The 56,269-nt window shown below is 64.0% G+C and carries 53 protein-coding genes and 1 tRNA gene (2 of these 54 only partly in view); 26 read left to right on the forward strand and 28 right to left on the reverse strand.

Annotated elements, in window-relative coordinates; all coding sequences use genetic code 11:
• The 3 genes in view from PYR64_RS19590 to PYR64_RS19600 are tightly spaced (at most 3 nt apart) and all read right to left on the reverse strand, a layout consistent with a single transcriptional unit that may run on beyond the window.
• On the reverse strand, nucleotides 1-1,193 hold the 5' portion of the coding sequence (locus PYR64_RS19590; protein WP_064722333.1) for a PP2C family serine/threonine-protein phosphatase. It extends 508 nt beyond the left edge of the window; only the first 1,193 of its 1,701 coding nucleotides appear in the window; the start codon lies at nucleotides 1,191-1,193; its stop codon lies beyond the left edge, outside the window.
• A gap of 3 nt (nucleotides 1,194-1,196) precedes the next feature.
• Entirely contained in the window at nucleotides 1,197-1,685 is a 489-nt protein-coding gene (locus tag PYR64_RS19595; protein WP_018778452.1) for an FHA domain-containing protein, read from the reverse strand.
• Nucleotides 1,682-2,431: a DUF3662 and FHA domain-containing protein gene (locus tag PYR64_RS19600; protein WP_039239012.1), complete on the reverse strand. Its 750-nt coding sequence runs from the start codon at nucleotides 2,429-2,431 to the stop codon at nucleotides 1,682-1,684. The genes PYR64_RS19595 and PYR64_RS19600 overlap by 4 nt, the downstream gene beginning before the upstream one ends.
• 372 nt (nucleotides 2,432-2,803) lie before the next feature.
• On the opposite strand from PYR64_RS19600, the gene PYR64_RS19605 reads away from it, so the two are divergent.
• A tRNA-Leu gene (locus PYR64_RS19605) sits at nucleotides 2,804-2,886 on the forward strand.
• 49 nt (nucleotides 2,887-2,935) lie between these two features.
• On the opposite strand, the gene PYR64_RS19610 is transcribed toward PYR64_RS19605, so the two are convergent.
• The 11 genes from PYR64_RS19610 to PYR64_RS19660 all read right to left on the reverse strand — a co-directional run bounded on the left by PYR64_RS19610 (nucleotide 2,936) and on the right by PYR64_RS19660 (nucleotide 15,211).
• Entirely contained in the window at nucleotides 2,936-4,135 is a 1,200-nt protein-coding gene (locus tag PYR64_RS19610; protein WP_275777140.1) for a PLP-dependent aminotransferase family protein, read from the reverse strand.
• Entirely contained in the window at nucleotides 4,132-5,838 is a 1,707-nt protein-coding gene (locus PYR64_RS19615) for an ABC transporter ATP-binding protein (RefSeq protein ID WP_275777142.1), read from the reverse strand. The genes PYR64_RS19610 and PYR64_RS19615 overlap by 4 nt, the downstream gene beginning before the upstream one ends.
• 1 nt (nucleotide 5,839) lies before the next feature.
• Nucleotides 5,840-6,694, reverse strand: coding sequence for an ABC transporter permease (locus tag PYR64_RS19620; RefSeq protein ID WP_039239017.1), 855 nt, complete (start codon nucleotides 6,692-6,694; stop codon nucleotides 5,840-5,842).
• Nucleotides 6,691-7,644, reverse strand: coding sequence for an ABC transporter permease (locus tag PYR64_RS19625; RefSeq protein ID WP_275777145.1), 954 nt, complete (start codon nucleotides 7,642-7,644; stop codon nucleotides 6,691-6,693). The genes PYR64_RS19620 and PYR64_RS19625 overlap by 4 nt, the downstream gene beginning before the upstream one ends.
• Nucleotides 7,641-9,293, reverse strand: a complete 1,653-nt coding sequence (locus PYR64_RS19630; RefSeq protein WP_275777147.1) for an ABC transporter substrate-binding protein — start codon at nucleotides 9,291-9,293, stop codon at nucleotides 7,641-7,643. The genes PYR64_RS19625 and PYR64_RS19630 overlap by 4 nt, the downstream gene beginning before the upstream one ends.
• Before the next feature lie 60 nt (nucleotides 9,294-9,353).
• Nucleotides 9,354-10,769 (reverse strand): FAD-linked oxidase C-terminal domain-containing protein, encoded by a 1,416-nt coding sequence (locus PYR64_RS19635; RefSeq protein ID WP_275777149.1) that lies wholly within the window; start codon nucleotides 10,767-10,769, stop codon nucleotides 9,354-9,356.
• A gap of 261 nt (nucleotides 10,770-11,030) precedes the next feature.
• Nucleotides 11,031-11,729: a FadR/GntR family transcriptional regulator gene (locus PYR64_RS19640; RefSeq protein WP_275777151.1), complete on the reverse strand. Its 699-nt coding sequence runs from the start codon at nucleotides 11,727-11,729 to the stop codon at nucleotides 11,031-11,033.
• Nucleotides 11,730-11,739: 10 nt separating this feature from the next.
• Nucleotides 11,740-12,867, reverse strand: coding sequence for a mandelate racemase/muconate lactonizing enzyme family protein (locus PYR64_RS19645; RefSeq protein ID WP_039239022.1), 1,128 nt, complete (start codon nucleotides 12,865-12,867; stop codon nucleotides 11,740-11,742).
• A gap of 79 nt (nucleotides 12,868-12,946) precedes the next feature.
• The gene (locus PYR64_RS19650; protein ID WP_275780009.1) at nucleotides 12,947-13,807 is read right to left on the reverse strand and encodes an EamA family transporter; all 861 of its coding nucleotides are present in this window, start codon (nucleotides 13,805-13,807) and stop codon (nucleotides 12,947-12,949) included.
• A gap of 40 nt (nucleotides 13,808-13,847) precedes the next feature.
• Nucleotides 13,848-14,453: an XRE family transcriptional regulator gene (locus tag PYR64_RS19655; protein WP_275777153.1), complete on the reverse strand. Its 606-nt coding sequence runs from the start codon at nucleotides 14,451-14,453 to the stop codon at nucleotides 13,848-13,850.
• Between the two features lie 53 nt (nucleotides 14,454-14,506).
• Complete coding sequence (locus tag PYR64_RS19660) at nucleotides 14,507-15,211, reverse strand: TetR/AcrR family transcriptional regulator (protein ID WP_275777155.1); 705 nt, start codon at nucleotides 15,209-15,211, stop codon at nucleotides 14,507-14,509.
• 107 nt (nucleotides 15,212-15,318) lie between these two features.
• Between PYR64_RS19660 and PYR64_RS19665 the strand changes: the two genes are divergently transcribed.
• The 3 genes from PYR64_RS19665 to PYR64_RS19675 all read left to right on the forward strand — a co-directional run bounded on the left by PYR64_RS19665 (nucleotide 15,319) and on the right by PYR64_RS19675 (nucleotide 19,170).
• Nucleotides 15,319-16,692: an NAD(P)/FAD-dependent oxidoreductase gene (locus PYR64_RS19665; protein ID WP_018778445.1), complete on the forward strand. Its 1,374-nt coding sequence runs from the start codon at nucleotides 15,319-15,321 to the stop codon at nucleotides 16,690-16,692.
• Between the two features lie 85 nt (nucleotides 16,693-16,777).
• Nucleotides 16,778-17,644 carry a universal stress protein gene (locus tag PYR64_RS19670; protein WP_018778444.1) on the forward strand — a complete coding sequence of 289 codons (867 nt, stop codon included), beginning with the start codon at nucleotides 16,778-16,780 and terminating at the stop codon, nucleotides 17,642-17,644.
• Nucleotides 17,645-17,667: 23 nt separating this feature from the next.
• A complete protein-coding gene (locus PYR64_RS19675; protein WP_018778443.1) occupies nucleotides 17,668-19,170 on the forward strand; it encodes an APC family permease in 1,503 nt (500 codons plus the stop codon).
• A 60-nt stretch (nucleotides 19,171-19,230) separates the two neighbouring features.
• Here the strand turns inward: PYR64_RS19675 and PYR64_RS19680 are convergent, their stop codons facing one another.
• Nucleotides 19,231-19,794 carry a hypothetical protein gene (locus tag PYR64_RS19680; protein WP_275777158.1) on the reverse strand — a complete coding sequence of 188 codons (564 nt, stop codon included), beginning with the start codon at nucleotides 19,792-19,794 and terminating at the stop codon, nucleotides 19,231-19,233.
• Between the two features lie 102 nt (nucleotides 19,795-19,896).
• Between PYR64_RS19680 and PYR64_RS19685 the strand changes: the two genes are divergently transcribed.
• Nucleotides 19,897-20,277 carry a VOC family protein gene (locus PYR64_RS19685; protein WP_079582030.1) on the forward strand — a complete coding sequence of 127 codons (381 nt, stop codon included), beginning with the start codon at nucleotides 19,897-19,899 and terminating at the stop codon, nucleotides 20,275-20,277.
• Between the two features lie 57 nt (nucleotides 20,278-20,334).
• Here PYR64_RS19685 and PYR64_RS19690 read toward each other — a convergent pair whose 3' ends face one another.
• Nucleotides 20,335-20,784 carry a DUF5997 family protein gene (locus PYR64_RS19690; RefSeq protein ID WP_275777160.1) on the reverse strand — a complete coding sequence of 150 codons (450 nt, stop codon included), beginning with the start codon at nucleotides 20,782-20,784 and terminating at the stop codon, nucleotides 20,335-20,337.
• A gap of 33 nt (nucleotides 20,785-20,817) precedes the next feature.
• Between PYR64_RS19690 and PYR64_RS19695 the strand changes: the two genes are divergently transcribed.
• Entirely contained in the window at nucleotides 20,818-21,543 is a 726-nt protein-coding gene (locus tag PYR64_RS19695) for a LysR family transcriptional regulator substrate-binding protein (protein ID WP_039239037.1), read from the forward strand.
• On the opposite strand, the gene PYR64_RS19700 is transcribed toward PYR64_RS19695, so the two are convergent.
• Nucleotides 21,544-22,242, reverse strand: coding sequence for a GntR family transcriptional regulator (locus PYR64_RS19700; protein WP_018778438.1), 699 nt, complete (start codon nucleotides 22,240-22,242; stop codon nucleotides 21,544-21,546).
• Nucleotides 22,243-22,351: 109 nt separating this feature from the next.
• Between PYR64_RS19700 and PYR64_RS19705 the strand changes: the two genes are divergently transcribed.
• The 4 genes from PYR64_RS19705 to PYR64_RS19720 are packed head-to-tail and all read left to right on the forward strand — an operon-like array spanning nucleotide 22,352 to nucleotide 27,930.
• Nucleotides 22,352-23,119, forward strand: coding sequence for a 5-oxoprolinase subunit PxpA (locus PYR64_RS19705; RefSeq protein WP_079582029.1), 768 nt, complete (start codon nucleotides 22,352-22,354; stop codon nucleotides 23,117-23,119).
• A gap of 43 nt (nucleotides 23,120-23,162) precedes the next feature.
• Nucleotides 23,163-24,512 carry an MFS transporter gene (locus tag PYR64_RS19710; protein WP_018778436.1) on the forward strand — a complete coding sequence of 450 codons (1,350 nt, stop codon included), beginning with the start codon at nucleotides 23,163-23,165 and terminating at the stop codon, nucleotides 24,510-24,512.
• Nucleotides 24,513-24,518: 6 nt separating this feature from the next.
• A complete protein-coding gene (locus PYR64_RS19715) occupies nucleotides 24,519-26,162 on the forward strand; it encodes a 5-oxoprolinase/urea amidolyase family protein (RefSeq protein ID WP_110504826.1) in 1,644 nt (547 codons plus the stop codon).
• Nucleotides 26,163-26,169: 7 nt separating this feature from the next.
• Nucleotides 26,170-27,930 carry a biotin carboxylase N-terminal domain-containing protein gene (locus PYR64_RS19720; protein ID WP_275777164.1) on the forward strand — a complete coding sequence of 587 codons (1,761 nt, stop codon included), beginning with the start codon at nucleotides 26,170-26,172 and terminating at the stop codon, nucleotides 27,928-27,930.
• A 73-nt stretch (nucleotides 27,931-28,003) separates the two neighbouring features.
• Here PYR64_RS19720 and PYR64_RS19725 read toward each other — a convergent pair whose 3' ends face one another.
• On the reverse strand, nucleotides 28,004-29,188 hold the full coding sequence (locus PYR64_RS19725; protein ID WP_275777166.1) for an ROK family transcriptional regulator: 1,185 nt from the start codon (nucleotides 29,186-29,188) through the stop codon (nucleotides 28,004-28,006).
• Between the two features lie 119 nt (nucleotides 29,189-29,307).
• On the opposite strand from PYR64_RS19725, the gene PYR64_RS19730 reads away from it, so the two are divergent.
• The 8 genes from PYR64_RS19730 to PYR64_RS19765 are packed head-to-tail and all read left to right on the forward strand — an operon-like array spanning nucleotide 29,308 to nucleotide 38,479.
• Nucleotides 29,308-30,600: a sugar ABC transporter substrate-binding protein gene (locus PYR64_RS19730; protein ID WP_275777168.1), complete on the forward strand. Its 1,293-nt coding sequence runs from the start codon at nucleotides 29,308-29,310 to the stop codon at nucleotides 30,598-30,600.
• A gap of 48 nt (nucleotides 30,601-30,648) precedes the next feature.
• The gene (locus PYR64_RS19735) at nucleotides 30,649-31,584 is read left to right on the forward strand and encodes a sugar ABC transporter permease (RefSeq protein WP_275777170.1); all 936 of its coding nucleotides are present in this window, start codon (nucleotides 30,649-30,651) and stop codon (nucleotides 31,582-31,584) included.
• Complete coding sequence (locus PYR64_RS19740) at nucleotides 31,574-32,470, forward strand: carbohydrate ABC transporter permease (RefSeq protein WP_110504831.1); 897 nt, start codon at nucleotides 31,574-31,576, stop codon at nucleotides 32,468-32,470. Before PYR64_RS19735 ends, PYR64_RS19740 begins: the two co-directional genes overlap by 11 nt.
• Nucleotides 32,471-32,500: 30 nt before the next feature.
• Nucleotides 32,501-33,835, forward strand: a complete 1,335-nt coding sequence (locus PYR64_RS19745; protein WP_110504832.1) for an alpha-L-fucosidase — start codon at nucleotides 32,501-32,503, stop codon at nucleotides 33,833-33,835.
• Entirely contained in the window at nucleotides 33,832-34,707 is an 876-nt protein-coding gene (locus PYR64_RS19750; protein WP_110504833.1) for an ROK family protein, read from the forward strand. The genes PYR64_RS19745 and PYR64_RS19750 overlap by 4 nt, the downstream gene beginning before the upstream one ends.
• Nucleotides 34,708-36,204 carry an arylsulfatase gene (locus PYR64_RS19755; protein ID WP_110504834.1) on the forward strand — a complete coding sequence of 499 codons (1,497 nt, stop codon included), beginning with the start codon at nucleotides 34,708-34,710 and terminating at the stop codon, nucleotides 36,202-36,204.
• Nucleotides 36,201-37,769, forward strand: coding sequence for a M81 family metallopeptidase (locus tag PYR64_RS19760; RefSeq protein ID WP_275777173.1), 1,569 nt, complete (start codon nucleotides 36,201-36,203; stop codon nucleotides 37,767-37,769). The genes PYR64_RS19755 and PYR64_RS19760 overlap by 4 nt, the downstream gene beginning before the upstream one ends.
• Complete coding sequence (locus tag PYR64_RS19765) at nucleotides 37,769-38,479, forward strand: copper homeostasis protein CutC (protein ID WP_275777175.1); 711 nt, start codon at nucleotides 37,769-37,771, stop codon at nucleotides 38,477-38,479. Before PYR64_RS19760 ends, PYR64_RS19765 begins: the two co-directional genes overlap by 1 nt.
• Here PYR64_RS19765 and PYR64_RS19770 read toward each other — a convergent pair.
• Entirely contained in the window at nucleotides 38,469-39,716 is a 1,248-nt protein-coding gene (locus tag PYR64_RS19770; RefSeq protein WP_275777177.1) for a D-arabinono-1,4-lactone oxidase, read from the reverse strand. The two genes, PYR64_RS19765 and PYR64_RS19770, sit on opposite strands and share 11 nt — an antisense overlap.
• A gap of 125 nt (nucleotides 39,717-39,841) precedes the next feature.
• Here PYR64_RS19770 and PYR64_RS19775 point away from each other — a divergent pair, with 125 nt between their 5' ends.
• Nucleotides 39,842-40,882, forward strand: a complete 1,041-nt coding sequence (locus PYR64_RS19775; RefSeq protein ID WP_275777179.1) for a LacI family DNA-binding transcriptional regulator — start codon at nucleotides 39,842-39,844, stop codon at nucleotides 40,880-40,882.
• Nucleotides 40,883-40,906: 24 nt separating this feature from the next.
• Here PYR64_RS19775 and PYR64_RS19780 read toward each other — a convergent pair whose 3' ends face one another.
• From PYR64_RS19780 to PYR64_RS19800, 5 genes are all read right to left on the reverse strand, one after another.
• Nucleotides 40,907-41,206 carry a helix-turn-helix domain-containing protein gene (locus PYR64_RS19780; RefSeq protein ID WP_018778431.1) on the reverse strand — a complete coding sequence of 100 codons (300 nt, stop codon included), beginning with the start codon at nucleotides 41,204-41,206 and terminating at the stop codon, nucleotides 40,907-40,909.
• Entirely contained in the window at nucleotides 41,203-41,607 is a 405-nt protein-coding gene (locus PYR64_RS19785; RefSeq protein WP_275777181.1) for a VOC family protein, read from the reverse strand. Before PYR64_RS19785 ends, PYR64_RS19780 begins: the two co-directional genes overlap by 4 nt.
• A 115-nt stretch (nucleotides 41,608-41,722) precedes the next feature.
• On the reverse strand, nucleotides 41,723-42,718 hold the full coding sequence (locus PYR64_RS19790; protein ID WP_018778429.1) for a bile acid:sodium symporter family protein: 996 nt from the start codon (nucleotides 42,716-42,718) through the stop codon (nucleotides 41,723-41,725).
• Nucleotides 42,719-42,814: 96 nt separating this feature from the next.
• Nucleotides 42,815-44,311 (reverse strand): SulP family inorganic anion transporter, encoded by a 1,497-nt coding sequence (locus PYR64_RS19795; protein WP_275777184.1) that lies wholly within the window; start codon nucleotides 44,309-44,311, stop codon nucleotides 42,815-42,817.
• A gap of 6 nt (nucleotides 44,312-44,317) precedes the next feature.
• Nucleotides 44,318-45,424 (reverse strand): RelA/SpoT domain-containing protein, encoded by a 1,107-nt coding sequence (locus tag PYR64_RS19800; protein WP_018778427.1) that lies wholly within the window; start codon nucleotides 45,422-45,424, stop codon nucleotides 44,318-44,320.
• Nucleotides 45,425-45,534: 110 nt separating this feature from the next.
• Between PYR64_RS19800 and PYR64_RS19805 the strand changes: the two genes are divergently transcribed.
• Both PYR64_RS19805 and PYR64_RS19810 read left to right on the forward strand, forming a co-directional pair.
• Nucleotides 45,535-46,356 (forward strand): alpha/beta hydrolase, encoded by an 822-nt coding sequence (locus PYR64_RS19805; protein WP_039239051.1) that lies wholly within the window; start codon nucleotides 45,535-45,537, stop codon nucleotides 46,354-46,356.
• Between the two features lie 40 nt (nucleotides 46,357-46,396).
• On the forward strand, nucleotides 46,397-47,332 hold the full coding sequence (locus PYR64_RS19810; RefSeq protein ID WP_110504841.1) for a carbohydrate kinase: 936 nt from the start codon (nucleotides 46,397-46,399) through the stop codon (nucleotides 47,330-47,332).
• Nucleotides 47,333-47,345: 13 nt separating this feature from the next.
• Here PYR64_RS19810 and PYR64_RS19815 read toward each other — a convergent pair whose 3' ends face one another.
• Complete coding sequence (locus PYR64_RS19815; RefSeq protein ID WP_018778424.1) at nucleotides 47,346-48,404, reverse strand: glutathione S-transferase family protein; 1,059 nt, start codon at nucleotides 48,402-48,404, stop codon at nucleotides 47,346-47,348.
• A gap of 85 nt (nucleotides 48,405-48,489) precedes the next feature.
• Here PYR64_RS19815 and PYR64_RS19820 point away from each other — a divergent pair, with 85 nt between their 5' ends.
• Nucleotides 48,490-49,299, forward strand: coding sequence for an HAD family hydrolase (locus tag PYR64_RS19820; RefSeq protein WP_200942166.1), 810 nt, complete (start codon nucleotides 48,490-48,492; stop codon nucleotides 49,297-49,299).
• Here the strand turns inward: PYR64_RS19820 and PYR64_RS19825 are convergent.
• Nucleotides 49,296-50,177, reverse strand: coding sequence for an isoprenylcysteine carboxylmethyltransferase family protein (locus PYR64_RS19825; RefSeq protein ID WP_275780011.1), 882 nt, complete (start codon nucleotides 50,175-50,177; stop codon nucleotides 49,296-49,298). The genes PYR64_RS19820 and PYR64_RS19825 overlap by 4 nt on opposite strands.
• A 53-nt stretch (nucleotides 50,178-50,230) precedes the next feature.
• Entirely contained in the window at nucleotides 50,231-51,097 is an 867-nt protein-coding gene (locus PYR64_RS19830; RefSeq protein WP_275777189.1) for an NAD-dependent epimerase/dehydratase family protein, read from the reverse strand.
• 133 nt (nucleotides 51,098-51,230) lie between these two features.
• On the opposite strand from PYR64_RS19830, the gene PYR64_RS19835 reads away from it, so the two are divergent.
• Both PYR64_RS19835 and PYR64_RS19840 read left to right on the forward strand, forming a co-directional pair.
• Nucleotides 51,231-51,479: a hypothetical protein gene (locus tag PYR64_RS19835; protein WP_039239057.1), complete on the forward strand. Its 249-nt coding sequence runs from the start codon at nucleotides 51,231-51,233 to the stop codon at nucleotides 51,477-51,479.
• An 80-nt stretch (nucleotides 51,480-51,559) separates the two neighbouring features.
• On the forward strand, nucleotides 51,560-52,339 hold the full coding sequence (locus PYR64_RS19840; RefSeq protein ID WP_210078025.1) for a glycerophosphodiester phosphodiesterase: 780 nt from the start codon (nucleotides 51,560-51,562) through the stop codon (nucleotides 52,337-52,339).
• Between the two features lie 15 nt (nucleotides 52,340-52,354).
• Here PYR64_RS19840 and PYR64_RS19845 read toward each other — a convergent pair whose 3' ends face one another.
• On the reverse strand, nucleotides 52,355-54,178 hold the full coding sequence (locus PYR64_RS19845; protein ID WP_275780013.1) for a sugar-binding domain-containing protein: 1,824 nt from the start codon (nucleotides 54,176-54,178) through the stop codon (nucleotides 52,355-52,357).
• A 73-nt stretch (nucleotides 54,179-54,251) separates the two neighbouring features.
• Here PYR64_RS19845 and PYR64_RS19850 point away from each other — a divergent pair, with 73 nt between their 5' ends.
• Both PYR64_RS19850 and PYR64_RS19855 read left to right on the forward strand, forming a co-directional pair.
• On the forward strand, nucleotides 54,252-55,214 hold the full coding sequence (locus PYR64_RS19850) for a D-2-hydroxyacid dehydrogenase family protein (protein ID WP_275777193.1): 963 nt from the start codon (nucleotides 54,252-54,254) through the stop codon (nucleotides 55,212-55,214).
• A gap of 105 nt (nucleotides 55,215-55,319) precedes the next feature.
• On the forward strand, nucleotides 55,320-56,269 hold the 5' portion of the coding sequence (locus PYR64_RS19855; protein WP_018778416.1) for a glycerate kinase. Its footprint extends 193 nt past the window's final position; only the first 950 of its 1,143 coding nucleotides appear in the window; its start codon is at nucleotides 55,320-55,322; its stop codon lies off the right edge, out of view.

Here is a 56,269-nt window from a genome sequence, read left to right on the forward strand (position 1 = left end):
GTCAGGACTGTGGCAGCGCGACGGGCCACCGTGCGGCCGGCAACGGTAGGAATGGAGCCTGTTTCAGCAGCCGTTGCCGCGGCGCCAACGAGCTCATGGGGGCGGCTGGCCAGTTCCTCGCGCAGGACTTCGGCTGACAGATGCTCACCGAGGTGGGGATCGGTGGTCGCAGGCGGTTCGGTGGAGGAATCCGAAGTCCCGGACGTTTCGTCCGCCTCGTCCGATTCCTTCGTCCTGGTGCCGTCGTCGGAAGCCGATCCTGCGTCCGGCTTCCGGTCAGCTTCCGACTTCGAGGCGCCCTCGGCCGCATCTCCGGACGGCACCTCATCGGGGGACTTGGTGGCCGTCACCGCTTCAGGCTCATCGACGGCGGCAAGCGCAGCGGCCGGTACGACGTCGACGGCGGCCGTGTTGACGTCGTCGACCGTCTCCTCGACGATTTCCAACATGACAACCGTGACGTTGTCCGGGGCGCCCGCTTCGAGCGTGAGGTCTACGAGGATCTCGGCGCATTCGCGAAGGTCCTTGGTCTCGCGGACCATGCGCTCCACGACGTGCCCTGCTACGTAGTTCAGGCCATCAGAGCACAGCAGCCAGCGTTCGCCGGGTTCGACGTCCAGGACGTCCAAGTCCAGCTCAGGGCTCGCGTCAACATCGCCAAGCACGCGCATCAGGACGTTTTTATGGGGATGGGTCTCGGCTTCCTCCGGACGGAGGCGTCCCTCATCGATCAGGCGCTGGACGAACGTGTGGTCCACGCTGATCTGCTCGAACTTCTTGTTGCGCAGGCGGTAAGCGCGGGAATCGCCGATATGCGCGAAGTGGAGCTTGCGGTCCTCAAGGAGCAACGCCGTGACCGTCGTACCCATGCCTGACAGCTTGGGATTCTGGTGGACGAGCTCTGAGAGCAATGAATTGGCGGTTTGGATCTCGTCCGCCAGGACGGTGTCGGCGCCTTCAGGGTAGTCGTCATGATCCAGGTGGATCATGTCCAGGACCGTCGAAGCGGAGGCGACATCGCCGCCCGCGTGCCCGCCCATGCCGTCGGCGACCACAGCGAGATGGCGGCCCACATAAGCGGAGTCGTCATTCTTGGAGCGGATCCGGCCGACGTCGGAACGGGCCGCGTAGCGCATGATCAGCGGGCGCTCCGCGGGCTTTTCCTTGTCCTCGGGGGTCTCAGAAGAGGCCATGGACTATGGCCTCAATTCAATGACCGTCTTGCCGATTCTCACGGGGACACCGAGCTCCACCGGCAACGCACGAGTGAGCTGCTGATCGGCCAGGTAGGTGCCGTTCGTAGAGCCGAGGTCCTCAATGAACCATCGGCTGCCCTGCGGGAACAGACGCGCATGCCGACCGGAGGCGTAGTCATCCTCCAGGACCAGGGTGGCTTCCTGCGCGCGTCCGAGCAGGATGGGGCTGGCCGCCAGGGGAACCGTGGTGCCCTTGAGGGGACCCTCAGTGACCACCAGGTTGCGGGCATGCTGGATGGCCGGCGGTGGTGTGGCAGCCAGTTCAGGATGCTTGCGGACTTCACGTGCCGTAGGAACGCCGGTCACTGCCTTGCGTCCGATCTGGAAGTCGCGGCGCATGGTGGACACAATGCTGAAGATCAGGACCCACAGCAACAGGAGGAAGCCGAAACGAAGCGCTGTAATGGTCAGTTCGCTGACATCGTTCACGCGTGGCCACCCGGGGTCTGGGGGAGGAGGCGGAAAATAATCTTGGTACGTCCCATCGTGATGGTTGAGCCGTCTGTGAGCTCCACGCTGCCGTTTACCTTATGTCCGTTGACGTAACTGCCATTCGTGGAGCCGAGGTCAACAGCCCACGTGCTCCCGTTCTCGGTGCGTACCTCAAGATGCTTCCGTGAAACCCCGGTGTCGTCCACCAGGATGTCGGCTTCAGAAGAGCGGCCGAGCACCACGCTGGCTGCATTGAGGGAGTATCGCTGACCGCTGATGTCCAGGACAGGCTGGAGGCGAATTGGCTGCCGTGCGGGGGCTGCGGGAACGTTGGCCCGCGGAGGCTGCGGAGCAGGAGCTGCGTCGCCGGAGGACTTTTCGGTCCGGGAAGCAATCTCGAAGTGGCCGGCCCGTTCCTCCTCATTGCGACGGAACGAGATCCTGACCGCGCCTTGGAGCGTATAGCCCTGGCTGCGAACGTGTTGGATAACGACGTCGCACAGTTCCTCAGCGAGGGGCGTTCCCCATTCCTGGGCCCGGGCGAAGTCCTCATCGCTGAGCAGGACATCAAAAACGTTGGGAGCAAGCGTGCGTCCGGCGGCGATGGTGATGGACTGATTGTCCAGTTCCCGCCTCAGCTTGCTCGCGATCTCCACTGGCTCAACCCGTGCCCGCGACCCCGTGGAGAAGACGTTGCGGACGGCCTTTTCAATGCCGCGCTCGACTTTGTCCAGCAAACCCATGTTCCTTCTCCTTTCCTTGCCGCGGCACCTGCTGTGCCTGTCCGATAGTCCTGCAATTGGTCCGACTGTGCACACACCAAAGTGCGCGCCCCACGGCCCTTCCTCTTCCCGATACTACTGGGACTGACTGGGAATGACCTTAATCCACAACGCCTTGCGCCACGGAAAAGTTCGACGGCGGCCCTTGCTGGCGGGGCTCGCAGGGGTTGAAAATCCCTTGAAGTTCTGCGGTTTCCAGGCCGTCCACCGCCTTTCCGGAGGGTCCCTCCCAGCCCGATTGGTGTTTTGCTCCGGATGTCCGTTATGCTTGATCTCGCTGCTTTTGAAGGAAACGAAGCTGGGAGACCAGCGAAGTCCGGAAAAAGAAGTTGCGCGCGAGTGGCGGAACGGCAGACGCGCTGGCTTCAGGTGCCAGTATCCGAAAGGGTGTGGGGGTTCAAATCCCCCCTCGCGCACGCAATCGAAAGAGCCCCGGTCTTAGGACCGGGGCTCTTTTTTGTGGGTCTACGGAATTTGGCGCTTCAACGCGCGGGCCAGGCGCGCAGCTGCTTCCTCCAGCTTGGCCGCAGGGACATCTCCGTAGGCCAGGCGCAGATGCCGGTCGGCGTCCGTTCCGGGTCCTGAGGCGAAGAACGATCCCCGTTGGTACTCCACGCCCTCGGCGCTGGCGTCGGAGGCCAGCCGATCCGGGTCCACGGAGGAATCCGAGAGTTTGGGCCAGAGGAACAAGCCGCCCTCGGGAAGTATGGTCACGAAAGCGCCAGGGGCCTCCCGGTGCAGCGCGGCAACCAGGGTTTCGGCACGGTTCCGGTACAAGGCGCGGGCCCGGTCCAAGGTGGCATCGAAGATTCCGGGGTCCGAGGTTACCAATTCCCCGATGATGGCCTGGACCAGCGTGGAGCTGTGCGAATCCTGGCGGCTGCGCAACGCCACCAGATCGCGGGCCAAACGCTCAGGGGCCACAGTCCAACCCAGGCGCAACCCGGGACCGAGTGTCTTGGTGAACGTATTGATGTGAAGGACATGGTCCGAGTTATTGAACTCCTCCACACTCGCCGGCTCGCCAGCGAAACGAAGTTCCCGGTAGGGGTTGTCCGCCAGGATCACAAAGCCATAGTGTTCCGCCAGCCTGACGAGTTCCTTGCGGGCCTCCCCCGACAGTGTTCCTTGGGATGGGTTATGGAAATCCGGCACCGTATAAAGGGCGGACGGGCGGGCGCCGGCCCGGAGCTGGTCGGAGAGATGATCGACGTCGAGACCTTGCGGCCCCACAAAGACGGGCAGTGTTCCGGCATCAGACAACTGCAACCCGCGGAGGAACAAGGGGAAGATCGGGTTGTCCACCGCCACCAGGTCGCCACGTTCCACCACGGACTGGATTGCCAGGGAAAGGCCGTGGAAGCCTCCATTGGTGATCAGAATCCGATCCACGGGCACGCCTTCGCGTTCGGCGATCCACTCCCGGAGGGGCGAAATTCCCTCTGTTCGTGAGTACTGGAGTGCAGGGACCCCCGGCCGGGCCAGCACCCGTGCCGTGGCGGCGGTCAGTTCCTCCGTGGGGAGGACCCCCGGATCCGGAATGCCACCAAGGAGTTCGATGGCGTCGGCACGCCGGTCGCGGAGTGTCTGGTCGCCAAAGCCCTTGGGTGCGGTGAATGCCTCGATAAGCGCGGGCCGCCGGGCAGATATCAGGTTTACGGTCACGCTGTTGCCTTCGCTGGTTGTTTAAGGGCTGTCTGATCCTCGGCGGACACGGCCGCGAGTGGAATCGCCCCGAGCAGGGCGCGTGTGTATGGATGCCGGGGCCTGTGGAAGATCTCCTCCACAGGACCGTCCTCAACCACTTGACCTCGTCGAAGGACCGATACTGTATCGGCTACCTGCCTCACGAGAGCAAGATCGTGGGAGACGAACAAGTACGTCAGGCCGAGTTCGTGTTGCAGGGTGGTCAAGAGTTCGAGGATTCCCGCTTGAACGCTCACGTCCAGTGCCGACGTAGGTTCGTCCAGAACCACGACGTCGGGTCTCACCACCAGCGCGCGGGCGATCGCCACCCGTTGACGCTGGCCACCCGACAGGTGCGCGGGCCGTCTCGACGCCACATCGGACGGCAGCCCGACAGCCTCCAACGCTTCGCTCACACGATGGGTCCGCTCCGCCTTGGTTCCTACGCCGAACTGGTCAAGCGGTTCGCGGACGATCCGGCCAACCCGCCAGGTGGGATCAAGTGACGTAAAGGGGTTTTGGTAAACAAGCTGGAGGTGGCGGCGGATCTCGCGTACGTCGGCTCTGGACCGGCCCGACGTCGACTGACCGGCTACCGTAATGTCCCCACCGTCGGGCTGCTCAAGACCCAGCAGCAACCGGACAGCTGTCGTCTTGCCGGAACCGGATTCACCCACGAGCGCGTGCGTGCGTCCGCGCTCCACGGAGAAACTCACCCCATCGCAGGCAAGAACGTCCTTGCCGCCGACCGGGAAGCTCTTGGTTACGCCCCGTACATCAATCTGCAGTTGGGCGGTTGGTGAGGGGGCAGTGTCCGTGCGGAAGCCGCCGTCGTTCGCTTGCGTCAGCAAGGTGCGCTTGCGCCTGTACCTGTCCGGGTGCAAAGCGGGCACGTCGGCCTGCAGGCTTCGCGCGTATTCGGTCCTGGGCGAAGCGAATACGTCCCGCGAGGCCCCGCTTTCCTGAACGGCTCCGTCCTTCAGCACCACCAAGGAATCGGCACGCTCGGCCGCGATGGCGAGGTCGTGCGTGATCAGCAGCAGGCTGATGTCCAGCTCGCGGCGGAGATCGCTCAGCATGTCCAGGATCAGCTTCTGAACCGTCACGTCCAGGGCTGACGTGGGTTCGTCAGCCACAATCAGGGATGGTTGAGGCAACACTGTCAGGGCGATCAGCACGCGCTGGAGCATGCCGCCCGAGAGCTGGTGGGGGTAGGAGTCGTAAACCCGGGCCGGGTCCGGCAACCCCACCTGGTCAAGCACCTCCAGAATCTTCGCCCGGCGGACCGCCGGGTCGGTTTCACCGAGCAAGGCGGCAGCTTCGTGGGCCTGGGCGCCGATGGTCCGGACCGGATTCAGTGCGGACGCGGGATCCTGTGGGATGAAGCCCAACTCCCGGCCGCGCAGGGGACGGAACTGCTTCTCCGGCAACGCGAGAACATCACTGCCGTTGAGTTCCACCCGCCCGGTAGCAGTCGCTTCACCGTGTGGGAGCAGGCGGAGAATGGCTTTGGCGATGGTGGACTTGCCCGAGCCGGACTCGCCAATGAGCGCCAGGCTCCCGCCTTTGGCCAGCGAAAACGAGACGTCATGGACGACGGCGGTGGAACCGTAGGCGATCGACAAGCCCCGCACTGTTAATAGGTCTGCTGACACGTTGGTGTCTTTGGTCTTCAAGATCATGTCACTTGGCCTTTCGCAGCCAGCGGCTGATGCGGTTAACGGACAGGACGGTGCCCACGATCACCAGGGCCGGAGCGTAGACGAGCCAAGGGGCTGTCACGTAGGTCTTGCCGGAGGCGACCAGGAGGCCCCAGTCCGAGGCCGGGGGTGGATCGCCGTAGCCGAGGAACGCCAGCGAGGCGATGATCAGGATGGACGTCCCGAACTGAAGCACTGCCAGGACCAGCACCGACCTGTAAGCGTTGGGAAGGATGTGGCCGAGCAGCGCGTGGAGCCGGTTTCCGCCCTCCAGGTAGGAGGCTTCCACATACGTGGCGCTGCGGACACGCATCACTTCCGCACGCATCAGCCGGGCAAAGACCGCGACGGCGGACACTCCCGTGGCGATGGCCGCATTAATGGTTTGGAAACCCAGCGAGCTGACGATGACAACGGCCAGGAGGAAGCCCGGAATGGCCAGCAGGACATCCACGAAACGCCCCAAAACGGAGTCCAGCCAGCCGCCGCGGAATCCGCTGGCGAGGCCGATGAGGCTGCCGATCACGAGGCCGATCAGGACAGCGACCAAGGCGCTGGTAACTGACGATGCCGTGCCGTATACGACCCGTGCGAATTGATCCCGGCCGAGGTAGTCAGTGCCAAACCAATGCTGGGCGCTCGGCGCGGCCAGTTTGCTTGCCGTATCTCCGGTGACCGGGCTGTACGAAGTGAAGAGCCACGGGACAAGGGACCAGAGGATAACCAGGAGCACCACGGCAAATGACAGGATCACCGTGATGGGGGGCAGTCCTGCGGTGAGCCTCTTTGAGGCGGTGCCGACATTGCGTAGTTGCGGGTATCCAAGTGTGGCGGTCATGCAGCCACCTTCTCTCGAAGCTTGACGCGTGGATCGAGCAGCGGCGATGCGAGGTCGGCCACCAGGTTGACGGCCACGAACACCACGGCTGAAAGGGACACCACGGCTTGAAGGACGGGTTGGTCTTCTCCCGTCACGGCTTTCTGGACAACCGTGCCGATGCCGTCACGGCCGAAGATCGTTTCCGTAATAACGGATCCGCCAAGCAGCTCACCCACGATCAGCGCCACCATGGCTACGGACGGCAGAGCGGACGGTTTCACCAGGTGCTTGGCAAACAGCCTGGCCTCAGTCAGACCACGGGAACGGGCAACCAAGGCGTATTCCTGACGGGATTCATGGTCCAGGCTGGCAATCAGGACCTCGGCCAGCGGCGCGGAGACCGGAATGGCCAAAGTGATGGCTGCGAACAGCGTGGCCACAGGGCTGTTGGGATCCGTGGTGGTGAACGAATGGAGGCGGAAGGCAAAGAACTCGATCAGCACCAGCCCGATCACAAAGTTGGGTACTGACAGGAAGAACGACGGGATGGAGCGGACGATTGCGGCCCATTTGCCCGGCAGATACTGCGCGCCGTACGCGATCACCACGGCGAAAACGACGGCGATGACCAACGCGCTGGTGGCCAGGGTGAGCGTGGACGGCAAGGCGTCCCCCACAATCCGGGACACAGGCAGGTTGGACTGCAGCGAGAAGCCCAGTTCACCCGTCAGAAACCTCCCCAAGGAGAGGAGTAACTGCACAATCACGGGCTGATCCAGGCCATAGAAAGCCACGATCCGCTGAATGTCTTCCTCGCTCAGTCCGTGTTGCGGGTCCCGGAGCGTGTTGGTGATCGCATCGCCCGGGAGCACGCTGATCACCAGGAATGTCAGGACGTAAGCGAGGAGCACGATGACGACCGCCTGACCCGCCCGGGTCAGGGCAAAGCGCTTGTAATCGCTGGTCACTGTGAGATCCAGGCGGTGTAGAAGTTTGCGTAGGCAAGGCCGTTGTACTGGACATCCTTGATCTTCGGGCTGACCAGGTAGAGGCGTTGGACGAGCTGGTTAAGAGGGATGAAGTAGCCCTGCTCCAGGACGTACTGCTGGAGTTCGTCGGCGACCTTTTCGCGTGAAGCCCGGTCGGAGGCAGTGGCGATGGCCGTGGAGAGGTCGTTGAGCTTCTGATCACTGGTTCCGAGTCCGAACCAATCCTCGCCCTTGTTCTGGCTTGTCAGGACTCCGGCAACCGTTCCGACGTCGACGAAGCTGCGGGAGGTCTGGAACAGAGGGGGTTTGCTCGCCTGCACTGCCGCGTAGCCGGCTACGTCCACAACCTTGAGGTTGACCTTGATGCCCACCTTCTTGAGCTGCTGGGCAATGAGCTCGTCCTCGGCCTTGGTGGACGGGACATAGGGGTTGGGCGTGAGCGTGAACTCGAGGGTCTTCCCGTCTTTGCTGCGGTAATCGTCGGCGCCCTTGGTCCAACCTGCATCGTCAAGAATCTTGTTGGCTTTGTCGGCATCGAATTTGAACGAGTCACTGAACTCGCCTGCTTCCGGAACATTGCCCTGGATGAAGGTGGTGGCGGCGTTCCAGTCGCTGGTGTAGACGGTCTTGAGGATCTCGTTGCGGTCGATGCCATGCTGGATGGCCTGGCGGACGGCAATGTCATTGGTGGGGAAGGCCTGCGTGTTGACCTGGAACCCGTCCACGAAGCCCAGATAGCGCGGTGTGCCTACTGTGAACCCTTGGGCTTTCAGCGATTCGATTTCCTGCGGCTCAACATTGAAGGCAACATCGGCCTGGCCCGAAACAACCGTCGATGTCCGCACCGACGTGTCTTTGATGACCTTGTAGGTGATGGTGTCCAAACGGGCCGGGCCGGTGTGGCCCAGCGCGGCCGGACCCCAGTTGTAGTCCTTGCGCTTCTCCAGGACGTAGCTGTCACCCTGCTTCCAGGACTTCACGACGAACGGACCGCTGCCGATTTCCTGGCTGAGGTCGGCCTGGGCTTCCACCGGCAACGCCAAGGTCTTCGGTGAAAGCAGGATGCACCCGTGGTACGCGAGCGTGGCGATGAACCCCAGCGCGGGGGAGGAGAAGGACACCTTTACGGTAGCCGCGTCCGTGGCCTCGGCCGAGACGAAGTTGCTGGACGGGAACAGGCCTACTTTGCTGACGCCGCGGGTGGAATCGCCCTTGGCCCAGGCGTTGAGATTGGCCACAACAGCCGCTGCGTCCACCGGGGTCCCGTCCGAGAACGTCACGCCGCTCTTCAGGTGAATCACGAAGTCCTTGGCGCCATTGAGTTCTTCCCAACTCTCAGCAACCCACGGGCTCAGCTCACCCTTCTCGTTGACGTACACCAGCTTGTCCGTGATCTGGCCCCAGAGATTGCCCTCGTAACTGGAGATGGACGTCTTGCTGGAGACCCAGCCGGTGTCATAGCCCTGGATCAGGAAGGTGATGTTTCCGCCGTCCACCGGGGTTGTGGAGCCAGCGCCGGTGCTGGCAGTTGTGCCGCCGCAAGCGGTGACCAAGGCAGATGTGGACAGTGCGCCAAGGCCTGCGAGGAAGGCCCTTCGGCGGAATTCGGGGGTGCTGAAAGTGCTCATGGTGTTTCTCCTGGATGCGTTTGGGGGGATTGCGTTGGGGTGCTGCTGGAGGCAGTGCGCTTAGATGGCCTTGCCGGGATTGAGAAGCTGCCGGGGGTCGACAGCCTCCTTGATGGTCTGTTGCAACTCGCGGCTGCGTTCGGACAGTTCGAGGGCTGCCCATTCGCGCTTGATGGTTCCTACCCCGTGTTCGCCGGTGACCGTTCCGCCAAGCGAAAGCGCCACCCTCACGAGTTCAGTGGCAGCTTCCAGGAGGGAGGCCGGTGGGTTCGGGCCGTCGTCGGGCGTCTTGTCCTTGGTGATCAAAGGGTGCAGGTTTCCGTCGCCCGCGTGCGACACGGCCGAGATATCCACCCCGAAACGCGCTTCCAGAGCCGGGAACGCGGCGTAAACCCTGGGGAGCTGGGACTTGGGCACGGCGATGTCCTCGCCGATGTACCACTTGTCCAGCGGGAGTCCGCGGCCGCTGCGGCGCAGTTCCCAGAGCCGTACACCGTCGTCGTCCGACTCCACGGTGACACGGCCACCTACGGCGCTGAGTGCCACTGCGAGGTCCGCGGCTTGGTCGCCGATGCCGTAGCCGTCGATTTCGATGAGGATCAGTGCGTCACCGCGGTCCCGTAGGCGGGTTCCGGAGTGCGAGTCGATGTTGGCGAGACTTGGCGTATCAAAGAACTCGATCGCGGCCGGGCGCACTGGAGACAAGGTGATCGCAGACAGTCCCGCGGTCCCCTCGGCGGTGCTGTTGAAGAACGCGCTGATCGTCTTGCGGGCAACCGGGATGGGGCGAAGGCGAACCGTGGCCCTCGTGACGATGCCGAGAATGCCTTCCGAGCCGACAAACAATGACGTCAGGTCCAGTCCGGTGACGCCCTTGATGGAGCGGTGGCCCACGGTGATCAGGCTGCCGTCTGCGAGGACGACGTCGAGCGACAGGATGGATTCCCGGGTCACCCCGTACTTGGCGCAGCGGAGTCCGCCCGCGTTTGTGGCGATATTCCCGCCAATTGAGGAAATGTCGAAACTTGCCGGATCAGGTGCATAGAAAAGTCCAAAGGGTTCTAGATGCTTGTTCAATTCGGCATTGATGACACCGGGTTCGACAACAGCCACCTCGTCCAGCGGGGAAACTTCGATGATGGCGGTCAGCTTTTCCGTCGAAATGACCACCTGGTCCTGTTGTGCGCTGGCACCACCCGACAAACCCGTCCCTGCCCCGCGGGGAACAACGGTCACGCCGAGTTCCGCTGCGAGCCTCACGGCCGTTTGAACTTCGGCTGCTGACGTGGGAAGAACGACGGCGGGACCCGGGTTTCCGGTTGCGGCTCCCGTCTTGGCGGTGGCAGCGTCATGGCTGTAGCGGGAGGTAGCAGGGCCTGGAGCCAGGACTTCGATCCCTTCCACCCGACGCGTGAGCTCCCGGACGTAGCTTTGGATTGTTGTGAGGGCGGGGGAGTTGATCTGCTCTGTTGTCATGCCGGTGTCTCTCTGTCCGGGTGCATGACAAGGCATTCCTGCGTGAAGCACCCAAAGGCTTTTGATGGATTTCCCGGTCATAAATTGACGGGCTCTTCAAAAGTTAGCGGGACTCGGAATTTGCGCGCCAGTTTCTTGAAATGTCAATCAACAGTTCTCAATGGGGCGTCGTGGGGATTCCCATTTCGTTAAACGGGTACCCTGAAAGACGAATTGTGTCGCAGTAAAAAGCGCCGCGACGTCATATGTCCCCACGCACGGTCAGCTGCGGGCGGAACCTGCCAGCCGGCGTCGTGAGTTGCTGAGGTGAAGGCGCATGGCTGCCGCGGCAGCCACGGGATCGCCGTCCGCGATTGCTGCGTAGATGGAGGAATGCTCGTGGACTACTTGATCGAAGCGTTCGCGGGTTTCCCGGTCATCCCCGCCGACGAGGCGTGGGCGGGGCATGGTGATCATGGTCTGGCCGAGGGCGGCGATGCAGTCTGTATAAAAGGGATTCCCTGAAGCCGCAGCCACAGCACGATGGAACTCGAAATCAGCTTTCATGGCGTGCGCCGGATGCGAAACGTTCGCAGTGAATTGTTCCAAGGCACCGTGGACGGCCTTGAGTTGTCGTTCGCTGTGGTTCCGGGCAGCAAGGGCAGCTGCCTCTGCTTCGACGCCGATCCGGAAGTCGAGCATCTGCAGCCGTTCTTCCATGCTGGACACAGGCCGGGTTCCCGGTGCCTGGGTCGGGCCTTCGGCGGGCGGAGTCAGGGCAAAGCTGCCCCGCCCACGTTCGGTTTCCACAAGGCCTTCGGCCTGCAGCCGCGTCAATGCGGAGCGGACCACGGTTCGGCTCACCCCGAATTCGCTGATGAGGGTGTTCTCGCTGGGGAGCTTCTCGCCCGGTTGGATGACGCCGTCGACAATGCGGTTGCGGAGGTCGGCGGCGAGATCCGCAGTCAGGTTTCGGCTCATGCGTTCCAGATTACGCGCCGAACTCCACGGTTTCGGTGGTCCACGCACGGGCCTGTTCGCTCAAGGTGACGCCGAGCCCGGGACGGTCCGGGACGATCATGCGACCGTTCTTCGTCTCCAGCCGTTCCTCGAACAGAGGGTCCAGCCAATCGAAGTGTTCCACCCACGGCTCGCGCGGGTACGCGGCGGCCAGGTGGAGGTGGATCTCCATGGCAAAGTGCGGTGCCAGGCCCAGGCCTCTTTCATCGGCCAGTGCCGCCAGGCGCAGGAACTGGGTAATGCCTCCGACGCGCGGCGCGTCCGGCTGGATGATGTCGCAGCCGTTGGCGTTGATGAGGCCCTTGTGCTCGGCGACAGAGGCAAGCATCTCACCGGTGGCGATAGGCGTGTCCAGGAGCTGTGCGAGGTGGGCGTGGCCCTCGAAGTCATAGGCATCGAGTGGTTCTTCGATCCAGATGAGGTTGAATTCCTCCAGTTGGCGGCCCATCCGCAGCGCCGTTGCCCGGTCCCACTGTTGGTTCGCGTCGACCATGAGAGGAACGTCCCAGCCAATGTGTTCGCGGACTCCCGCCACGCGGCGGAGGTCTTCTTTGGAGTCGGGCAGGCCCACCTTGATCTTGATGCCGCCGATGCCGTCGTCGATTGACTGCGTGGCGCGTTCCTTGACCTCTGCCAGGGTGGCGTTGAGGAAGCCGCCGGAGGTGTTGTAGGTCTGGACGGAATCACGGTAGGACCCCAGCAGCTTGGCCAGCGGGAGTCCGGCGCGCTTGGCTTTGAGGTCGTAGAGGGCAATGTCTATCGCGGCGAGAGCCTGCGTCGCCACGCCTGACCTTCCCACCGAGGCGCCGGCCCAGAGGAGCTTGGTGTAGATCTTGCCGATGTCGTTGGGGTCCTCGCCAATGATGCCCTCCGCGACCTCCTTGGCGTGGGCGTACTGGGCCGGCCCGCCGGCGCGCTTGGAGTAGCTGAAACCGAGGCCGCTGTGTCCCTGCTCCGTGGTGATCTCGGCGAAGAGGAACACTACTTCCGTCATCGGCTTCTGCCTGCCGGTGAAGACCTTGGCGTCGCTGATGGGAACGCTGAGCGGCAGTCGCGCCGTGGACAGTTTGACGTGGCGGATGAGGTCTACGGTACTCACTGGGTCTCCTAAGGGGCGGGGCATCCTTGCCTGCTACTTAAGATACAAGCTGAGTACTTGTATTACAAGACTTGTTTCATCACGACCCTGCTGGCGATGCCGGAGCATCCGTTGTCAGCACGGGTTTGGGTGTGCGCTTGCCTCCTTGCTGTGCGGCTGTCCCGGCAATGACCACCAGGGCTATCCCTGCCACCTGCATGAGTGTCGGCTGCTGGGCGAGGACAAGCAGCCCGATGAGGACGCCGAATGCGGGTTCGATCGAAAGCAGCGTTCCAAAGGCCGTGTGGGTCATGCGCCGCAGCGCCAGCATTTCGAGGCCGAACGCGATCACCGGCGTTATGAGGGCAATCCCGGCCGCCAGGGGCAGCACCCACCAGTCGAGTGACCCGCCCAGTACCTGCGGCAACCCGACCGGCATGGTGGCAAGAGCGGCAATCGGGATGGTGAGTGACAAGCCGCTGATGCCGGAGAACCGGTCTCCCACATGTTGGGTGAGCACGTTGTACAGGCCCCAGCAGGCACCCGCAGCCACAGCGAATCCCACGCCGGCAAGGTCGATGACGCCATGCCATGGCTCAGTCAGCAGCACCACGCCGATGAAGGCGAGGAGCGGCCAGACCAACGCCTTCCGGCGTTTGTTCATGATCCCGGCCACCGTGAGGGGGCCGAGGAATTCAATCGCGACGGCGGTGCCCAGCGGGATGCGCTCGACGGCGGCGAGGAAGAAGGTGGTCATGAAACCTGTCACGACCCCCAGGGCGATCAAAGCCGGCAGGTCGCGGCGGCGCAGCGAGCGGATGGCCGGACGGCTGATTACCCAGAGAAAGACCACTCCAAAGCACATCCGAAGCCATGCCGTCCCTGCTGGGCCGACCTGGCCGATAACGGTGACCGACATGGCGTTGGAGAGCTGGATGGCCATCATTGCTGCGACGGCCATCGACCAGGGGGGAGCGGCGGTGAGGGTTCGGGTCAAGGTTTTACGCACTGGGGCTTTCCGTCCGATGTCCGGCTCCAACGCCCGGTTCAAAAACGGCGAGGGAGAATCGGGCAGTTGTCCCGCCGTGGTTTGCATAGGAGTGGGCAACATCGCTGCGGAAGGTCAGGGCATCGCCGTTGTTCAGTTCGTAGCTCCCGGCCTCGACGTTCACCGTGATGGCGCCCTCCTGCACCTGGAGCAATTCACGCGTGCCGGAGCTGTGGGCTTCGCTCTCGTGGAGCTCTCCGGGAGCCAGGGACCAGTCCCACAGTTCAACAACGTCGGGAGATTCGGTACCGGCAACCAGCTCGCCCTTGCCGCCCAGGGGGCCGGTCCACAGTACGGCGCCTTCGCCCTTGCGGGTAAGTTTGGCCGAACGCAGCGTGGGCGGCTCCACCAATGCAGGCAAGCCAACACCAAGGGCATCGCTGAGCCGCAGGAGGGTTCCGATGCTGGGATTTACGCCGCCTTGTTCGACGCTCACCAGCATTCTGCGGCTAACGCCGGCCATGGAGGCAAGCTGGTCGAGGGTCCACTCCCTGCCTTTGCGTTCCTGTTTCACCCGCAGGCCAATTGCGCGCGCCAAGGCCTCTGCACTGTCATCCATAAGTGCAGCATAATGCACTATCTTGGCATTAAGAAGCTCGGATTCTCGGGGGCCTAGTTCCGCAGAGCCCCAAAGCCCGTAATCAAAGCCTCCAAGCCCAAGCTGAAGGCAATGTCAGTGGGACGCGCATGCTGTTCCAAGGCCAACCGGTCCACGGCGGCCGTGAAGTTGGGGACCTGATCGGCGAGCGTGCCGGCGTCGAAGATGTCCCCAGGTGCGGTGACGTCGTAAGCGGCCCCGAAGACAAAGGCCTCGATAGCCACAATCGCGGAGATGATTTTCTCCTCCGGGAAGCCTGCGTCGCGGAAGCCGGCCGTCACGGCCTCGTACATGGCCAGGGTCTTGGGAGCATTGGCGACAGGCAGGACGGCGATGATCGGAATAAGCGGCGTGTGCTCGGAGAACACATCCCTGTAGGACCACGCCCACTTGCGAACGGCCTCTTCCCAGGGCTCAATCCCGAACGCCGACACATCAACCATCGCGGCCAAGTGGTCCTCGAGCAGGACGAGCACGTCGTCCTTGGAGGACACGTGGTTGTACAAGGCGGAGGGGGCTACTCCCAGTGTGCGGGCCAACGCCGCCATGGTGAGTCCGTCGTAACCCTTGCTGCTGATCAGCTTGAGCGCCGCCGTCGTGATGCCGTCCTGGTCCAGAACCGCCGCCGTTGGTCGGCCGGCGCGGCGCCGGGAAGTGGCGGATGGGGCTGGGGTGGGTTCGGGCATCGGGAGCCTTTCTGCTGCCTGTGTCCCCAGCATTATTCCATCGGCTCTTCACAGCCGCGCACTCAGCCGCTACTATGGAGATAAATGAATGCCATTCATTTATTGGTCAGCCACCAACGGACGGCCACGGAGAGGACATCATGCAGAATCTTGATCGCGACGTTGTGATCGTCGGTGCCGGGCCGTCAGGGCTGACGGCGGCACGTGAACTGAAGAAGGCCGGGCTCAGCGTCGCAGTGCTCGAAGCACGCGACCGCGTGGGCGGCCGCACCTGGACCGACACCATCGACGGCGCCATGCTGGAGATCGGCGGCCAGTGGGTTTCGCCGGACCAGACGGCCCTCATGGACCTGCTGGACGAGCTCGGCCTGAAAATGTACCCGCGCTACCGCGATGGCGAATCCGTCTACATCGGCGCAGACGGCAAGCGCACGCAGTACACCGGTGACACCTTCCCGGTCAACGAAACCACCAAGGCCGAGATGGACAAGCTCGTCGCCATCCTGGACGAACTCGCAGCAGAGATCGGCCCCACCGAGCCTTGGGCACACCCCAAGGCACGCGAGCTGGACACCATCTCCTTCCACCACTGGCTCCGCCGGAACTCCACCGATGAAGAAGCCTGCAACAACATCGGCCTCTTCATCGCCGGCGGCATGCTCACCAAGCCCGCGCACGCCTTCTCGGCATTGCAGGCAGTCCTGATGGCCGCCTCTGCCGGTTCGTTCACGCACCTCACGGACGAAGACTTCATCCTGGACAAGCGCGTCATCGGCGGCATGCAGCAGGTTTCACTGCTCCAGGCAGCAGAACTGGGTGCCGATGTCGTCCTTAACAGCCCGGTGCGCACCATCAAGTGGGACGACAACGGCGTGACCGTTGTTTCCGAGCAGGCCACCGTCAACGCCCGTTACGTGATCATGGCCGTTCCGCCGAACCTGTACTCACGCGTTTCCTTCGACCCGCCGCTCCCGCGCCGCCAGCACCAGATGCACCAGCACCAGTCGCTGGGCCTGGTCATCAAGGTCCACGCTGTGTACGACACGCCGTTCTGGCGTGAAGACGGACTGTCCGGCACGGGCTTCAGCGCCGGTGCGCTGGTGCAGGAGGTTTACGACAACACCAACTACGGCGACACCCGCGGAACCCTGGTTGGCTTTGTGTCCGACGAGAAGGCCGACGCCGTGTTCGAGCTCAGCGCCGAAGACCGCAAGAAGGCCATCCTGGAGTCCATCGCCGGATTCCTGGGCGACAAGGCCCTCACCCCCGAGGTTTACTACGAGTCCGACTGGGGCTCCGAAGAGTGGACCCGTGGCGCATACGCTTCCAGCTACGACCTCGGAGGCCTGCACCGCTACGGCAAGGACCAGCACGCGAACGTCGGCCCGATCTACTGGTCCTCGTCCGACCTCGCCGCCGAAGGCTACCAGCACGTTGACGGCGCAGTCCGCATGGGCCAGGCAACCGCCGCGCGAATCGTCGAAGCCAACAAACTGGCATCAGTGACTGTCTGATCGCTGTGAAACCACACCGGCAGGCCGGGGGAGCACCATTTCCCGGCCTGCCGGCTGCACTGTTTAAGAACTGAAAGGGATCACCATGCGCTACGTAGTTGGTTACACCGCCAACGCAAGGGGGCACGACGCCGTCCACCTTGCCGTCGCCTTGGCCCGGAACCAGGATGTCAGCCTGGACCTGGTCCTGGTGATCCCGGAGGACTCCCCGTTCAACGCCGTGTACCCACCCGAAGCCGGCTACGACGACATCCTCAACCAGCAAGCCCAGCGCTGGCTGGATGAGGGTCTCGCCCTGGTCCCGGACGACATCACAGCGCGCGGACACATCCGCCGCGGCGATTCCGAGGCCCAGGCACTGATTGACGCAGCCGTCGAGATGGACGCGGCGGCATTGGTCATCGGCGCCACGAACGGCGGCTTGTTCAAGCGGTTCACCATTGGTTCCGTGGCGGGTTCACTGCTTCATTCGTCGCCGGTCCCGGTGGCGCTGGCACCCCACGGCTACCAGCGGACAGATGCCATCACCCGGCTCAGCTGTGGTTTCGGGACGCGTCCCGGCGCAGACGAACTGCTCGACGTCGCTGTCGAGTCCGCGCGCGACCGTCAACTCCCGCTTCGGCTCGTTTCCCTGTTGGCGCTCGACGGCGGTAACTCGCTGACGCTGGCAGACGCCGCCTGGATGCACGCCGCCGACCGGCTTGCCGCCGTCGGAAGTTCAACCCCGGACGCACCGCTGCCTGAGCCCGAAATCGTCGTGGCGCAGGGCCGGACCATAGAAGAAGCCGTGGACCGGCTCGACTGGGAAGACGGCGAAATCCTGCTGATCGGCTCCAGCCGCCTCGCCCAGCACCGTGCCACGTTCCTTGGCAGCACCGCCAACCGGATCCTGCGCGCCCTTCCCGTTCCCATGATCGTGGTTCCCCGCGATTACACGCGCCAAAGCTCCTAGCAATCGCCTGAGAGGCAATACCCATGTCTACTGCACCAAAGACGGTCCAGTCGAAAGAATCAACCCTGAGTGAAAAGGGACTGAAAGCCGGATCGGTGGGCCTGATTGGCGCCGTCGTGATCGGTGTTTCCTGCATTGCTCCCGCGTACACGCTGACCGCGGCCCTGGGGCCCACCGTGTCTGAGGTGGGCGTGCACCTGCCGGCCATCTTCCTTGTGGGCTTCATCCCCATGCTGCTGGTGGCGCTCGGCTACCGCGAACTAAACAACGCAATGCCCGACGCCGGCACCTCCTTCACGTGGGCGACGCGGGCGTTTGGTCCGTGGATCGGATGGATGGGCGGCTGGGGACTGATCGCAGCCACCATCATTGTGCTGTCCAATCTGGCGGCCGTTGCCGTGGACTTCTTCTACCTGATGCTCGGGCAGATCTTCAGCAACCCGGAGCTGGGCGAGCTCAGCAAAATCCTGCCGCTGAACATTGCCACCACACTGGTTTTCATTGCGCTGGCTTGTTGGATTTCGTACCGCGGCATGGAAACCACCAAAGGCGTCCAGTACGTGCTGGTGGCCTTCCAGTTGCTGGTCCTGGGATGGTTCGCGGTCTCGGCGTTCGTGCATGTAGCCAACGGAACGGCCTTCGATGCCACTGCCATTTCGCCTGACTGGTTCAACCCGTTCGCCGTCGATTCGTTCTCGTCATTCGCTGCAGGTGTCTCGCTCTCGATCTTCATTTACTGGGGCTGGGACGTCACTCTGACCATGAATGAGGAGACGAAGAATCCGGAAAAGACGCCCGGCCGTGCGGCAACCATCACCGTGCTGGTCATCGTGATCATCTACATGACCGTCGCACTGGCCACCTTGTCCTTCGCGGGCGTCGGCGAGACCGGCCTGGGCGCCGGCAACCCGGAGAACCAGTCCAGCATCTTCGCGGTTCTGGCGGGTCCGGTGATGGGTCCGTTCGCGATCCTCATGTCCTTGGCCATCCTGAGCAGTTCCGCCGCGTCCTTGCAGTCGACCTTCGTTTCACCGGCCCGCACCATGCTGGCCATGGGCCACTACCGCGCCATTTCGCCCCGCTTTGGGCGGATCAGCCCCACGTTCAAGTCGCCGAGCTTTGCCACCATCGCCGCGGCCATCGCGGCAGCCGCGTTCTATGTGATCACCCGGACTGTGTCCGAGAATGCCCTGTGGGACACCATCACCGCCCTGGGCATGATGATCTGCTTCTATTACGGCATTACAGCTCTGGCCTGTGTTTGGTTCTTCCGCGCTTCAGCCTTCAGCGGTGTCCGGGCATTCTTCTTCAAGTTCCTGGCACCGTTGCTGGGCGGGGTGATCCTGCTGGTGATGTTCGTGAAGACGGCCATGGACTCGATGGATCCCGCGTATGGCTCGGGCTCGTCCGTAGGCGGGGTAGGCCTGGTGTTTGTGCTGGGGATGGGTGTGATCCTGCTGGGCGTTGTGGTGATGCTGGTGATGTATCGGCTGCGGCCCGGGTTCTTCAAGGGCAAGGTCCTCTAGTTTCCTCCCGTCGAGTTGGCTCCTAATGACAATGTTGCCCGCCGGGATTGTCACTAAGTGTCACCTCGGTGAAGGGATTGCGGACGTCGGTACACCTGCTGCCCGCTCCGCTGCCGCAAGGGCCACGGCCAGGCGCTCGACGGCGGCGCGATAGTCGGTGCCGGCAGTCACCCGGCAGTACTCGGCTTCCCGCATGGCCCTGGTGAGTGCCGCCGTTTCCGCAGTCCGAACGTCCGTCATGGCCGGAAAATCGATGGCCTGCGCGGGGTCCAGTTCGTAGCGGCGCCACTGGGCAAGGATGTGGGCATGGAGGGCGGCATCGTCAGCAAACCCGGCACGACGGCGGGGCTCGGCGGCGTGGATGCGCTCCACTTTGCGGGCGCCGGCGAAGGTGGTCGCAGCGGTTGCAAAGCACACGAAAACCATGATGACCCCGGCTGGCGGCCACTGCACTGACGGCACCAAAACAGCGGGCATTATGACCACGAGCCCGGCGAACACGTCCCAAAAAAGCCCGTCCGGCTCCGAGCCACGTCCATGCGTGAGTTTCTTATGCAAGACGTACGTGGTTGCCGCAGTTGCAAGAACCAGGGCAACGCCCCACAGGAGCATCATGGCGGGCATCGGACACCTCCAGGCGACTTCGCTGCTATTGATTCAGTATGCGCCAGCGCGTGAGTGGACGCGAGGGGTCATCTGTCGTACCCCCGGCGTAGCCTTGGCACCATGAGACTGAAAATGTGCAGCATCCACGTCAAGGACCCGGCAGCAGCTCACACGTTCTACACGGAGACGCTGGGGTTTGAGACCCTGATGGCCATGCCCGAGTACAACCTCTTCATTATCAAGAATCCCGGAGCGGACAACAATGCAACCGGGCTGCTGCTGGAACCCAGCGACAACCCGATCGGCGCGAACTACATGAACGCCGTCTACGAAGCCGGGATGCCCGCTGTTGTCCTGGGCGTTCCGGATGTCCAGGCCGAGTACCAACGCCTGCTGGCTGCAGGCGTGACTTTCAAGGGCGAGCCGGCCGAGGATCCGTCAGGAATCAGCGCAGTTTTCGACGACGGTTGCGGCAACTTCGTCCAGCTCCACCAGGACTAGCGCTTAAAAGAGGTGCGGCCGGAGACCACCGGTCCCCGGCCGCACCTTTCAGAAAACTTACGCGTGGTCGCGCTTGGACGTCTTGGGAGCGTCGCGCTTTGCGGCGGCGTTGTCCCGGGCTTCCCTGGTGGCGGCCTTCCTGGCAGCCTCTTCCTTCACACGCTGTGCCTCGGAGCGGACAGCGGCGTGGGTGGCGCGCTCGGTGACCAGCCACTGCGGGGGAGCCTGCAGCAGCTCGGTGATTTCCGCCGTCGTGAGTGCATCTTCAACGCCGCCGCGGGCCAGGCCGCTGATGGAGACGTTGAGTTTCTGAGCCACGACGGGACGCGGGTGCGGGCCGTTGCGGCGGAGTTCGGCGAGCCACTCCGGCGGGTTTGCCTGAAGTTCGGCGAATTCCTCGCGGGTGATGGACGAATCCTGGAATTCCTGGGGTGTCGCGGGCAGGTAGATGCCGAGTTTCTTGGCGACTGTTGCCGGCTTCATGGACTGGGAGTTCGAGGACGTCATGCTTCAAGGGTATCTGGCCGGTACTGTGAGTGTGTGCCAGATGCTGAAGATTCCGCCGAAACCTCCGAGTCCCAACCCGGGCTTCGCTTCGCCTACGTGGCGGGCGTTACCCCCGGCAAGTGGATCCGCCGGTGGGAAGAACGGATGCCGGATGTCGCGCTGCACGCGTTCATGTCCGACGACGACGCGCAGCTTTCGGTGCTGCGTGACGGTTCCGCGGACCTCAGCTTTGTCAGGTTGCCCGTGGACCGCGAAGGCCTGAACGTCATCCCTTTGTATGAAGAGCAGCCGGTGGTCGTGGCGCCCAAAGGCCACGAAATCTCGGTGTTCGAGGAAGTGGCGCTGGATGACCTGGCGGAGGAGAACTTCCTTGACGTAGGGGAAATGGGTGGCCCGGACATGGCCCTCCAAGTGGTGGCTTCCGGAGCCGGACTGGTGATCATGCCCATGTCGGTCGCCAGGCATTTGAACGCCAAGGACACTGTCATGCGGCGTTTGACGGGTGCGCCCGGAACGCAGATCGGCCTGGCGTGGCCGGTGGGAACGGATTCGCCGGTGATCGAGGAATTCATTGGAATCGTGCGGGGCAGGACGGCCCAGAGCTCGCGCCAACCATCCGCCCAACAGGAAAAGCCCAAGAAAGCACCCAAGCCTGATCGTCGTGGCGGGGGCCCCAAAAAGCCTGCCGTCGCACAGCGCTACGCTCCCAATCCTGACAAGGGCCGGGGCAAGGGTTCGCGCAAGAAGGGCAAGCGCTGACTACTCGCCGTGGATGGCAGCCTGCTGCTGTTCCGAACGGTTGAGATAGGCCAGGAGCAGGTCGCCCGCACGTTCCAGTTCGCCGGCCTCCAGTGCAGCGCAGATCTGCTCGTTTTCCGCGAGCCAGTCACTGTAGAAATGTGCGTTCATGGTGGCCTTGTGGAAATAGAGCCGCATCTCGGCCAGGATCTGGGCCATGATCGTGTTCAGCCGGTTGCTTTCCGCGAGGGCAACGATCGCTCCATGGAAATGCTGGTTGGCGCTGCCCAGACCTTCATTGTCATTGGCGGCCGCAGCCAGCTTTCCCTCTTCGACGGCGGCCCTGACGGCGGCGACGCGCTCCGGTGAGCCGCCTGCGCGAATGGAACTGACCTCGATGGCACGGCGCACGGTGTAGACATCGTGGATGTCACCGGCTTCAAGGGTGGCCACATATACGCCCCTGTTTGGCTGCCGGATGAGCAGTCTCTCGCCGGCGAGTTCGGCAAACGCTTCGCGCACGGTGTTCCTGGAGACTCCCAGATCTTCTGCGATGGTGGCTTCAGTGAGTTTGGCGCCCGGAACAAGGAAGCCTTCGGCCAGTTGATAGCGCAGTTCCTCTGCGACCCGCTCAGCCACGGACGGCACCCTGAGGCGCATCCTGGCGCGCGCGCCGTCGAAGCCAGCATGTTCGCTTGATTCCTGATCTGCACTGGCCATGACTCCAAAATTACACGATTGCCGAAAATTCGGATCGCTGGATTGTTGAACAATCCAGCAGATTGGTGCATGCTGGATGTAACGCACATCACGAGGCAGGGATCACACCATGGCAACCATCGACCTGAACAGCGACGTCGGCGAGTCCTTCGGGCGCTGGACACTCGGGGACGACGCTGCCATGTTCCAGTCCGTTTCCAGTGCCAACGTTGCATGCGGATTCCACGCCGGCGACCCCAGCGTCATCCGCAGCACCTGCGCGAAGGCGGTCCAGGCCGGCGTCGTAATTGGTGCCCATGTCGGCTACCGCGACCTCGCGGGTTTCGGCCGCCGCTTCATGGATATCGATCCCAAGGAGTTGGCGGACGATGTCGTGTACCAGATCGGGGCCTTGCAGGCTCTGGCGGCCACTACGGGAGCGCGCGTCGAATACGTCAAGCCCCATGGTGGCCTCTACAACGCAATCGTGAAGCACACAGCCCAGGCGCGGGCAGTAGTGGAAGCTGTGAAATCGGTGGACCCCAACCTGCCGATTCTTGGCCTTCCCGGCTCCGAAGTCCTGCGTATCGCTGAGGAAGCCGGCCTTCGGGGCGTTTCCGAAGCCTTCGCGGACCGCGCCTACAACCCGGACGGAACCCTCGTTTCCCGCTCCCAGCCGGGTGCCGTCCTGCATGATCCGGCCGAAGTGGCCGAACACGTCCTGCGCATGGCCACCGAACAGTCGGTCAAGGCAATCGACGGTTCCATCCTCAAGATCCGCGCAGAGAGCATCTGCGTGCATGGTGACTCACCGGGAGCCGTTGCTATGGCTACCGCGGTGAAGTCCGTACTGGGCGAGGCCGGCGTAGCCGTCGGCTCGTTCCTCCCATCCGTTTGAACCTGGGCTCCGCACCACACACCTCATCCCCCCGGAGGGCATCATGACCAGCACCAACAACGCAGCAAAGGCAGTGACAAGGAAGCCACCGCCCGGCGCACTCAAGGCCTACGTCGCAAGCCTGACCGGCACCTCGCTGGAGTACTACGACTTCGCCATCTACTCGGTGGCCTCGGCCCTCGTGTTCCCAAAGATCTTCTTCCCGGGCAACGACGAATTCGTTGCGCTGCTCCTCTCCTTCTCAGCGTTCGCAGTTGGTTATCTTGCACGCCCGATCGGTGGCATCATCTTCGGCCGCCTCGGCGACAAGGTCGGGCGCAAGTACGTCCTGGTCTTCACTTTGGTCCTGATTGGCGTGGCCACTGTCCTCATCGGTGCGCTGCCCGATTACTCCGTGATCGGTGTTGCGGCTCCCACCATCCTTGTCCTCCTGCGGCTCGCCCAGGGCATCGGCGTAGGTGGTGAGTGGGGAGGCGCGGTACTGCTGTCCAGTGAATTCGGCGATCCCAACAAGCGCGGATTCTGGTCCTCGGCAGCTCAGATCGGCCCGCCCGCAGGCAACCTCATGGCCAACGGCGTCCTCGCCATTCTTGCCGCCAGCTTGAGCAACGAAGCGTTCCTCTCCTGGGGTTGGCGCGTAGCCTTCCTTGCCTCCGCACTCCTCGTGGTGTTTGGCCTGGTCATCCGCCTCAAGCTCGAAGAAACCCCGGTCTTCAAAGCCATCCAGGCCCAAGGCGACCGCCCGAAGGCCCCCATCAAGGAAGTCTTCACCCAACAGCCCAAGGCCCTGGTGGCAGCCGCCCTCTCCCGGGTCTGCCCCGACATCCTTTACGCGCTGTTCACAGTGTTCGTGGCTGTCTATGCCACCAAGGAACTGGGCATGACCACCGGCAACGTACTGTCCGCCATCCTGATCGGGTCAGCTTTCCAGCTCTTCCTGATCCCTCTGGCCGGCGCACTGACTGACCGCTTCAACCGTCGTTGGGTCTACGGCATCGCTGCAGCCGCAACCGCTGCGTTCATCCCGCTGTTCTTCCTGATGATCCAGGGCAGGTCTGTGCTCATGCTGACCATCGGCACGGTCATCGGATTGGCATTGCACGCCTTCATGTACGGTCCCCAGGCGGCTTTCATCACCGAACAGTTCCCGGCGAGGCTCCGCTATGCGGGCAGCTCGCTGGCATACACCCTGGCCGGCGTGATCGGCGGAGCGGTTGCACCGATCATTTTCACAGCGCTCTACGGTGCGGCGAATCACGGCTGGTACTTGATTGCTGTTTACATTCTGGTGGCATCCGTTGTCACCATCGTGGGCATGCTCCTGGGTCGCGATCCGGAGCCTGAAGAGGAAGAGCGCTTGTTGCAGGCGGCGCAGTCCCAGCCGGCAGTGTAACGAGTCATGGAAACCGCAATGCACACCACCACCGCAAAAAAGGTACTCTCCGTCAGGCCGGTTGGCACCCGTGCTGTCCTGGCCGAACTGGACGGACTGCAGGATGTCCTGGCCCTCCAGGACATGCTGTACAAGTCCCCGCTCCCGGGACAGGTGGACGTACTCGCCGCTGCTGAAACAGTGATGGTGGTGGGTGAGTCTGCCGCAGCCACCCGCGCCATCGGCGCCCGGCTGCTCGAGTTGGAACTCACCGTTCCGGAGGTTACTGACTCCGGGCTGGTGGTCATCGACACCGTGTACGACGGCGACGACCTCGCCGACGTCGCGGAGTTGACCGGACTGAGCGTCGACGGCGTCATTGCGGCCCACACAGGTCAGGTCTGGACCGTTGCCTTCGCGGGCTTCGCGCCGGGTTTTGGGTACATGGTGGGCGAAAACGAGGTCCTTACCGTGCCTCGGCGTTCGTCCCCGCGCACAGCGGTCCCGGCCGGTTCCGTCGCCCTCGGTGGCCAGTACTCGGCCGTCTACCCCCGCCGTTCCCCGGGCGGCTGGCAGCTGATCGGCCGGACCGGTGCACGGATGTGGGACCTGAACCGTCCGCAACCGGCACTCGTGAGGCCCGGTGACCGGGTCCAATACCGGGCCGTCCGCGAGGTTGTCACTGCCTCGGCCCATGATTCCGACGCCGATTCAGACCACCACACGGGACCGGGCCTGCGGATCCTCAACCCAGGTGCCCTGAGCCTCATAGAGGACCTCGGCCGCCGCGGATTCGGCCCGCTCGGCGTCTCCGCGGCTGGTGCCCTGGACCGGGCCTCCCTCCGCAGGTCCAACCGCCTGGTGGGCAATGCCCCTTCTGCGGCGGCCATTGAGTCCGTCAACGGCGGGCTGACTGTGGAAGCTGTTGGAGACCAAGTCCTTGCCGTCACCGGTGCGCCGACAACGCTGACCGTCCAGTCGCCGTCGTGGTTTGACGACGACGGCGACGAAGTCAGTCCCGGCGGCCAGCGGACCGTTCCCATGGCTGCACCTTTCGCACTGCTCGACGGCGAAGTCCTCACCTTGGGCGCCCCCGAGTCGGGATTCCGGAACTACGTGGCAATCCGCGGCGGTGTTGATGTGCCCGAGGTTCTTGGGAGCCGTTCGGCAGATACGATGTCCGGCATCGGGCCTGCCCCGCTGGTCATCGGCCAGGAGCTTCCCGCCGGTGACGCCACCGAATCAACAGCGGTGGGCAGCCCTGAGCTGCAACCCGGGTTCCCGGATGAGGGTGTCACGGTGTTGGACGTCGTTCCCGGACCTCGCGCCGATTGGTTCGACCAGGCTGCGCTCGACTCCCTCACGAGCCAGGACTGGCTGGTCACGCCGCAGTCCAACCGTGTGGGCATGCGACTGGACGGCACCCCGTTGAAGCGGACCCGCGAAGGCGAGCTTCCCAGTGAGGGCACCATGGCGGGTGCGCTCCAGATCCCGCCTGCCGGACTGCCGGTCCTGTTCCTGGCGGACCATCCGATTACCGGTGGCTATCCCGTGATCGGCGTGGTGCGTGATGAGCACCTGGACCGCGCAGCGCAGGTGCCCATCGGCGGCCGTATCCGATTCCGGTTCGTCCACGATTCCCCAGACTTCAGCACAACCCCAGAGAAGTGAGTATTTGATGCGTAAGGTCCTGATCGCGAACCGCGGCGAAATCGCAGTCCGCGTCGCCCGAGCCTGCGACGATGCCGGCATCTCGTCGGTAGCCGTCTACGCGGATATCGACGCCGACGCCATGCACGTTGGCGCAGCCGATGAAGCCTATAGCCTGGGCGGAAACAGCCCTGCTGACACCTACCTGAACATCGGGAAGCTGCTTGGCATCGCCGCGCAGTCCGGCGCGGACGCGGTCCACCCCGGATACGGCTTCCTCTCCGAAAACGCGGACTTCGCACAAGCAGTGATCGACGCCGGGCTGGAGTGGATCGGTCCCTCTCCGGAGTCCATCCGTCAGTTGGGCAACAAGATTACTGCCCGCGAGATCGCCGTCCGGGCCGGTGCGCCGTTGGTCGCGGGCAGCGACGGACCTGTGTCCTCTGCGGCGGAAGCACGCGCTTTTGCCGAGGAACACGGGCTTCCGATGGCCATCAAGGCTGCTTTCGGTGGCGGCGGACGGGGACTCAAGGTAGTCCGCGAGCTCGCTGAAGTGGAAGAGGCCTTCGACTCCTCCGTCCGTGAAGCCGTGGCCGCATTCGGTCGTGGCGAGTGCTTCGTGGAGCAGTACCTGGACCGGCCGCGGCACGTGGAAGCGCAGATCATCGCGGACAAGCAGGGCAACGTCATTGTGGTGGGTACCCGCGACTGCTCCCTCCAGCGCCGCCACCAAAAGCTCGTGGAAGAGGCACCCGCGCCCTTCCTCAGCGATGCACAGCGGCAAAAGATCTACGACGGTTCCAAGGCGATCATTCGTGAAGCCGGCTACTACGGTGCCGGAACAGTGGAGTTCCTCGTTTCGGCAGACGGTGCCGTCGCGTTCCTTGAAGTCAATACCCGACTTCAGGTGGAGCACCCGATCACCGAGGAAACAGCGGGGATCGACCTGGTGCAGGAACAGTTCCGCGTGGCTGCGGGCCTGCCTTTGAGTGTGTCCGAGGACCCCGTCGCCAAGGGGCACTCCTTCGAATTCCGGATCAACGCTGAAGACGTCGGCCGGGGATTCCTGCCGTCCCCTGGCACAGTCGGACTTTTCGAGGTGCCTACAGGGCCGGGCATCCGGGTGGATACCGGAGTGCGTGCGGGGTCGAACGTTCCACCGCAGTTCGATTCCCTGTTGGCGAAACTGATCGTGTCCGGAGCTGACCGGCAGCAGGCACTTCGTCGCGCCCGTAGGGCCCTGGCCGATTTCACCATCACAGGCTTGGCCACGGTGCTGCCATTCCACCGGGCGGTCCTGGAGGCTGACGACTTCACTTCAGTGGCCGGACTCCGCGTACACACCCGGTGGATCGAGACTGACTTCGCCGGCCAGATCCCCGTGGACCCTGACTACAGCGCGGTGGCGCCGGGCGGAGAACGCCGGACCATCACTGTTGACGTCGACGGCAAGCGGCTTGCCGTGGGACTTCCTGCGGATTTGCTGGATGGCTGGGCGCGCTCCGGACAAGGGCTTCCGGCCGCTACGGATGTCACGGGGCTGCCGGGTTCCCTCGGCGCCGATGATTCACCCGCCGAATCCGCCCTCGTCTCCAGCATGTCCGGCACCGTCGTCAAGTGGCTGGTGGAACCCGGAGCCGAGGTAGCTGCCGGAGACCCCCTGGTGGTTCTGGAAGCCATGAAGATGGAAACCCAGGTCCCGGCACACCGCGCAGGCACCCTCTCGGAAGTGCTCTCGGCTCCCGGTGGAGTGGTCTTGGCGGGCGCAGTGCTCGCCCACATCGAGTAGCGGGTTCGCCAGCGCGTTTCCACACCCTGTTCCCTCGCTGAACGGCAGGGGAACAGGGTGTGATGCAACCGTCTTACGCCGCCGGGTCTGAACGGTTCAACACAACGGCGTTGTGCAGGGCCATGCCCGCCGCCCCGATGGCACCTTCAGCTTCGGTCCACTCCCGGACGGTGATGGTCAGGGGGTGGTGGAAGCGCAGCACAGTCTCCTGAAGCCCTTGCTCAAAGCCGTTGCGCAGATATCCCCACAACGCGGTCGTCTCGCCCGTGACGATGATGGTTGAGATGCCGAGCAGGTTCACCGTGCCGCCGAGGGAGCGGCCCAGCAGCCGCCCGGTCCGGTCCAAGTATGAACCCGCAGGAGAGCCCGGGTCCCTGGCCAGGGCGGCAAGATCTTCCAGTGTCGCTTCGGGGGCCAGATCGGGCGCGGCTGCCAGCAGCTCCCGCAGCCCCGCGTAGACCTGGAGGCAGCCCCGGTTTCCACAAACGCAGCGGGGCCCCTCGGGATCCACAGACATGTGGCCGAACTCGGTGGAGGCGCCGCCGGGACCGTAGAAAACCGACCTGCGGTTGACGATACCCATGCCCACGCCGGGCCCGAGGCCCAACAGCAGGAAGTCATCGTGCCGGCGGCCCAGGCCGAAACTGATCTCCCGGGTTGCCAAGGCAAACAGGTCGTTGGAAACGAAGACGGGCAGGTCCACTGCCCGTCGGAGCTGTTGGCCGAGGTCGAAGTTCTCCCAATTGAGGGTGGCGGAAATGATCACCGTGGAGGAGTTCTGGTCTACAGCGCCCGAGACCGAAATGCCCACTGCGACGGTGCGCCCGGGGTGTGCCATGGCCCGCATCTGCCCCATCACCACGGCGGCCAGCTGGTCCACGGGGTCGTTATCGGGGCTGAAAGGGACGACGTCTGACGTGAGGATCTTTCCGTCCAGCAGCATAGTCACCACAGCTACGCTGCGGGGTGTGATTCCCAGTCCGATGACGACGGCGGCATCCGGCACCAGCTGGACCGGGACCTTGGGGCGTCCGGCCCCGGCGCTTTGTCCGGCAGGGAGGTCGCGGACCATGCCCTCGGCCATCAGGTTACGTACCTGTGCTGTCACCGTTGCCGCGCCGAGGCCGAGTTGCTTGGCGATCTCACCACGGCTGAGTGGGCCCCTGTCGGCGAGCAGTCCCAGGATCTCGGCGCGGCTGACAACCTCACTGGCGGGGGTCGGACGGGCGCGTGGGCGAGTGCTCGAAATGTGAAACACCTCTCTCTTGACTCCGGCCGGAGCGTCCGCATAGTCTAACCGGACCGTAGTTAATTCGGTACCGAATTAATTATAGGACCGGGTTCCTGCACCCTCCACCAAACTCAGAAGGACGAAGAATGAAATTAGCAACGAAGCTAGCCGCAGTCGTCGCCGGCACCGCCGTCATGTTCGGCGCCGCGGCCTGCGGTTCCTCCAACACCTCTGGTTCCTCCGACGCATCCAGCGCGGACGTCACGCTCGACTGGTCCTTCTGGTCCCAGGGTGAAGAGGGCAATAAGACCTGGAAAGAACTGGCAGCGCAGGTCACTGAGAAGTACCCGAACATCAAGGTGAACCTGACCACCGCGCCCTTCGCCGATTACTTCACCAAGCTGCAGTCCCAACTTGCCGGCGGTACTGCTCCGTGCATTGTGAGCATGCAGTCCCTGCGCCTTCCCGCCTTCGCCAAAGCCATGGAGCCCATGGAGGGACAACTGGCCGAAGCCGCCGGCTTCAAGGCCGATGAGTGGAGTCCCGGCGCTCTCAAGGCTTTGCAGTCTTCGGACAAGCAGTACGCACTTCCCTACGGCCTATCCACCATGGTCATGTATTACAACAAAGATGCATTCAAGGCCGCAGGTGTTGAAGAGCCCAAGAACGGCTGGACCACGGACGAATTCATCGCCGCGGGCAAAAAGGTTTCGTCCTCCATGGGTAAGCCCGCTTTCGGTGAGTCCTTCTCGGACCTGCATATGTACTCCCAGCTGCTGGCTCTCAACGGAGCCCGACCGGTTTCCGACGACGGCGCCCTGCAGTTGACGGACGATAAGGTCACCGACGCGTTCGGCTGGTACACCGGACTGGCGACGGACGAGAAGATCAGCTCAGTTCCGGCCAGCTCCTCCGATGTTGCCTGGGGTGAACAACAGTTTGTTGCGGGCAATACGGCGATGGCTGTGGACGGAACCTGGAACATCAAGAGCAACGTCACCGATGCTGCCGGGTTCAAGGTGGGAGTAGTGGCCCTGCCGCAGGGCGCGAACGGCGCCGGTACATTCTCGGCCAACTCAGGCTTCGGTATCTCCAAGACCTGCAAGAACAAGGAAGCGGCGGCCAAGGCCATTGGCGTGCTGACCGACGCGGCCTCACAGGCCGCCTCGGCCAAGGCCGGCAACCAGCCGGCACGACTCGCTGCTACGGACGCATTCATCCAGGGCCTGAAGACAGACATCGATCCCACCAATCCGGGTTACTCGGACCAGGTGGCCGCAGTGGTGAAGGCTTCCTCGGAGAAGGCGGTGCCGTTCATCAGCACGGGCAACTGGGACAAGGTCACCAAGCTGATGGGACAGCAGTTCCAGCAGGCCTACACGGACAAGATCTCCCCGGAGGAAGCCCTCAAGAACGTCCAGGAGAGCGGCGCCAAGTAGCGTCCGCTGTTTCTTCCGAATCCCGAGCCCGACGAGAAAGGCATCACCTTGACGGCCACCATTGCTTCACCGCCGCGGCGCCCTGCGCCGGAGCCGGTGAGCGTGCCACGGAAGAAGAAGACGGACTCCCGCGCGGCACTGGGCTTTTTGACGCCCAGTGCCGTGGGGATGACGCTCTTCATCCTTCTGCCCACGCTCCTGGCCATTGCCACGAGCTTCTTCAATTGGCCTACGTATGGTGACGTCACGTTCGCCGGGCTCGACAACTACAAGGACTTGTTTGCTGCGGGAAGCCAGTTCCCAGCGGCACTCATCAACACGCTGTTGTTCACCGTCATCGTGGTGCCACTCAACCTGGTCCTGACCATCGCTACGGCATTTTGGGTTTCAACCAGCCGGTTTTCCAAGCTGTACCGTGTCTTGTTCTTCCTGCCGGTGGTGACACCGTCTGTTGCTACGGCTGTCATTTGGAAGCTGATCTATCAGCCGGACGGCATCCTGGATTCGACCTTGCAGTCCATGTTCGGCCTCCACATGCCCAACCTGCTCGGGGACAGCAGTACGGCCATGCTCGCCGTCGTCGTCGTGATCCTGTGGCAGGGCTTCGGCTACAACATGCTCATCTTCTCGGCAGCCATCGACCAATTGCCGCAGGACGTACTTGATGCCTCCATGCTCGACGGCGCATCGGGTCTCACAGCGCTGTTGAAGATCAAGCTGCCGCTCCTGACCCCGGCAATTTTCTTTGCTTCCACCGTCACTATGATCTCGGCGTTCCAGATGTTCTCCGAACCGTTCGTGCTCACTGCCGGTGGTCCGGGCACGTCAACGGTCACAGTGGTCATGAACGTCTACCAAACAGCCTTCCAGGGTGGCGAGCTTGGTGCCGCTGCAGCACCTGCCATTATCCTCTTCGCCTTGATTCTTGTAGTCACGATGATCCAGTGGCTGGGACAAAAGAAATGGGTCCATTATGACCAGTAACCAGACAACGTCGCGAGCGTCCGCTGTTTCGGCGGAACGTGCGGGCAAGAAGGCCAAAGGGCGCTTCCGCCCATTCAAACTGGTCAGCGAAATCTTGATTGCAGGGGTGGTCCTGCTCTTCCTCTTCCCGATCGTTTTCACCTTCTTCTCCGCTTTCAAGTCCAACGGCGAGATCTTCGCCCAGCCGCCGTCACTGTTCGGAGCGGAGTTCCGGTGGCAGAACTTTGTGGAAGTCTTCGAGTACACGCCATTCCTGCGCTTCATCTTCAACGGCCTGGTGGTCTCGATCATCGGCACGGTCATCGTGGTGGCGGTATCCGCGTTGGCGGCTTACAGCTTCGGCATCCTTCGCTGGCGCGGGCGTGACAAGTTCATGCTGCTCTATCTGGCAACCATGATGATCCCGCAGGAAGTCCTTGTCATTCCGATGTTTTTGCTCATGCAGAAGCTGGGCTGGATCAATACCTGGCAGGCACTGATCCTGCCGTGGGCCTTCGGGGCGTTCGGCGCCTTCCTGCTCCGCCAGTTCTTCGTGAATATCCCGTATGAGCTGGTGGAGGCATCCAGGATGGACGGGTGCAGCCAATGGCGTACCTTCAGCCGGATCATCCTGCCGCTGGCCAAGCCTTCACTGGCTGTCTTGGCCGTGTGGACGTTCATCACGTTCTGGAACAGCTTCCTGTGGCCCCTGATCGTGGTCAACGACGTCAACGAGCTAGGCAACGTCTCACTGGGGTTGCAGACCTTCTTCGGCGAGCATGGCAGCTCCTGGAATCTGGTCATGGCGGCATCGGTCATTGCCATCCTGCCCACGTTGCTGTTGGTGGTCGCACTCCAAAAGCACCTGGTCAAGGGCATCGCAACAGTTGGCCTGGCCGGCCGTTAGCCCACATTCCTTCTAACTCCAAGGCTGAACATGTTCTATTTTGAGGACCGAGTAGGTCCCGACTTCGGCGCGGAAGCACCGGAATACCCCGATTGGACCTTCCCGCAGTGGCTCAAAGACGCCAAATTCGGAATCTTCGTCCATTGGGGACTTTATTCAGTGCCGGCGTTTGCCGAGACAGGCAATGCGCCCACCCCCGTGGAGGATGCCTATAGGGATCACAAATATGCTGAGTGGTACGGCAACACGGTCCGGCTTCCAGGTAGCAGCGCCGAGGCCTACCAGCGCGAGACATTCGGACCAGGTACGAGCTATGAGGACCTCGCTGAACTGTGGACAGCGGAGTCCTTCGACGCCAATGAATGCGTCGAGCTGTTTCGACGGGCCGGCGCGCGCTACGTTGTGCCTACTGCCAAGCACCACGACGGTTTTTGCCTTTGGGATACGGAGACGACTGGCTTCAACAGTGTCCGCCGAGGCCCGGGCCGGGACCTGCTGGCTGAATTCGCGGCGGCAGCACGCGACGCCGGACTCAAGTTCGGTGCATACTTCTCCGGCGCGTTGGACTGGCATGTGAGCGATCTGCGTGCCATCAACTCCGATCCCGATGTTTTCCGGTTGCGCCGGAACGACGAGCAGTTCGCCCGCTACGCCTTTGACCAGGTTGGTGAGCTGGTGGACCGGTTTGCTCCGGACATTTTGTGGAACGATATCGAATGGCCCGACGCCGGCAAGTCGGCCGCAGATTTCGGCGTCGCCGCACTGTTCCGCAAGTACCTCGCAGCGGTGCCGGAGGGCATCGTCAACGACCGCTGGGGCGTTCCGTCGCACGGGTATCTGACGCGCGAATACAGCGACATCGGCTCGCTGTCCGACAAGAATTGGGAGTCTTGCCGGGGGCTGGGCCGTTCGTTTGGCGTCAACCGCAACGAAACCGAATCGGACGTCCTCAGCGTCGCGGAGATTGTCCGTCACTTGGTGTCTGTGGTGTCCCGCAACGGCAACCTGCTGTTGAATATCGGGCTTAATGCCGATGGCACCATTCCTGCGATCTACCGCGACAGGCTGGAGGGCCTGGCCGCTTGGATGGACGTCAACGGGGAAGCGATCTACTGTACTCGTCCGTTCGCCGGAGACCCTTTGGGACGGGAACACGTGGCGCTGACTGTTGGCGCCCGCGCCACCTATGTGTTGGTGATGGATCCTGCCGCGGAACTCCCTGTATTGCCGCTTCCCACCACCGGCGGGCACTGGCTTGGTGCCAGTGAGGCGGGCGACAAGTTCGTTGTTCCTGAGACCCTGAAGGACTCGGCAGTGGCCGTCTTCGCCATTCCGCACACCAACAAGCAGGGACACCCCGTATGAGCCAGCGGTTGGTGGGCATCGACATCGGCGGTACCAAAATCGCCGCCGGTGTCATCGACTCCAAGGGAAACATCCTTGCCCGCGAACAGCTCGCAACTCCCCAGGGTGGCGTAAATATCGCCGCTGCGGTGGCGTGGATGCTGGGACAATTGGACGCCGACGGCGGCACCACAGTGGGCGTAGCCGTCCCCGGATATGTGTCCACTGACCATCGCAGCGTCGCCAACGCGGCAAACCTCGCCCTCAAGGAGGCGCGGCTCGCGGACTGGATCGAAGAGCGCGCCGATGTGCGCGCCGTCGTCCTCAATGACGCCAACGCCGCGCTGTGGGCGGAGTTCCGGTTCGGCGCGGCGCGCGGTGTGAGCAACGTGGCCATGCTGACCGTGGGCACGGGCATCGGCGGTGGCCTGCTGGTCAACGGTCAGCTGGTCTCCGGGGCGCATGGTTGGGCCGGGGAGGCAGGGCACATGACGGTGGTCCCGGATGGCCGCCCGTGCGGTTGCGGGAGCCGGGGTTGCCTGGATCGCTATGCCAGCGGAACGGCCTTGGGGCACCCGGCGGCCAGCGAGGCAGACTTCGCTGAACTGGGGCACTGGCTGGGCTATGGCCTCAGCCAAGTGGCCATGTTGTTGGACCCGGACTTGTTCCTGCTTGGAGGCGGCGTCAGCGCTGCCGGTGCCGCCTTGACCGACCCCACTGAGCTGAGGCTTGCGGGGCTGCTGGCTGAGCGCGGACGCGAACAGACCCCGCCGGTGCGGTTGGCGCAGCTTGGACCGGACGCCGGCTTTATTGGTGCCGCGGCGTACGCGGTGGACCTGCTGTCCGGCAGCGTACCCGGAAGCGTGTCCCTGGTCGACCAGGTGGGAGCCTAGATGGACGTCGGATCTTCCGGGCACGGCCGTCCCAACGTGGTGGTCATCCTGGCTGATGACCTCGGTTGGGGCGACCTCTCCTGCCAAGGCGCCGAGGCCATCCAAACGCCCAACATCGATGAGCTTGCCCGCCGCGGAATGCGGTTTACCGACGCCCATGCCTCCTCAGCGGTGTGCACGCCCAGCCGATACTCGCTGCTCACCGGCGACTATCCCTGGCGAAGCCCGCTCAAGAGCGGCGTCCTGGGCGGCGCGGATCCGGCGATCATTGCCCACGATGCTCCAACGCTGGCCCGTGACCTGAAAGCCCGCGGCTACAGCACGGGGGCATTCGGCAAATGGCATCTGGGCCTGGGGTGGACCTGGCTGGATGGCAGCGCGCCTGATGCCTTCGCGGCGGGATTCGCCCCTGACATGCAAGGCAACGGTCGTGGCATCGATTACTCGGCGCCATTCACGGGAGGGCCCACGGCCTTGGGTTTCGACCGCTTCTTCGGCATCGCCGGATCACTTGATATGCCGCCGTATTGCTTCTTGGACCAGGATCACGCCGTCGGCACGCCGTTGGTGGAGAAGACGGACCTGGTCTCCTCGCAACGTCCAGGCCTGGCATCGCCGGGTTGGCGGGATGACGCCGTGGACACCACTGTCACTGAGCAGGCGGTCGCGTGGATCGGGGAACAGCGGCGCGCGGGCCAGGAGTTCTTCGCGTACATCGCCACGGCCGCACCCCATCGCCCCTGCGTCCCGCCAGCTTTCGTGCACGGCTCCACGGCTGCCGGTCCTCGTGGCGACGCCGTGGTCCTGGTGGACTGGATGGTCGGGCAGTTGATGGAAGCGTTGGGGGACGACCTGGAGCGGACGCTGGTGGTCTTCACCAGCGACAACGGCGCACCGACGATGTTCACGGAAGACATGCTCGACGCCGATGGCGGACTCACGGGGCACCTCCCCAACGGTCCGTGGCGCGGCCAGAAAGCGGACGCCTGGGAGGCAGGGCACCGGGTTCCGCTGATCGTCGCTGGCGCAGGCTCCGCAGCCGGAGTCTGTGATTCCCTCGTGAGTCTCCTGGACGTTCGCGCCACCGTGTCGGACGTAACTGCCGGAGCCGCGGGCGCCGCCGTCGAGCCCTCTTCCACCGGCTCCGAGGAAGCGGCCGCCGGCGCGCAATCCGAGTACGGCGACGGAGAGTCTTTCGCAGGCCTGCTCGCCGGCGAACGGGATGCTGAACAGGGCCGGCTTCTGGCCCAACAGGCTTTTGACGGGACCCTGGTACTCCGCAGCGGTCCGGCAAAGGCCATATACGGCACTGGTTCCGGCGGATTCTCGGCCCCCCAAGGTGAGCCGGACGACTCCGGCCACGGTCCGGGGCAGTTTTTCGACCTGTCCTCGGACCCGGCCGAAACCGTCAACATCTGGAAGGAGCGTGCCACGGAAGCGCGCGCCATGATTCACACTTTTGAACAACGCACTGGATTCGTACGAGGAACACGATGACTTCACTTTTACACACCGCCCCTGAACAGTCCGAGGTCTGGTGCCCCGCCCTGGCTCCACTCCATGAAGAGGGGCTCGCCCGGCCGCGGATCGGCATCGCCGGGATCTCCATCGAATCAAGCACGTTTTCTCCCCACATCAGCGGGACTGAGGCCTTCACGGTTCGTCGCGGCGCGACGCTCCGGGCCTATTACCCGTTCCTGGATGCCGGCAGGGACCTGGGTGAGGCCGCCGACTGGGTTCCGTTGATGCACGCACGCTCGTTGCCGGGCGGTGCCGTGGATTCGGACCTCTACGCTGCCTTCCGCGACGAGATCGTTGACCGTATCCACCAAGAGGGCCCGTTCGACGCCTTCTACCTGGACATCCATGGCGCCATGAGCGTGCTGGGAATGGAGGATGCCGAAGGCGACCTCGCCCGCCATGTCCGCGCCGCACTGGGGCATGACACGTTGGTTTCCACATCCATGGACCTGCACGGCAACGTTTCCTTCGAACTGCTCAGCGCGGTGGACCTGATCACGTGCTACCGGATGGCACCTCACGAGGACGCCATGAACACCAAGGAACGCGCGGTCTTCAACCTGCTGACCCGCCTTCGTGCCGCAACTGGCGCTGACGTGCAAGCCCGACGTCCAGCCAAGGCCTGGGTACCCGTTCCGGTGTTGCTGCCGGGTGAAAAGACCAGCACGCGCATCGAACCGGCCCGGAGCATCTACGCGGAAGTTCCGCTGGTGGCCGCGCTGGACGGCGTAGTGGATGCGGCCATCTGGGTGGGCTACGCATGGGCCGACGAGCCGCGCTGCCAGGCTTGTGTAGTGGTCACAGGCGACGACGAACAGCTCATCAGCTCCGAAGCGGAACGCCTCGCCCGGTTGTACTGGGACGCGCGCCGGGATTTCGAGTTCGTGGCCGAAACCGCCACCTTGGCCGAGGGGCTCGCCGCAGCCCTCGACCCTGGAGCGCCGCGCCCGTACTTCCTCTCGGACACCGGAGATAACCCGACAGCGGGCGGCGCTGGGGACGTCACCTGGACGTTGCAGCAACTTGTCACGAGTCCTGAACTTGCTGCCGGTCCGTTCCGCTTGGTGCACGCCTCCATTTTCGACGCCGATGCCGTGGCAGCCGCCGTGGCCGCCGGCGTCGGAAGTGAGATCGACGTCGAGGCTGGTGCCCGCGTTGACGCCAACGTCCACGGCCCCGTCCGCCTCAACGGCATTGTCTACTCCATCACCGAAGGGGACCCCGTGGCGGGGACCCAGGCAGTGATACAAGTAGGCAACGTCTTCGCCATCGTGACCGAGCGCCGAAAGCCGTTCCACCACATCGGCGACTTCGCCCAGCTCGGGCTGGATCCGGCGTCGTTCGACATCATCGTGGTCAAGATCGGCTACCTGGAACCGGAACTCTATGACGCCGCAGCCGGCTGGAAACTCCTCCTGACACCCGGAGGCGTGGACCAGGACCTGCTGCGGCTGGGCCACTCCCACTTGGCCGAGGGCGTCTTTCCCTTCTCCGACACAGACGCGCAACCGGCATTGTCGGCCGTGGTGCACCGCCGCTGATGGTTGACCTGGAGATAGCCGTTCAGGACGTTGCCGGTGTGCGGGCCGCACTGGAGGGTGGAGCCACCCGGGTAGAGCTGTGCACGGCCCTGGGTGTTGGCGGCCTGACGCCGTCCATGGGCACTGTGCAGTTGGCCGTCGACGTGGCCCCGGAGGGCTACGTCCACGTACTGGTGCGGAACCGCGGCGGTGGTTACGTCTATTCCGACGACGACGTCCGCGCCATGTGCGCGGACATCGCCGCCCTCCGGGGTACTGGAGTGGGTGGCGTGGTGGTGGGTGCCCTCACTCCCGATGGCCGGATTGACCTGGCCGCGTTGGAACGATTCGTCGATGCCGCGGGAGAGCTTCCGGTGACGTTCCACCGCGCCCTGGATGCGAGCAGCGACGCCCTCGCCGAGTTGGCCCGGCTGGAAGGCACCGGTGTGGGCAGGGTCCTCACGTCCGGCGGGGCGGTCCGGAGTATCCAAGGCGTGGAAATGCTTGCGAACATGGTCCGCCAGGCACCTGACGGGGTACAGATCATGGCAGGTGGAGGCGTGCGTGTTGAAGACATTCCCGCGCTGCTTGCAACGGGAATCGCAGCCGTGCACTTGTCAGCGCGTACGAGTTACGTGGACCCCCACCCGGCAGGGCCTGGAGGTGGGGCACAGGCGCTGGACGCCACAGACTCCGGGATCGTGGCCGCGGCCCGACGCGCTATGAAGTAACCGTCACGCCCAGCACCGTGTCCAGCAGGGCGTTTCGGAATTTGCCCGTGGGATCGTTGGCGCTAACGAGAGCCCGGAAGTCCTCGAAACGCGGGTAGAGGGCGGCGAAGTCGTACTCGCCGGGAGTGAAGAGCTTGCCCCAGTGCGGGCGTGCGCCAAACGGGCGCAGGGCTGCCTCGAGTTCTGGGAGCACGGCCTTGACCTCGGCCTGCATCGGCTTCCAGGTAAAGTGCAGCGCCACGCTTTGCTGCTGGTAGAACGGGCTGAGCCAGAAGTCATCGGCGGCAATCGTCCGGATTTCGGAGATGAACAGCAGGGGTGCCAGCTTGTCCGCGAGACCTCGGACGGCGGCCAGAGCAGCGGGTGCATGTTCCAGCGGCAGGAGGAATTCGCTCTGCAGTTCTTCCCCGTTGCTTGGGGTGAATTCGTGGCGGAAGTGCGGCAAACGGTCCAGCCACTTTCCCGCGACATCGAGTTGTTCGGTGCAGTTCTCGGCTGACATGTCCGGGAGCGGGTGCAGTGCCGCCGTCGCCGGCGTTGCTCCGAACAGCTCCGCCAGGGGAGCTTCGCTGTCCAGCGCCTTGAGCCACACTTGGGCGATGGTGTCACCCGTGTAGTTCGTGAAGAAACTGACGCTGTAGGCACTGGAAGCGATGGTTTCGAAGTTGGCCAACGCCGCATCCCAGGACAGATCCGTGAGCACGCGTTGCCGGACCTCGTAGCTGGGGCGGACGGCAAGCTCCAGTCCTGTCACAATGCCCAGGGCTCCCACGCCCACCACGCTGGCGAGGAATTCGTCGTCGTCGGCTGTAAGGGTGACCAGCTCGCCTGAGGCGCGCACAAGGTCGACACTCACGACGGCGGCAGCCAGGGAGGGGTTATTGACTCCACTGCCATGCGTGCCGGTTTGGATGGCGCCCGCTACGGAGATGTGGGGAAGAGAGGCGAGGTTGTGGATGGCGTAACCCTGCTCTTCGAGCGAGCGACCCAAGGCTCCGTAGCTGATGCCGCCGCTGACCTTTACCGTGCTCTTTTCCCGGTCGAGGACGATTTCCTGGGGGAGGGCATCCAAGAGAATGTGCGTGCCCTCGGTGTCCGCGACCGTATTGAACGAGTGCCGGGAGCCCAAGGCCTTGATCCGGGTCGCCTGGGCCACGAGCTCTCGCAGCTCCTCCACCGACGCGGGCCGCTGGATGCCCGCGGACGAATACTCAAGGTTTCCTGCCCAGTTCTTCATTGAATTCTTCCCTTTTGAATACATGTTGGCTCCCGCAATTGTTAACGTTCACAACTAAGTGCGTCAAGGGGAGTCCACCTCGGTGAAGATAGAGTTCAAGAATCAATCGTCTGTCAGGAGCCGCCGTGAGCAAGGGACTCAAGCCCACCATCCGGGATGTTGCCACGGCAGCGGGCGTATCGCTGACCACCGTCTCTTACGTGCTTTCCGGCCGCCACGGAGGTACTACCCGGATCAGCCAGCCCACCCAGGACCGCGTCCTGTCGGCCGTGAAGGAGTTGGGCTACGTTCCCAACCAGGCCGCGCGCGGGATGCGGCGCGGCAAGACAGACGTGGTGGCCGTCGCGATTGGAAACCTCGAATGGCCGTGGGATCGGGCGTTGGCCACTGCAGCGGCGCGCATCCTTCCGGAACGTGGCTATCAGCCTGTGATCCTCTTGGGCGAGGACTGGCGGAAATTCATGATGTCCGGCGGCGCGGACGGTGTCATCATCGGGTACTTCCCGGAGGCGAAAACGGAGGACGAAACCGTCACGGAACTGGCTCGCCGCGGCGTAGCCCAGGTGGTGATTTCGGAAACCATGAATCCTGCCGGATTCGACGTCCTCGCGCCCGAGACCGACGCCGGGCTGGCGGACTGCATGGAGTTCCTGACGGCGTCACATCGAAGGATCGCTTGCATTCGGAGGTCGGATTCCACTGACCGGCCCAAGAGCCGGTTCGCTGCTTACGCCAGTGGGCTTGAAAAGGCGGGCATTCCGCTCGATCAGTCCCTCGTGCGGACCTCTCACCATCGCCCGGCCGAGGCGTATCAGTCGGCGCTTGAACTGCTGCAGCTTCCGGTCCGCCCCACGGCCATCCTCTGCACTGACGACATGGAAGCGCTCCAGGCGGTACGGGCCGCCTTCCGGCTGGGCCTGCGCGTGCCTGAGGACGTGCAGATCGTAGGAGTGGGGAACTCCACCGAGGGGCAGGAGTTCGATCCCGCACTGACGACGGTGGGTCCCGATCCCATTTTCGAGAAGGTGGTCCGGATGCTGCTCGACCGCCTGGAGGGAACGGCTCCCGCCGACGGCGTCCGGGTCGCCTCTCCGTGGAAGCTGCACCGTCGCGGCACCACGGTGGACGCCACCACGGTGGACGGCAGCAAGACGGCGCCGCAGTAGCGTCACGACCGCGGCGCAAAAGGTCTACGTCTGGGCGTCGTTCCCGGGCAACTCCTCGCCCCAACGGGCCAGCGCGTTGATTGCTTCGCCCAGGGCCCGCCCTCTATCGGTCAGCGTGTAGGCCCGGGTGTTGTGGCGCAGGGGCAGCCGGGACAGGACGCCGGCGGCTTCGAGCTCACGCAGGCGCGTCGCGAGCATGTTGGTCGGCACTCCGAGGTCCCGCTGCAAATCGCCGTAGCGTTGTGGCCCGTCGAGCAGCCGTTCAACGATGAGCAGGGCCCACCGTGAGCCGACGACGTCGAGGGCCGCGGCGAGGTTGCTCACGCGGTCGGATCGGAGTCCGGCTTCATCCAAAACGGCGAGTAGTGGTAGCCATCGGGGTCGTCGAACTGGCGCTGGTACATGAAGGGGTAGTCGTCGGTGTCACCGATCCGCCCGCCGGCGGCGCCGGCGCGTTCGGTGATCTCGTCCACTGCTTCGCGGCTGCCGAGGTCGAAGGAGACCGTGACCTTCGAGGGAGTGTCAGGTCCACCGACCAGCTCCTCGGCGCCACCGACGCTGGCGTACATCTCACGGCTGCCGAGCATGACGTACTGCTCGGGGGCGATCGCGAAACACGACACGTTGTGATCGGACATCTCGGTGTTGAGGGTCCAGCCGAGGGCGGTATAGAAGGCGGTGGCACGTTCGACGCTCTCAACCGGGCAAGTAATAAAGAGGCTCATGCGGTCATACTTGCAAAATGCAAGTGCGGCGTCAAGACCCCGAGGCCCGCGACTTTCGGGCCTCGTAGAAGCCTTAAGGACTGAGGCCGGAAGCCAGTCCCCAAGAGCGCAAAAGTCAGTCCTTCAGCGGACGTCGCGCGAGCCACGCTGCAACGATCGCACCGGAAACGTTGTGCCACAGCGAGAACACGGCTGAGGGCAGCGCGGCCAAAGCACCGAAGTGTGCTGTGGCCAGGGTCGCGGCAAGTCCGGAGTTCTGCATTCCGACCTCGAACGCCAACGCACGGCGCGCCTTGTCATCCAGGCGGCCGAGCTTGCCTGCCAGGTAGCCGAGGCCAAGACCGAAGCCGTTGTGGAGGACAACAGCCAGGAACACGATGCCGCCTGCTGCCACGATCTTGCTGGCGCTGCCGGCCACAACAATTGCAACGATCAGGGAAATCACGACGGCGGATGCCCACGGAAGTGCCGGAAGCACCTTGGCAACGAGCTTGGAAAGGAACAACCTCGCCAGGAGGCCTGCGATGACGGGAAGCAGCACGGTCTTGACGATGTCCAGGACCATGGCGCCGGCGTCGATGTGGAGGAACGAACCGGCCAGGAACAGCGTCAACGCGGGTGTCACCAGAGGAGCGATCAGCGTTGAGACCGATGCCACGGCAACAGAGAGCGCAACGTCGCCCTTGGCCAGGAAGGCCATCACATTGGACGCGGTACCCGACGGCGCGCAGCCCACCAGGATCAGGCCCACCGCCAGCTCCGGGGGCAGCTGGAGCAGCACGGCAATGAGCCAGCCGGCGCCGGGCATGATCACGTAGTGTGCCACGATGCCGAGTGCTACGGCCCACGGACGCCGGGCCACTGAGGCGAAATCCGGAGGGGTCAGGGTCAGGCCCATGCAGAACATGATGACGCCCAGCAGATACGGGACCGAGACGCCCATGGGTTTGAAGAGGTCCGGTACGAGGAAGCCAAGGACACCGGCAGCCACAACAAGGAGCGGGAACACCGTGACGGCAACCCGCGCAATCCTGGCCTCGGCGGCGAGGGCGGCGTTCACGGGCGCGGCTGTTTCTTCAGACTCTGGTGCGTTATTGGTTGCCTCAAGCATTCATCCATGCTCACACCTGCCCGGCAGCCCGAACGAATTCTTTACTTGCAGGCAGGCGTATATGTCAGATGACCGCTGTTTCTGAACCCAGCCGGGTCAGGAGTTGAGTTTCCCCGCCAGGCGCTCACGCATGCGGACGCTGGCCTCGTTCAGTCCGATGAATTCGACCTCGCGGCCATGGTTCCGGTACTTCTCCGTCACGGAATCCAGCACCGACACGGAGGACGCGTCCCAAATATGCGATCCATGCAGGTCGATGATTACCCGATCTATGCCGTCTGAGGAATCCTTCGCGTAGTCGAACTGCGTATAGAGATCGTTGGAAGAAGCGAAGAACAACTCCCCATCCACGGTGTACGTCGCAACCCTCTCGCCGTTCAGCTCCAGTTCGGTCCGTTCGACGGTCGCGAAATGCGCCACGCGCCGGGCGAACAGCACCATGGCGGCCAGGACGCCGACGCCGACCCCCACCGCCAGGTTGTGCGTCGCCACCACAGCGGCAACAGTCAGGATCATGACGGCGGTCTCGGACTTGGGCAGCCGCTTCAACGTCGATGGCCGTACGGAGTGCCAATCGAACGTGATCAGTGAAACGAAGATCATCACGGCCACCAGGGCAGCCATCGGGATCATGCCCACCACGTCACCGAGCACCACTACCAGGAGCAGCAGGAACACCCCGGCCAGGAAGGTCGAGAGCCGGCTCCTTGCACCGGAGCCCTTCACGTTGATCATGGTCTGCCCGATCACCGCGCAGCCGCCCAGGCCACCAAGGAAACCGGTGACGATGTTGGCCACACCCTGCCCCCAAGACACCCGGGTCTTATCGGAGCGGGTGTCCGTGATGTCGTCCACCAGTTTGGCAGTCATGAGTGATTCCAGCAGGCCCACCAGCGCCATGGAAAGGGCGAAGGGAGCGATGATCCGGAACGTCTCCAGGTTCAGTGGAACGTTGGGCAGGAAGAATCCTGGCAGGCTGTCCGGGAGTTCGCCCTTGTCGCTGACGGTGGGAACATCGATGTTGCCGAGGGCTGTCACCAGGGTGATGGCCACGATCGCCACCAGCGGTGCGGGAATGGCAGTGGTGAGCCGAGGCAGCCCGAACACGATCACCAAACCAACAATGACAATCGGGTAGACCATCCAGGGCACGTTGAAGAGTTCCGGCATCTGGGACATGAACACCAGGATGGCCAGGGCATTGACGAAGCCGATCATCACCGAACGGGGAATGAACCGCATCAGCCGCGTCACACCGAGGACCGCCAGCATGACCTGGAAGACGCCGGCCAGGATGATCGTAGCGATCAGGTAGTCGAGTCCGTGCTCCTTCATGACGGGGGCAATCACCAACGCCACGGCTCCCGTCGCAGCGGAGATCATGGCCGGGCGGCCACCCACCAGAGCCGTCACCACGCCCATGGTGAACGATGCGAACAAGCCAATACGCGGATCCACGCCGGCAATCACCGAGAATGCGATGGCTTCCGGGATCAAGGCCAAAGCCACCACGAGTCCCGCGAGGGACTCCGTCAGCAGCCGGCGGGGCGAGCGAAAAGTCGCCCGCAATGACATGAGTTGCTCCGGAGTCATGGGTCCTTACAGTGCAGTCTGGCGGTAGCGCTCAATCTGCTTAAGACGACGCTGGAGGCTGTCGCGCCGCGGGTGCGGAACGGCGTCGGGCGCCTCAGCAGTGAGATCAATGTGTTCGGTTCCGTACTGCCACAACAGGAGGTCATCCAGGAGGCGGTCGGGACCGGGTGAGTAGCGATGGTCCAGGGCCTTGCGGACCTCTGTGATCCGGTTGGCGCTGAGAAGCCCGGCCAGTTCCACGGTCTTGGTAAGTCCGTGGGCGGCAAGCAGCTCGGCGGCCCATCCCCAGTCGTCATCAACTTTACGGTCAACGTGCGGCAGGAGCGTACGCCAGACGTCACGAACCCGGTTGGGAGTCAGGGGCGAGCCGCCTTCACCCTCCAGATCCCAATAGCCGCGGACTTCCTCGTACCGCTCGTGAAGGTCCGCGAAAGCGCTCTCAACCGTCTCCAACATGGCGGCCGTGGCCGTGAACTGCCGGTCGAAATGCGGGGTCCATGCGCGCGGGTCCTCCGCCTTGAAGCGGATGTCGTGCTCGATCTCGCTCCAGGCGTGCGCGAAAACAGTACGGATCTGGCATTCAAAGAAGTAGCTGCCGTTGGCTGGCATGTCCGGATTGAAGACGTGCTGGTACTCCTTGACCGTTTCATTCTGGATGGTGCGCAGGATGAGGTGGCGGCTGGAGTAGCCATAAGTGCCGGACTCGATGGAACCGATGTCCTTCTCGCGGTCGCCCCGGCAATCGAAGAGCTGGCGCTGACGCTTGATGATGTTGGCCACCGCTGCGTTCTCCGCAGGGAGCTTGGTGATGACACGGATGCCCACCATGTCGTTCAACGTGCGGAAAGGGTCCGGGAATTTCAGGACGCGCGGACCACCCGGTTCCAGGGGATCATCCGTGCGGGAGATTTTTTCCCGGAACGACTCCACGGTCTTGGTCCGGCCGGTGACGAACAACGGGGTGACTTCAGCGTCGTTCAACATGTCCCGCAGGGTCAGCAGTACGTCCCGCGTGACCCGCTTCAAAGCAGGGCGGACACGCTCGTAGAGGGCCACATTCGCATCCACTGCATCCCGCTGGGCCTGGTCCAGGCTGTCCCAATTGCTTGCCATGCCCCCAGCTTACGTGGCGGCTGCGACACTGAACCGGGCCACCCGCCGTCGGGGTGCCTCTAGCCAAACTTCGGAACCGTCACGATAGGCTCAGTACAAAGGAGGGCGCAATGTTGCGGCACAAGTACAGCTACGGCGAACACCCCAGTCAGTGGGGCGAACTCTTCATACCTGAACCGAACAACGGAAACCATCGCGGCGCATCAGCTGTGGCCGGTGGAGTAGCCGTTGTGATCCATGGCGGCTACTGGCGCTCGCAATACGGCGCGGAGCTCGGCGAACCGCTGGCGCGGGACCTCGCAGCGCACGGAATCACCGCCTGGAACCTTGAATACCGGCGCGCCGGGAACGGCGGTGGATGGCCCCATACGTTCGAGGACATCCTGGCCGGGATCGACCACCTGTCGCAGATAGCCGGGGACCACGACCTCCAGCTCGGCAAAGTGGTGGCACTGGGCCACTCGGCCGGTGGTCACCTCGCGGTATGGGCTGCGGGCAGGCACCGCCTCTCTGCCATCGGAGCCCCCGACGCCGACCGCCAGCTCCAGCGGGCACCGGAGGACAACGCCGTGCACCTGACGGGCGTGGTGAGCCAGTCCGGCCTCCTGAACCTTGCGGCAGCCGAGAAGCTCAACCTCAGCAACGGCGCCGTCTGCAACCTGATGGGCGGGGATTCGGCCAGATTCCCCAAACGGCATAAATACGCCGACCCCATGAGCTCGCTGCCGATCAACGTTCCCGTCTATGCCGTTCACGCCACGGAAGACGAGGACGTTCCTGCAAGCCAGTCCGAGGCCTACGTTGCCGCAGCCACGGCGGCCGGGAGCTCCGCCCAGCTGCTGCGGGTCCCGGGCGACCATTTCGACCTCATCGACCCCAAGGCCGTTGCCTACAAGAAGTGCCGCGAGTTGGTGCAGCGACTGCTGTCGTAATTGTTGGGCCGCTGCGCTTCACCTCTGGCAGAGTTGACCCATGCTGACAGTCATTGGTGAGGCCCTGGTAGACGTCGTCCAACGCTCCTCTGGAATTGAGGCGCACGTTGGCGGCAGTCCGCTTAACGTCGCCGTGGGCTTGGCCAGGCTGGACCACCCGGTGCAGTTCATCGGCCGCTACGGCAAGGACGCCTACGGAGACTCCGTCGCAGCGCACCTGCGCTCAAGCTCCGTGATGGTGCCGCTTCCGCCGGATGAGAAGCCAACCAGCGTGGCCACCGCCCGGATCGACGACGACGGCGCCGCCACCTACGCCTTCGACCTCACCTGGGAACTCCCCGGCCTCGCCGGTAGGTTGCCCCTGATGCTGCAGGGCGCCACGTTGCTGCACACGGGCTCCATTGCCACCTTCCTGGAGCCTGGCGCCGCGGAGGTTCTTGCCGCCGTCGAGCATGCCCACCCGAACAGCACCATCAGCTTCGACCCCAACTGCCGGCCAAGCATCATTACGGACGTTGAGTACGCGCGGACGCAGGCCGAGCGCTTCGTAGCGCTGGCCGACGTCGTGAAGGCTTCCGACGAAGACCTCGAGTGGCTGTATCCCGGCGTCGATCCTACGGAATCCGCGCGTCGCTGGCTGTCCCTGGGCGGCGAGGAAGGTCCGGCCCTGGTGGTGGTGACGCGCGGTTCACGCGGCCCGTGGGGTATCACCCGGGCCGGCGAAACCCAAGTTCCGGCTCCGTCCGTGAATGTCGTGGACACCGTGGGTGCCGGCGACTCGTTCATGGCAGGGCTGCTGTCCGCGATTGTGGATCATGGTTTGGACGGCGCGCAGAACCGCGGGGAACTGCGGGCCATGCCCGCAGAAATGCTCGCGGCGATCATGGAACATGCCAGTCGCGCCGCCGCCGTGACCGTTTCACGCGCCGGCGCCAACCCGCCGACGCGTGCCGAGCTGAACCACGGGCCGGCCTGACACGCACCAGCGGCTAGCCGGCGCCATGCCCCGGTGCTACTTCTTCCCCGGCCTTCACCGGACCCGGGGGAGTGCCGTCTCCGAACGGACTGCCGCCCAGGGATTCCCGTCCATGGGGCGTCAGCCAGCCGGACAGATCCGGACCGGCGGGGACAATCTGCGTGGGATTAATGTCTTCGTGGACGATGTAGTAGTGCTGCTTGATCTGGACGAAGTCGATGGTGTCCCCAAAGCCGGGTGTCTGGAAGAGGTCCCTTGCGTAGCCCCACAACGCAGGCATTTCGCTGAGCTTGTTCCGGTTGCACTTGAAGTGTCCGTGATAGACGGCGTCGAAGCGTGCCAAGGTGGTGAAGAGCCGGACGTCAGCCTCAGTGATGGAGTCGCCCACAAGATACCGCTGGCTGCTGAGCCGTTCTTCCAGCCAGTCCAAAGCAGTCCACAGGCGCGCGTAGGCGGCGTCGTAGGCTTCCTGTGATCCTGCGAAGCCGCATCGGTAGACGCCGTTGTTGACCTCGGTAAATACGCGCTTGTTGACCTGGTCGATTTCCTCGCGGAGGTGCTCCGGATACAGCTGGGGCGCCCCGGGGCGGTGGAACTCCGTCCACTCCGTGGAAAAGTCGAGCGTGATCTGCGGGTAGTTGTTGGTCACTACTTCGCCGCTGGGGATATCGACAATGGCCGGGACGGTGATGCCTCGCGGGTAGTCCGGGAAGCGGCGGAAGAACGCCTCCTGCAGGCGCTCGATCCCCAGTACGGGGTCCTTGCCGCCGGGATCAAGGTCGAAAGTCCAGGAGCGGGCATCGTGCGTGGGGCCAGGCTGGCCGAGGCTGATGACATCCTCAAGTCCCAGGAGCCGCCGCACAATTACGGAGCGGTTGGCCCACGGACAAGCGCGGGCCGCGATCAACCTGTAGCGCCCGGGCTCTACGGGCCAGCCGGGCTCTCCGTTTGGGCCGGCAGCGCCGTCGCGGGTGATGCGGTCCTCGATGTAGTTGGTGTCGCGGGTGAACTCACCGCCGGTGACGTACGCGCCGCGTGTGCTGTGTTCTTCGCTCATGGTCTTGTCACTCATCAACTCAGCCTATGCTCCCGGTTTTGGAAATGTGGAGGCTTTCCGGTGCGCAGCCGCCTGTTTCGCTCCAACGTAGACTGGCATGATGCGGCTCGTAGCAAGCGATATAGACGGCACCATCCTCGGTCACGACGGAAAAATCAGTGACCGGACCATCAAGGCATTCCAAGCATGCCGCGATGCCGGAGTGGAACTCGTCTTCGTCACGGGCCGTCCGCCGCGCTGGCTGTACCCGCTCCAGGAGCAGCTCGGGCACAGCGGAATCGTGATCTGTTCCAACGGTGCCGTGGTGTGGGACTTGGAAACGGAGAAGGCACTCTCCTCGTGCGTCCTCGATGCGGAGTCCGTTTTTGAGGCCCGCCGGATCATCAAGTCCATCCGGCCTGACGCCCTGTTCGCTGTGGAGACGCTCACCGGCTTCCAGCTGGAGCCGGGGTTCATCGAAAACGAAACCAGCGAACTGCTTGCCGAGTTCACCCCAAAACCGCTGGACCAGACGCTCACGGCGGATGACGCCGTCGTAAAGTTCCTTGCCATTACCCGCAAGGGGACGCCGGACGAGTTCCTGGCCGAGGTGCAGCCGGCTGTCGCGCACCTCGTGTCCACCACGCACTCAGCTCCCCGGACTGCGATGCTGGAAATGTCCGTGCCGGGGATCAACAAGGCAGTCACGCTGGCCAAGTACGCAGAGTCCCTGGGGATCGAAGCCGCCGATGTTGTGGCGTTCGGGGACATGCCCAATGACATCGAGATGCTCCGCTGGGCCGGCCACGGTTACGCCATGGCCAGCGGGCACCCCGAAGCGATCCTCGCTGCCGGCCGGCAGGCGCCGCATTTCGACGACGACGGCGTGGCCCAGGTTCTCGAGGCGAAACTGACGGAGCAGCGGGTCTAGTTCCGCCCGAAGTTCCGCCCGACGCGGGGAAGCCAACAGCTCACTGACGAACGGTAGCGGCGGAATTCGGCTCCAAAGCGGTTTTCGAGGTCTGCTTCCTCCAGCGGCCGAACGGCGTAGTTCCAGACCAACGAGCCGATCATCGCGTAGGCGACCACGAGCCAGGACCCCAGGATGAGTCCCACCCCGATGCCCTGGGCGATGCCGGCAACGGCCAGCGGATTGCGGACCCAGCGATACGGCCCGGCGATGACGAGGTGGTTGGGCATGGCCGACGGCAGCGGGGTGCCGCGGCCCTTGGATGACATGGTTACAGCGGACGAGACGCCGAGAATGCTCGCCAGCACCAGGACCACGGCGCCTGCGATGACGGCAAACTGCGGGACAGGCAGGGACACCAGCCATCGACCTTCCAACCATGAGATGACCAGCGGGACTGCGACAAGGAAGAAGCCCCAGAAGAGGATCATTTGCGCGATGGTCGCGCTCACGTGGGCCGTTGCAGGCCGGTTCGAAGCGGCGGAGCGGAACGCGAACGGGCCGCGGATGATCCAGTCCGTGGGAACCCGCCCCAGCAGGACGAAGCAGAGCGCCAGGCCTGAGCAGGCGGTAGCGGCAATCATCATCAGGACGCCCAGGCCCGCTTCCGTGGTGAATGTGGCGTAGACAGCCAGCGCGGCTGCCACCAAAGCAGTCCAGCCCGTGGCCACCACGGCCGCCCACCGGATGCCACAAGCTGCGAGGGCCGAACAGAGCACGAACAGCGGAATGTCGAGGGCGGCCACAGCGACGGGGTCAAGGGCGCCCAGGGTGGCTGCACGCACCGGGGGTGCCAGGAAAACCAGGGTCCACCAAGCCAGCCCGGCAACCGCCTGCATTGCGAAGTAGGCCCGCCCCCATCCCTGCTGTCCTGTGGCACGCAGCACGGGCTTCACGGGTGGCGTACGCCCTCGCCGGAAAGCAACGCGCGGTAGCCCTCTTTGTAGCTCGGGAACGTGAACTCGAAACCCGTCGCCCGGAGCCGTTTGTTGGAGCAGCGCTTGTCGCCGGGGCCGGCGTCGGACGGGCCCTCAGGTGCCGCCGTCGGGGGTTCAGGGCACTGCAGCTCGGACGCGAGGAACCGCATGACGTCGCCCATTTCGGCGGCGTGATCGTCAACGCCCACGTAAACCTCTTCCGGGGCAGCTCCCATGGTGGTCAGGTGGACGATCATGGCGGCGGCGTCGTCCCTGTGGACGCGGTTGGTGTGCCGGGGTTGGGCGGGGATGACGGCCTTGCCGCTCCGGACCTGGTCGATCAGCCGGGTGCGTCCCGGGCCGTAGATCCCGCCGAGCCGGAGGGAGATTGGCCGGGTGCCCGTTCCGCGGGTCCGGGCGAACAGCAGTTCCTCCGCTTCCAGCAGGACCTTGCCGCTGAACCGCGTGGGTTCCGTGGGTGTGGACTCGTCCACGACAGCTCCACCGGAATCCTTGTACACAGCGGTGGAGGAGACGAAGAGGATCCGCCGCGGTTCAATGGATTGCCGTTCCAGCGCATCCAGGACGTTCTTCACGCCGTTCAGGTAGGCCGCGCGATAGGCCTCTTCTGTGGAGGCGTCGGCTGCGACGGCCACCACCACAATGTCCACGTCGGCCGGCAACTCCGGGAGCTCCACGGAAAGGTCCGCGTAGACGCCACGGATCTGCGGAGGCAGCTTCCCGGGGGAGCGCCGCAAGCCCACAACCTCGTGGCCCGCCGCAGCGAAGCGAAGTCCGGCTTCGGTTCCAAGGTCGCCGCATCCGGCAATCAACACAGTCATGTCCCTAGTCTTGCAGTTTCAGGCTGTCACCGACTTCCCAGCCTCCATACAACCGGCGTTCACCTTGCGCCCGTAGGCTTCCAGCCACGGACCCGTTCGCATCGTGTCTACCAGTCGAAATGCAGGGGGAATCATGGCCAAGCGCAGGATCAACGATTTCAACACGGCGCCGCTGCGGCGCGTCGAACCGGATCACCACTGGCGCTCCTTGCGCCAGGGCGACCGTGTCAGCGTCACGCTCACGCCCGGGTATGAGTCGGCGGGAGTGATTGACGCCGTCACCGGCGATGCCACCGCCGTGTGGGTGGAGCTCGACGGCGGCCGCGGCAGGACGCTGGTTCACGTCAGCGACGGCGTGGCGATAGTTCCGCACGAAGCCTGACGCGCCAAGCCCGACGCGCGGCGCGTGACCCACGCGCCTGACACGCGCCGTCGGGAGAGCCGTTCGGTTACGCTACGGGTGTGACGCTGCCCTATTTCCTCCGCAAGGACGGTTCGCTGGGCCCTTTGGCCTTCGCGCACCGCGGTTTCTCGTTGGATGGCCTGGAGAACTCCATGGCGGCTTTCAAAGCCGCGGCGGAACTCGGCACCGTGCACCTGGAAACGGACGTCCACACCACGTCGGACGGCGTGCTGCTGGTCTTCCACGACTCTTCCTTGGACCGCGTGACCGATTCTGTCGGCAAGATCGCGGAGTTGACGGCAGCAGAGGTAGCCGGGGCACGAATCGGTGGTGTGGAACCTGTTCCGACCTTTGATGAGTTGGTGGCCGCGTTGCCGGATGCCCGGTTGAACCTGGATATCAAGGATTGGAATTCGGTGCGCCCGATGGCCGAGGCCATTGAGCGGCACGGGATCCATGATCGCGTACTGGTCACCAGCTTTTCCGACAGGCGCCGCAGGGCAGTCCTGGCCAAGCTGTCGAATCGCGTTGCTTCGTCGGCGGGCAGCTCCCTCACCGCTCTGTTTGTCCTCCTGGGCCCCGTGCTGCCGGCACCTTTGGCACGCAGGCTGCTTGCCGGCGTCGACGTTTTCCAGGTTCCTGTCCGCTACGGGCCGGTGCAGGTGGTGACGGCCGGGTTCCTGCGCCGCGCGCACCGCCTGGGCCGCCACGTGCATGTGTGGACCATCAACGAACCCGCCGAGATGGAGCGGCTCCTGGATCTTGGCGTGGACGGGATCGTGTCCGACCGCCTGGATCTGCTCAAGGAAGTCCTGGTCCGTCGAGGCCAGTGGGTCTAGCCAAACTCGGCGGGGTTAGTTCCGGGTTTCGATGGCTGCCGGCCGGACTTGCGCCGCCCGGATCCTCTCGAGGTCGAACTTGGGGCTGCGATCGAACGTGAAGATGCCGTTCTTCTCCTGGAAGACATCCGTCAGCTGCGTGTAGCAGTACCCAAACATGTCCGGATTATCCAGCAGGACGCCACAGAGTCCCTCGAAGCGGGCATAGAGCTCCTCTTCGCTGCTGACGCGCTGGCCGTAGCCCCAGGAACTTTCGACGTCGGTGCCTGCCGCCTCTGCTGCTTGGCGTGCTTCGGCCTCGTTCCACCAGATACCGCCGAATTCGGAGACGAAGTATGGCTGCCCGGCGTACGGCACCGAGTACTCCTCGCCGTCGTCCTTCCGGTTAATGTATGGCTTCCCGTCAGCAAGGCCCTGCTGTTCCATGCGGAAGCGGTCGGGATCTTGTTCGTAAGAGTGGGAATCGTAGATGTCCGTTTCCCGGATCCGGTGGGAGTAGCCTGATGCGTCGATCACGGGCCGTGTGGGGTCCGCGAGCTTGGTGGCCAGGAACATGGCCTGGGTGACGTCGTCCAGAACGGTGAGGCGGTCATGCAGCACCTGGTGGGTCTCGTTGAGGGGACACCAGCCGACGATGGACGGGTGGTTAAAGTCGCGCTGCAGGACTTCCAACCACTGCGCCACAAAGCTGGCAGTCGGTTGTTGGTTGTGGCCGATGGTGCCGCCGCCCGACACGCCCCAGTCACCGAATTCGCCCCACACCAGATAGCCCAAACGGTCCGCGTGGTAGAGGAAACGCTCTTCGAAAACCTTCTGGTGCAACCTGGCGCCGTTGAATCCCGCAGCCATGGACAGCTTGATGTCCTTGACCAAGGCGGCCTCATCGGGGGCGGTCATCAACGAGTCCGGCCAGTAGCCCTGGTCCAGGACCAGCCGCTGGAAAACCGCATTGCCATTGATGCGGACAACCTTGCCGTCCAAGGCAATCGAGCGGATGGCGGCATAACTGCTCACTCGATCCACCACCTCGCCGGTGCCGTCCCGCACGCTCACGTCAAGGTCGTAAAGGAACGGGTCCTCCGGCGACCAGGGGCGCATCGCTTCGGCTGGGACGGTGAGCCGGAGCGACGGCGTGAGGTCCAGGTCTGCCTTGACCTCCGCCTCAATCCGCAGGTCTTCCTTATCGCTGAGGACGGCAGTGACTGTGTGCCCGCTCCGGTTCCGGCTGAGCGGGACCTCCACCGTGATGCTTGAATCGGCCAGGCTGGGGGTCATCCGGAGGCGCTTGATGTAAACCTCGGGCACGGCCTCCATCCACACCGTCTGCCAGATTCCGGTGGTGCGCGTGTACTGGCAATGCGTGTTGTTGTACCAGGTGGCCTGCTTGCCGCGTGCCTGCATCCCGTGCCGCGAGTCCCTGGCGCGGACAACGATAACGGCATCCGTCCCAGGCTCCGCGATGCCACCCAGATCGGCCGTGAACGGCGTGAAACCACCCCTGTGCCGCGCAACTTCGACGCCATTCACCCAGACTGTCGCGTCGTGGTCCACAGCGCCGAAGTGGAGGAGCACGTTGTGTCCGGACCACTCCGGGGGAATGCTCACGGTCCTGCGGTACCAGACGGCTTCCATGAAATCGACGTGCTCGATCCCGGAAAGGGCCGATTCCGGGGCGAACGGGACCAGAATCGAGCTGTTGAGTTCGCGGGTGGCGAGCCCGCGCTCCACGCCGGAGTCCCCGGCGTCGATCTCAAAACCCCAGGTGCCGTTGAGGTTCATCCACTTGTCGCGGACCAGTTGCGGGCGGGGGTGCTCGGGCTTGGGCATGGCGGAGGTCACATTTTGCGTCACACTCAAAAACCTAACGTGAGATGGTGGTCAGTACCACCAGCCGCTGCGGGAGGAGACAGCCGTGACGAAGTTCCGTTTAGCCATTCTTGACGACTACCAGCAGGTTTCCGGGGACTACGCTCCTTGGGATTCACTGCCCGACGACGGCGTGAAGGTCAGCGTTTTCAGCGCACCGTTCGTCTCGGAGGAGCAGGCCGTGGCCGCGTTGACGCCGTTCGACATCGTTGTCGCGATGCGTGAGCGGACCCGCTTTCCGCAAAGTGTCCTGGATTCCTTGCCCAATCTGAAGCTTCTGGTGACCACCGGCATGGCCAATGCCGCGATTGACATGGAGGCCGCATCTGAGCGGGGGATCGTGGTGTGCGGAACGGGTGGATCACCTGCCGCGGCGCCGGAGCTCACCTGGGCCCTGCTGCTCGCTTTCGCACGGAACCTGCCTGTGGAGGAGAACTCACTGCGGGCGGGGGAGTGGCAGACCGGCGTCGGATTTGAACTTGAAGGCAAGACGCTTGGCATTGTTGGCCTGGGGAAGATCGGTAAGCGCATGGCCGGGTACGCCAAGGCGTTCGGCATGGACGTCCTCGCATGGAGCCAGAACCTCACCGCGGAGACCGCTGAGGCGGCAGGTGCCCGCTTGGTCAGTAAAGAGGAGTTGTTCAGTGAGTCGGACATCGTGACGCTGCACCTGCGGCTCTCCGAGCGAACCGAGGGCATTGTGGGTTCGGAGGAATTGCGCCTTCTGGGTCCCGACGGGGTCTTGGTCAATACCGCCCGGGGCCCCTTGGTTGACGAGGTTGCCCTGATCCGTGCCCTGGAGGAGGGCTGGATCCGGGGCGCCGCCCTTGATGTCTTCGAGGAGGAGCCCCTTCCCGCAGGGCACGCGCTCCTGCATTCCCGGCGGACTGTCCTCACGCCGCACATCGGGTACGTGACGCACGAGAGCTACCGGAAGTTCTACGGGGAGGCGTTTGAGGACGTCAAGGCCTGGTTGGCGGGTGACCCTGTGCGGATGCTGGGCGGGTAGTCCCCTGGTGCGAGGGGAGACGTGCGGCGGGAACTACTGCGACGACGTCAACGCAACGTTACGTTCGGGCAAGCGCTTTCCCGGCAAAGCTGGCAAGATGGTCCCATGCGTATCCTCATTGCCCCGGACAAGTTCAAGGGATCCCTGACCGCCGCCGAAGCCGCGTCTGCCATGGCCGAGGGCGCGCTCCGCGTTTACCCGGATGCCGTCACCACGCAGTTCCCGGTAGCCGACGGCGGCGAAGGCACGCTGGATGCCGCCATTGCCGCGGGCTATGAGGAACGGAACAACGCCGTAGTTGGTCCCATCCTCAAGCCGGTCGGTGCCTCGTGGGGGATCCGGAAGGACTCCTTCGGCGGGGTGACCGCTGTGATCGAAACGGCCATGGCCTCAGGCCTGGCGCATATGGAGCCGACTCCGGAGAACTCCCTGCGCGCCCACAGCTACGGTTGCGGGCAACTGATCGCCGCCGCCCTGGATGCCGGGGCCACTGAGATCGTGCTCGGTGTGGGCGGCTCGGCAATGTCCGACGGCGGCAGCGGAGCCTTGCGTGCGCTGGGGCTCAAACCGCTCGATACGGCAGGAAATGTGGTCCCGCTGGGCGGCGGCTCACTCGCAGACGCAGTTGCCCTCGACGTCTCGGAGCTGGATCCCCGGCTGTCGGCCGTGAAGTTCCGCATCGCCGTCGACGTCCGGAACCCGCTGTACGGGCCGGAAGGTGCCGCGCACGTTTTCGGTCCGCAAAAGGGTGCGGATGAGGACGCGGTCGAAAAGCTCGACGCCGGGCTCCGCAACTGGGCATCGCTCCTTCGGGAAACCACCGGCCGCGACGTGAACGTTCCGGGAGCTGGAGCGGCGGGCGGGTTCCCGGCGTCGTTCCTGGCGTTTACGGATGCTGCGCTGGAAGGTGGTTTCGCGCTGGTGGCCGGTCTCACCGGGCTCGCCTCGCACTTGAGCGAGGCCGATCTTGTGATTACCGGGGAGGGGTCCATGGATGAACAGTCCCTCACCGGAAAGGCGCCCATCGCACTGGCTGACGCGGCCAGCGTGCACGG

The organism is Paenarthrobacter sp. Y-19 (genome assembly GCF_029223985.1).
GTDB lineage: Bacteria > Actinomycetota > Actinomycetes > Actinomycetales > Micrococcaceae > Arthrobacter > Arthrobacter nicotinovorans.

Bases quoted from the DNA above. Each gene is read 5' to 3' on its own strand.
- PYR64_RS19600 (WP_039239012.1), bottom strand. From the start codon at position 2,431: ATGGGTTTGCTGGACAAAGTCGAGCGCGGCATTGAAAAGGCCGTCCGC.
- PYR64_RS19615 (WP_275777142.1), bottom strand. From the start codon at position 5,838: ATGATCTTGAAGACCAAAGACACCAACGTGTCAGCAGACCTATTAACA.
- PYR64_RS19620 (WP_039239017.1), bottom strand. From the start codon at position 6,694: ATGACCGCCACACTTGGATACCCGCAACTACGCAATGTCGGCACCGCC.
- PYR64_RS19630 (WP_275777147.1), bottom strand. From the start codon at position 9,293: ATGAGCACTTTCAGCACCCCCGAATTCCGCCGAAGGGCCTTCCTCGCA.
- PYR64_RS19635 (WP_275777149.1), bottom strand. From the start codon at position 10,769: ATGACAACAGAGCAGATCAACTCCCCCGCCCTCACAACAATCCAAAGC.
- PYR64_RS19640 (WP_275777151.1), bottom strand. From the start codon at position 11,729: ATGAGCCGAAACCTGACTGCGGATCTCGCCGCCGACCTCCGCAACCGC.
- PYR64_RS19650 (WP_275780009.1), bottom strand. From the start codon at position 13,807: ATGGCCGTCGCAGCAATGATGGCCATCCAGCTCTCCAACGCCATGTCG.
- PYR64_RS19655 (WP_275777153.1), bottom strand. From the start codon at position 14,453: ATGGATGACAGTGCAGAGGCCTTGGCGCGCGCAATTGGCCTGCGGGTG.
- PYR64_RS19660 (WP_275777155.1), bottom strand. From the start codon at position 15,211: ATGCTGGGGACACAGGCAGCAGAAAGGCTCCCGATGCCCGAACCCACC.
- PYR64_RS19665 (WP_018778445.1), top strand. From the start codon at position 15,319: ATGCAGAATCTTGATCGCGACGTTGTGATCGTCGGTGCCGGGCCGTCA.
- PYR64_RS19670 (WP_018778444.1), top strand. From the start codon at position 16,778: ATGCGCTACGTAGTTGGTTACACCGCCAACGCAAGGGGGCACGACGCC.
- PYR64_RS19675 (WP_018778443.1), top strand. From the start codon at position 17,668: ATGTCTACTGCACCAAAGACGGTCCAGTCGAAAGAATCAACCCTGAGT.
- PYR64_RS19680 (WP_275777158.1), bottom strand. From the start codon at position 19,794: ATGCCCGCCATGATGCTCCTGTGGGGCGTTGCCCTGGTTCTTGCAACT.
- PYR64_RS19685 (WP_079582030.1), top strand. From the start codon at position 19,897: ATGAGACTGAAAATGTGCAGCATCCACGTCAAGGACCCGGCAGCAGCT.
- PYR64_RS19690 (WP_275777160.1), bottom strand. From the start codon at position 20,784: ATGACGTCCTCGAACTCCCAGTCCATGAAGCCGGCAACAGTCGCCAAG.
- PYR64_RS19700 (WP_018778438.1), bottom strand. From the start codon at position 22,242: ATGGCCAGTGCAGATCAGGAATCAAGCGAACATGCTGGCTTCGACGGC.
- PYR64_RS19705 (WP_079582029.1), top strand. From the start codon at position 22,352: ATGGCAACCATCGACCTGAACAGCGACGTCGGCGAGTCCTTCGGGCGC.
- PYR64_RS19710 (WP_018778436.1), top strand. From the start codon at position 23,163: ATGACCAGCACCAACAACGCAGCAAAGGCAGTGACAAGGAAGCCACCG.
- PYR64_RS19715 (WP_110504826.1), top strand. From the start codon at position 24,519: ATGGAAACCGCAATGCACACCACCACCGCAAAAAAGGTACTCTCCGTC.
- PYR64_RS19720 (WP_275777164.1), top strand. From the start codon at position 26,170: ATGCGTAAGGTCCTGATCGCGAACCGCGGCGAAATCGCAGTCCGCGTC.
- PYR64_RS19730 (WP_275777168.1), top strand. From the start codon at position 29,308: ATGAAATTAGCAACGAAGCTAGCCGCAGTCGTCGCCGGCACCGCCGTC.
- PYR64_RS19740 (WP_110504831.1), top strand. From the start codon at position 31,574: ATGACCAGTAACCAGACAACGTCGCGAGCGTCCGCTGTTTCGGCGGAA.
- PYR64_RS19745 (WP_110504832.1), top strand. From the start codon at position 32,501: ATGTTCTATTTTGAGGACCGAGTAGGTCCCGACTTCGGCGCGGAAGCA.
- PYR64_RS19750 (WP_110504833.1), top strand. From the start codon at position 33,832: ATGAGCCAGCGGTTGGTGGGCATCGACATCGGCGGTACCAAAATCGCC.
- PYR64_RS19755 (WP_110504834.1), top strand. From the start codon at position 34,708: ATGGACGTCGGATCTTCCGGGCACGGCCGTCCCAACGTGGTGGTCATC.
- PYR64_RS19760 (WP_275777173.1), top strand. From the start codon at position 36,201: ATGACTTCACTTTTACACACCGCCCCTGAACAGTCCGAGGTCTGGTGC.
- PYR64_RS19765 (WP_275777175.1), top strand. From the start codon at position 37,769: ATGGTTGACCTGGAGATAGCCGTTCAGGACGTTGCCGGTGTGCGGGCC.
- PYR64_RS19770 (WP_275777177.1), bottom strand. From the start codon at position 39,716: ATGAAGAACTGGGCAGGAAACCTTGAGTATTCGTCCGCGGGCATCCAG.
- PYR64_RS19785 (WP_275777181.1), bottom strand. From the start codon at position 41,607: ATGAGCCTCTTTATTACTTGCCCGGTTGAGAGCGTCGAACGTGCCACC.
- PYR64_RS19790 (WP_018778429.1), bottom strand. From the start codon at position 42,718: ATGCTTGAGGCAACCAATAACGCACCAGAGTCTGAAGAAACAGCCGCG.
- PYR64_RS19795 (WP_275777184.1), bottom strand. From the start codon at position 44,311: ATGACTCCGGAGCAACTCATGTCATTGCGGGCGACTTTTCGCTCGCCC.
- PYR64_RS19800 (WP_018778427.1), bottom strand. From the start codon at position 45,424: ATGGCAAGCAATTGGGACAGCCTGGACCAGGCCCAGCGGGATGCAGTG.
- PYR64_RS19805 (WP_039239051.1), top strand. From the start codon at position 45,535: ATGTTGCGGCACAAGTACAGCTACGGCGAACACCCCAGTCAGTGGGGC.
- PYR64_RS19810 (WP_110504841.1), top strand. From the start codon at position 46,397: ATGCTGACAGTCATTGGTGAGGCCCTGGTAGACGTCGTCCAACGCTCC.
- PYR64_RS19815 (WP_018778424.1), bottom strand. From the start codon at position 48,404: ATGAGTGACAAGACCATGAGCGAAGAACACAGCACACGCGGCGCGTAC.
- PYR64_RS19820 (WP_200942166.1), top strand. From the start codon at position 48,490: ATGCGGCTCGTAGCAAGCGATATAGACGGCACCATCCTCGGTCACGAC.
- PYR64_RS19825 (WP_275780011.1), bottom strand. From the start codon at position 50,177: ATGCAGGCGGTTGCCGGGCTGGCTTGGTGGACCCTGGTTTTCCTGGCA.
- PYR64_RS19830 (WP_275777189.1), bottom strand. From the start codon at position 51,097: ATGACTGTGTTGATTGCCGGATGCGGCGACCTTGGAACCGAAGCCGGA.
- PYR64_RS19835 (WP_039239057.1), top strand. From the start codon at position 51,231: ATGGCCAAGCGCAGGATCAACGATTTCAACACGGCGCCGCTGCGGCGC.